The organism is Melghirimyces algeriensis, from assembly GCF_900182565.1.
Classification (GTDB): Bacteria; Bacillota; Bacilli; order Thermoactinomycetales; family DSM-45169; genus Melghirimyces; species Melghirimyces algeriensis.
Genome location: NZ_FXTI01000010.1, coordinates 1 through 57,671 on the forward strand (window position 1 = coordinate 1; position 57,671 = coordinate 57,671).

The following is a 57,671-nucleotide window of genomic DNA, read 5'->3' on the forward strand; positions in this document are numbered from 1 at the left end:
CACCCGTTCCCATCCCGAACACGGAAGTTAAGCCCTCCAGCGCCGATGGTACTTGGGGCGCAGGCCCCTGGGAGAGTAGGACGTTGCCAGGCAATTCAACAGCCACCCATTCCGGGTGGCTGTTTTGCGTTGTTTAAGGTTGCACAATGCTTTGAGCGACACTTAAGTTATGATTAATCATCGTGCTCATTACATATGTCCATTCTCCCTTTACTTGGTTTTTGAAACCACAGCGGTTGGGTATAAAATGGGAACCTGGATGATCTTCTCAGGCATTTGAGCCACTTTTATATCTTTGTGAGCGAGAAACCCCCTGTCTTTAGATATGGGGATGATCGAGAGCGTCAGACGAGGGAGGGGTGCTTATTACCCCTGTCGAATTGACTATTTTTGGTAAAATCACATTAGCTCGTTGAAAACTGAAGATATAGGGTTGCTACAGGAAATCGGTCTGTCGTGTAAAATCTTCAACCATCCGGCTCTTCGAAGTTGCAAAAACCAAGCTAAAGTAGGAGAGCATAGCAGAGCATTCTTTGTTTACACCTGGGGCCCACGGGTAGAGCCTGCTAAGATAACGGGTCGTTGGACTGGTGTTCGCAGGAATCCCCTGCGTTTAGGCATGGGGAGTGGTCAAATGTGCTTCGTTAAAGTCCCACTTCTGATACATCTGCTCATGATTTGGGGATTCTTTAACATACCCCTGTGCAAGAAGTCTCCCGCTTCTCGGTGAGATGAATGGCGCGTCAGACTTGCGAGAGGGGTGTTTACCTTTCTCACAAGTCTGATCATTGTTTGGAAGGGGTGTTGCCTTCATTCACCTGATCTTGTATGAGGTGATGATCCGACCTCCCATCGAGTATGGAAGGCAAACCCTTCGATGCGTGAGAGTTTTTTGATGGTAAGAAACTCCGGCTTCTTAGTGTTAGCAAAAGTGGGAGATAAGTATGTTAAACAATTACCTGAGGATAGGTGATCAGGTGGATGAATTTGAAATCGGTTTCCTCGAACAACCTGTGCACCATCCAATGCTGCTTGATCACGCTCAGTAATTAAAAATTGAGAGATCCAGTATGGAATGATGGTGTCTTCTTGTTGAGATGACTCCTCCAGAGTCATGCCGTAACGGGGACCCCCTCATCCAACTCCATCAAAATATAGACGAATAAAGACTAAAATCGGTGACGATATACCCTAATAGGTATATTACCCCTTGATATTCCCATGGACAACCCTGCATTATAAAAGATAAAAAAAGATCTTGACATAATCGTTTAGCCATCATATAATAATGATTGTCCGCTTCAAGAGAAGCATCATAATTTAACGCGGAGAGGTGTCCGAGAGGCCGAAGGAGCACGATTGGAAATCGTGTAGGCGGCTATCACCGTCTCGAGGGTTCGAATCCCTCCCTCTCCGCCATTATCAATAAAATCATTGACAATAGCATGGTTTTATGATATGATGGTATATGCTTTGGTTCGGTAGCTCAGTCGGTAGAGCAGAGGACTGAAAATCCTCGTGTCGGCGGTTCGATTCCGTCCCGAACCACCATTCCTTCTTGCCGGTGTAGCTCAACTGGTAGAGCGGCTGACTTGTAATCAGTAGGTTGGGGGTTCAAGTCCTCTCGCCGGCACCATAGAGGTTATAGGGGCGTAGTTCAATGGCAGAACAGAGGTCTCCAAAACCTCAAATGCGGGTTCGATTCCTGCCGCCCCTGCCACTTTTGTTGAAACGGTGTTCCAGCTGAGACAGTTCAGCCTGCGCCCGTTTCACCCATTTCAATTCTACATCAGCATCTTTGTTGGCGGGTTCAGCAAACTGGTCAAAGGTAGCGGATACCAAACCTGCGTTGGCGTAATCATCCATACCGGTTTGATATTCATGCTTCAGTACAAAAGGTTTACCAATTCGTAGCCTTGCTGATCGGTCACCGATACTTCCTTCCATGGCGGTAACCGGGATTCGGAGATAGGCTCGATGTTCTTTGTTTTCTTCCCAATCCAGTGCTTTGTCATAATAGCCATGATCATATTCATAACCGCCTCCGAGGAAGAAGCCTTCTTGGTTAAACAGATGTTCCAGATCCATAAATTTTCCTTCTAGGTCTTCCAATTGTGAATCTAATTGGATCATTGAGGAACACTCCCTTCTGCTGATGTATATATTGTTTGTTTTTGATATTTGTTTCATTCATCCTATGGCGGCATAGCCAAGTGGTAAGGCAGAGGACTGCAAATCCTTTATCCCCGGTTCGAATCCGGGTGCCGCCTCCAAACACCCTTTTTGATTTTGCGGACGTGGCGGAATCGGCAGACGCGCTAGATTCAGGATCTAGTGGTCATTGTGACCGTGGAGGTTCAAGTCCTCTCGTCCGCACCAGATATGTGCCCTTAGCTCAGCTGGACAGAGCGTCTGACTACGGATCAGAAGGTCGGGAGTTCGAATCTTCCAGGGCACGCCAGATATGCGGAAGTAGCTCAGGGGTAGAGCGCCATCTTACCCAGATGGAAGCGTGGGTTCGAGTCCTTCCTTCCGCTCCAGTTTTCCTTAACAGGAATAGATCTTGACTTACTGTTTGATAATATGTATAATGATATCTGATTCTGCGGACGTGGCGGAATCGGCAGACGCGCTAGATTCAGGATCTAGTGGTCATTGTGACTGTGGAGGTTCAAGTCCTCTCGTCCGCACCAAAATATGTGCCCTTAGCTCAGCTGGACAGAGCGTCTGACTACGGATCAGAAGGTCGGGAGTTCGAATCTTCCAGGGCACGCCAAAAAACACCAGCCAATGCTGGTGTTTTTTAATTCTCCTTTTTCAGGACGGCCCAGATATTTGGATCTTCTGCTCCCAGATACCAATGGGCAATCCCTCCTAAATCGGGATATTGTTTCATTAAGAATCGAATTTTTTGACGATAACTGAAAGCATCCTGATAATAGGCGGTTCGAGCCCGTTCTCCTCGTTGATAACGAAACCAAGCTTCTCCATTCTTGTCTCGATGAACTCGTACTTCGCGTTGTTGAATCAGCGTTTGAGCTTCTTCGTAGGTTAATGGGGCCAATTGATTCACATCCGACCAGAGATAACCATGAGTTGGGATGCTGAGATAGATCTTCTCAGGCGAAATTTCTTTTTGTGCATAGGTCAATATTTTTTCCAGCCATGAAAGTGGGGCAGAGGGACCCGGCTTCTCCCAGCTGTAGTGATAGGCCATAATTTTAACAGTATCTGCTGCCTGTCCGAGCCGTGCCCAGTTCTGCGCATCTTGAAGAGGAGCCTCACCGGACGAGGAGGTTTTGGGATAAACAGCTACACTTAACCACCGGTTCTTTTGGTGCAATTTTTTGGATAACGTTTTCATCCAATCGGTGAATCGTTCCTGATCTTTTTGAAGAACAGGCTGAAACTGTATTTCCACGCCATGATATCCCTGTTCTTCTGTTAACTTTAATATTTCGTTTGTCAATAGCCTTCGTTTTTCAGGTGCTGTTAAAACATCATGCAGTAACGATGGGGAGTATTGGCTTCCGATTACAGGAATGATCCGCATATTATATTTGGTTACAATGGATCGTACTCGTTGTTTCGCTTTTTTTGAAACGGGGCGAACTTCCAACTTTCCGTCTGGTTGCAGATCATACCAGGGAAAGTTGACTTCATCCATCTGCTCCCCTTCTTTATTTAATTGATGTATCGCCGTTTGCATTTCCCAGTAGGGAAGACGGACAGAAACCTGCATTTCCCGACGGTGTGGGGAATCGTTAGGGCGTAGAGAGGGAGGCTCAAGCTGGATATCCGATTGGGAAGGGTACTCTCTGTTTCTGTTTTTTGATGGCTTATGGGTCAGATCTGGGTTTCTCCAGTTGTTGTGAAGAATGGTTCGACTGGGGACGGTTGATGGTTCCCATGTGGGAGTCTGTTTATTTTTCTTTTTACGATTAGGGGTTTTATCAGATTGAGCGGGAGGATCATGGAAGTCCCACCAATCGGGTGGAGTATTGTCCTCTTCCTGTGGTTCCTGCTCTTCAGTAGCCATATACTCTTTACCTTGCTTTGTTGAACTGGATGACTGATTTGTGGAGTGGTCAAACAGAAATCCAATCATCCATCCACATAGGAAGGTAACCAGGGCTAGAAACAGGATGGAGGCAACCTTTCGCAGTATCTGAAGGGGACGTTTTTTTCTTGAACGTGTCCTGTGTTTCGCTTGTTTTGGCTGCTCCTCCTTTGGCTGAAGATCATATTGATTGCGCAAATTGAAACCTCCTTTCCAAACCTATTTTATTCCAAATATCTAAATATTACCATATATTGTGACAAATTTTGATATAAAAGAAAGGACCCCAATGGATAGGGGTCATTTGTCTTGATCTTTATGATCAGGAAACCATTGCTCGTTTTAGATTCCGGATATAACGGGCACGCACCACCAAGAAATACACCAGTTGCAGAATGAAAAACGGAATGATGGTCCAAAAGGTGATTTTTAGCACGGATGCAGAGAAAACATTGAATAAACAGGGCAAAGCCATGCTGGTATGGATGACCGCTACCAAGAAAGGGAGAAAGAATAGCAGGGCTATCTGTATCGTGACACTCCGCTTCATCTCCCTTTCGGTCAGGCCGATTCGGGAAATGGCACGATAATGCTGTTGATCCCGTTCCTGATCGGCAAACAGTCGAAAGTAGAGAAAACTGCCAGCACAGATAAAGAAGATAACGGCGATAAATAAACCGACAAACAGAGTAGCGCTTAATCCCTGTTTCATTTCTACATAGAAGGCTGCACCAACATTAAAGATGGAACCCATCGGCATATCCAGCTTATTTTCCAGCACGGTTCCCATTTTCACAGCTACAGGGTCGGGAAAATTACGTTTCCATTCCGGAATAAAGTAGCCGATGTGGAGTGTGGGTTTTTCCTTTATCGTCTGTTGCAGTTTGCCATAGGTGGTATCGGATACGACCAAGGGTAATGAATAGCTGGACAGTACCGAAGGGACGTTTTTCTTTTGAATGGACAAAGATGTTCCATTGACTTGGATTGTTTTGGGTTGATCCTCTTCTCGTGTAAGAAGTCCATTGCTTGGAACCACCCAGACCGCTTCATCCTTCTTAAGGGTGGGAAGTGGTTTGATTTTCAAAACCTTGGCTGCCTGGTTGTAATCCGAGCGTTTGATTAATTGATACACTTGCTTTTTGTTGTAGAAAACAAGCTCCTTTATTGCAACTTTTTGGTAGGAGACATCCGCCTTTTGTAATTCGTTTTCAATGAGAGAAATCTGAGTCTTTATCTCTTTGTCCTCTTGGTCCGGAAAGGGAAAATAATCAACCTGATAGGGACTCTGGTTTTTCATCTCATCCAACATCTGCATGTACCCTAGTAAAACTCCGGTTGCTGAAAATGCAACAGTGGAAACAATGGTTACGAGGAAGAACATGCGGGCATTATCTTTCATCCGGTAAGTTAGATCAGACAACCACAGGATGCGGGTACCCGACCAATAAAGAGAACGACGTTTTCGCAGAAAGCGAATGATGATTACGCTGAGTTGGGTAAACAAAAAGTACGTACCGATGGTGACTAGTCCGGCGACAGGAAAGAGATATCCTTTGATTAATGATGGATGGTCCCATATATAAACCGTCAGATAATAACCGGCGGTAAGGCTTCCTCCACCCAGCAACGCCAGCCATAGATTTGCCTTTGGTTCTTTTCTTGGTTTTTGGTTTCCTTTCAACAGTTCAATTATTCGGTTGGAACGGATCAATAACAACGTTAGCAGGGAGATCATGAGAAACAAAGCAAAGAATGAACCAATCGTTAGTACCAAGGCTTTGGCTGGGAAGTAAAAAGGCAGGGTCTCAATATCCAATATATTGGCACCGACCATCAGGAACGCCTTGGCAAACAAAAGACCCGCTCCAATACCCCCAATGATGGAAATGCTTCCGATGAAGAGATTTTCCAATAAGATCAATCGATTTAGTTGGCCACGAGACATTCCATGTATGCTCAAGATCCCAAACTCTTTGTTTCGTACTTTGAGAAAGGCATTAACCGAGTAGATGAGAAAGAAAAACGAGAAACCAAAAATGATATACTCGGCCGCTTTCATACCTTGGACAACCGTCTTGCCCAATTCTCCTTGAGTCATCTCCGGGTGAAAAATAAACACCGCATAAATAAAGAAAATCATGACGGCAAAGGAACTGCTCAAGATGTAGGCCAAGTAGTTGCGAAAGTTGCGCCGGACGTTGTTAAATGCCAGCTGACGAAAGGTCATGGTCATTTCCTCCCAACAGCGACAGCACGTCAACGATTTGCTGGAAGAACGTCTGCCGGTTTTCCCCCCGATGGATTTCATTGTAGAGTTGCCCGTCTTTAATAAAGAGCACACGGTGACAATAGCTGGCCGCCTGGGGATCATGGGTGACCATCATCATGGTTGTCCCATCTTTTGTATTAATGGTTTCCATTGTCTCCATGACATCGCGGGAGGATTTGGAGTCCAGGTTTCCGGTAGGCTCGTCAGCCAGCAACAGAGAAGGTTGATGAATGATTGCCCGTGCGATGGCAGCTCGCTGCATTTGGCCACCGGAGACTTCATAGGTGCGTTTGTCAAGAATTTTGACGATGTCCAGCTTCTTGGCTACATGCATGACTTTCTGCTCCATCTCACCCAGTGGTTTTTTGTCCAGGGTTAATGGAAGGACAATGTTTTCTTTGATGGTCAACGTGTTCAACAGGTTAAAGTCCTGAAAGACAAATCCCAGGTGTCGTCTGCGAAACAGAGCCAATTTTGACCGTTTTAGATGATGCGGGTTTTCTCCATTTAAAAGAACCTCTCCGGATGTGGGCGTATCAATGGTGGCCACCAGATTTAACAGGGTGGTTTTTCCGCTTCCGGAGGGTCCCATAATTCCGACAAACTCACCAGTGCGAATGCTTAAATCGATGTCGGTCAAGGCCTGGTACGGAACTTTGCCCCCATAGGTTTTACTCAGTTTGGATACCGTTAACATGTCCTTTTTCCTCCTTGTGTTTTATTACGCTTTCTGATCTCCATTGTAGGGGCGAACGATGGGTGAAACCATCGAAGTTCCTTACTTCAACCTTAATTTTGTGTAAGGTTGGTACGGGCACTGATAAAAACAATCCGCACTGATGTTCCTAGACCGGGCTTGGAATCCAGTTCCACTCCGTGATTGAGCCGATTACAGACCTCCCGGACCAAATAAAGTCCCATTCCGGTCGATTCTCGGTATTGCCGACCGTGTTCTCCTGTATAATAGGGATCAAATACCCGCCGTTGATCTGCTTCGGGAATTCCGATTCCCTGATCTGTGATCTCCAATACCGCATGTGAGCCACGCATATAGGATTTTATGGTTACGTTCTTTCCCGAACCGGCAGAGTATTTGACAGCATTACTGATCAGTTGTTTGAGAACAAAAGCCAACCACTTGGCATCCGTTTCAACTCTCAGTTCTTTATCTACAGCCAATTTGGGATAGACACGGTTTTGGATGAACAGTCGTTTTTCCTCCTGGATGACATCATGGACCAATTCCCGCAGATGAATGGTTTCCACACGAAAATCCCGTTCAAATACATCCAATCGAGCCGTGTATAACACCATATCCAATCCCCGTTGAATTCGGTCGGCTTCTTCCCGCAGACTGGATGCCCACTCACTTTCTTCATTTTGCAATGTAAGGTGAATCACAGATAAAGGGGTTTTCATCTGATGTACCCATTGCGTAATAAAGGTAACATGATCCCGCTGTTTTCGTTCATATGTATGAATCGTTTCTTGATATAAGCGGTATTGGCGTTCCAACAGATCATCCAATGCCGTGCCTAGGGGTGTGGAATCCCCCTGGCGCAGTGTTTCATCCAGGGCGGTGGGCATATGGGATAATCGATGATAAAAATCATGATGAGATAGATAGCGTACTGCCATGTACGCTCCAAGAAAGGCCAGGCTCAGCAGCAGAATGTACAGGAGGTCTGTTAGAGATTGAAGTCCAGCGAATCGAAGGACGATGCCCACAGTAGCCAACTGAGCGAGAGAAAATCCGATCAACGGGATCTGATCGCGCAGAAAGAGTTTCATTCTTCCTCCTCCTCCAAACGGAGGCGGTAACCGGCCCCTCTCACAGTCTCCAAAACCCCGTTCAGCCCCAGTTCGTTCAGTTTTTTTCGAACGCGTGCCACATATACATTTAACGTGTTATCATCCACAAAATCCTGATCGTCCCACAGTTTCTCCAACAGTTGACCGCGGTTGACGACCCGCATGGGTCGCTTTAGTAAGGCTTCCATCAACAATGCTTCTTTTTTGGTCAGATCCACCGACTGGTCGTGCCTTACTAATTCCATTCGCTCCGGATACAGGGTAAGATCTTGATAAGTGAGTATCCGTTCCTCCATTTTGGGTGCATAGGAACCATAGGCTCGTCGCAGTTGGCTTCGAATTTTGGCGATGACAATATCTGCATCAAAGGGTTTGGGAATATAATCGTCGGCTCCGTTTTCCAAAGCCATCACCTGATCCATTTTGCTCCCGCGAGCAGAAATAAACAGAATCGGGCAATGGGAGATCAAACGAATCTGTCGACACCAATAGAATCCATCAAACTTTGGCAAATTGACATCCAACAGAACCAGGTCAGGATGCCATCGTTTGAAATCCTCCAGTACTTGGCTAAAATCTTCTGTCCGTGCGGTTTGATATCCATATTTTGCAATATACTGTTCCAGCAGCATAGCGATTTTTGGGTCATCTTCCACAATCATGATCTGATGCATGCTAATCCTCCTTTCCGTTGCAGTGGTTCCTTTAACCTCATTATAACTTTTCCAATGATTCTCACCGAAATCGATTCGTTCTGCTTATAAAGAAAAATCCTTAACGTCTGTGACGTTAAGGATTGAATCAGTTGGAAACGATAATCAGTCTTGAAATGTAGACTCAATGATTCCGCCACCCAGACATTCGTTTCCATCATAAAAGACAACGGATTGACCAGGGGTTACCGCTCGCTGGGCATGATCAAACCGAACCTGAACGGTTCCGTCTTTCAGCGGTTCTACAGTGACTCCCTGATCTTTTTGCCGATAACGAAACTTGGCTGTGCAATGGAAAGGTTGAGTCCGCTCTTTTCGATCTACCCAATGAATATTTCCTGCAAGAAGGCCGTTGGAGAAGAGCGATGGATGGTCATGTCCCTGTTCGACGAGAAGTACATTATTCTCTAAATCCTTTCCGACAACAAACCAGGGTTCCCCGGTTCCGCCTCCTCCAATTCCCAATCCCTGACGTTGGCCAAGGGTATAATACATCAGTCCATCGTGTCGACCTTTTACTTCGCCGGACAACGTTTGAATCTCTCCAGGTTGTGCTGGAAGGTATTGGCTAAGGAATTCCTTGAAGTCACGTTCTCCAATAAAACAGATTCCCGTACTGTCTTTCTTGTTGGCTGTGGGAAGCTTTGCCTCTTCAGCTATTTTGCGAAGTTCTTTTTTGTTGAGGTGACCGATGGGGAAAAGCGTTTTGGATAATTGTTCCTGACCCAGCGTGTACAAAAAGTACGTCTGATCTTTATTGGGATCTGCCCCTCGCAACAGATGAAATATCCCGTCATTGTTTTCGAGTTGAGCATAATGTCCAGTCGCGATATAGTCGGCACCCAATTGCAGAGCCTTGTTCATAAACTCGCCAAATTTGATCTCTTTGTTGCACATTACATCCGGATTGGGCGTTCGCCCGTTTCGATATTCTTCCAAAAAATATTCAAAGACCTTATCCCGATATTCTTCTTCAAAGTTGACAGAGTAATAGGGGATGTCAAGATGTCGCGCCACCCGCCGGACATCTTCAAAATCCTCTGTTGCTGTACAGTATCCCAGCTCATCTGTATCATCCCAGTTTTTCATAAACAGACCGATGACATTATACCCCTGTTCTTTCAACAAGAGAGCCGCTACAGAGGAGTCAACACCGCCGGACATTCCCAATACCACTCGTGGTCCCTTGTTCATGATCTCACCTCATTTCCTAGAACATGTGCACTCTTAAATATATGCGCATGAATGAATTGTTCGAGTCAGGGAAAAAAAATGGGTCAACACAGTATAACATGTCCCATGGAGCAAATGGAATTCAAGGGCTGAAAAAGGCGAACAAAAATAGGAATTAATTTCCATTAACAATTTTCAAAAATAATAATTGAATTTGAAATGGGAAATATGGTATGTTCTTTATTACAACAGGATATTGTGCGAATGACTGTGGTGGGAGAGATCGGATAATTTCCGGCGCCGAAGGAGCAACATCCCAAAAAGCCCTTGGGAAAGAATCTCTCAGGCAAACAGACCACCATAGGACGCACCTCTGGAAAGAGCTTCGGGCCACCCATGGGGAACACCCTGAAAACAGGGTTAAACTCTCAGGTAAAAAGACAGAGGAAGGGTAAGTGGATCATACTTACGTTTCTTCTGTCTTTTTGTGTTGCAACCGATTAATGGGAGAAAAAAGGGAGGATGGGGAAATGAGTTTGATGAATCACGATTCAGAAATATTTGAAGCCATTGAGCTGGAGAAAAAACGGCAACGTGAAACATTGGAATTAATTGCTTCAGAAAATTTTGTAAGCCACGATGTATTGGAAGCCATGGGCACGGAGTTGACCAACAAGTATGCGGAAGGGTATCCGGGAAAGCGCTATTACGGTGGATGCAAATACGTCGATCAGGTGGAACGTTTGGCGATCGAACGAGCCAAAAAAATATTTGGAGCGCGTTTTGCCAATGTTCAACCTCATTCCGGTGCTCAAGCGAATACAGCGGTTTTTTATTCACTTCTACGTCCGGGTGATACGATTATGGGGATGAATTTGTCCCATGGAGGCCACCTCACTCATGGAAGTCCTGTCAATATTTCAGGAAAGTGGTTTTACGTTGTGGATTACGGAGTGAGAAAGGATACTCACTTGATTGACTATGATGAGGTGGAATCCATTGCTCGAAGAGAACGGCCCAAATTGATCATAGCTGGGGCAAGCGCCTATCCACGGGTGATCGATTTCAAAAGGTTTAAAGAGATTGCAGATCAGGTGGGGGCCCGGCTGATGGTGGATATGGCTCATATCGCAGGCCTTGTCGCTACAGGTCAGCATCCGTCTCCTGTCCCATATGCGGATGTTGTGACCAGTACAACCCACAAAACCCTTCGCGGCCCACGTGGAGGGTTGATTCTCACGAATGATGAAGAGCTCGCAAAGCAATTTAACAAAGCCATTTTTCCTGGGATTCAAGGGGGCCCCTTAATGCATATCATTGCGGCCAAAGCTGTTTCCTTCAAAGAAGCGCTTTCCCAAGATTTCCATGCTTATATTTCCCAGGTTGTTGAAAACGCTTCCTCTTTGGCCAATGTTCTGAAAGAGGAAGGTGCGAGCTTGGTATCCGGAGGGACAGACAATCATCTGTTACTGGTTGATGTTCGGAACTGGGGATTAACGGGTAAGGAAGCGGAGCATTATCTGGAGGCATCCGGAATCACTGTGAATAAAAATACCATTCCCTATGATCCGGAGAGCCCCTTTGTCACCAGTGGTATCCGAATCGGAACAGCGGCAGTTACCAGCCGGGGAATGGATACGGAAACCATGGAAACCATTGGACGATTGATTGCCCGCGTTTTGAAAAGTAAAGGTGCACCTGAGGTCGTCCAAGAGGTGAGACAGACGATACAAAACACCTGTCAATTGTATCCACTCCATCGTCATTGAGTGAAAGGAAGATCGATATGGAATTCAACAGTTGTTTTGATATTATCGGTCCGGTGATGGTGGGTCCATCCAGTTCCCATACTGCTGGGGTGGTTGCTATAGGAAAGTTTGTTTATGACTATATGGGTGGGATTCCGGATCGTGCAGAGGTTGTTTTTTATGATTCTTTTGCCGAAACCTATCAAGGGCATGGAACAGATAAGGCGATTGTGGGAGGACTTCTAGGAATGGAGGCAGATGATCTCCGAATTCGGGATGCTTTGGATGAAGCCAATAAGCAACGAGTAAACATTGCATTTCATTTGGAAGCGGAGTGTCCAGATTATCCCCATCCCAACACTGTTTTGATTCAAGCTGAAAGGCTGGGGGAACGATTTTGTATTGGAGGTGTGTCATTGGGTGGGGGATTGTCCAAGATTTACATGATCAATGGTTCATCTGTGGATATTTTGTTGAATGGTTGTATCGATTTTGAACAGTTAAAAAAATACCGCTTAAAAAAATGAGACTGATGACAAAGGGAATAAGAGGGGGTGAAGCGGAATCCTTTCACTTCTATTTGCTGGAGGAAAGAGATGCGGAAACGGATATCACCCCTTCACCCCCTTGTCTTGAACCTCAAAAAAATAGTGTTTTTTTCGTTGCTACGAATGTGGAGGGTTTGTAATGATGGAGTTTCGGTCAATGGAAGAGCTGTTGGGATATTGCAGAGAGACAGGCAAAAGCATTGGAGAGATGATGCTGGATTTGGAAACGCAAAAGTCAGGCAGATCAAAGGAAACCGTGATCCGGATGATGAAGGAACGGTTGACGGTGATGAAAGAGGCTGTGAATAGCGGGATCTCTGACCTGTCATCAGCCCCTAGCGGAATCTCCGGTGGGGATGCTTATCGAATGAGTCATTACAGGGATAAAGGCAATCCTTTGTCTGGAAGTGTGATCGCAGATGCCATCAGCTTTGCCTGCGCGACATCAGAAAACAACGCCCGAATGGGAGTGATTGTAGCTACCCCAACAGCAGGTTCAGCAGGAGTTCTTCCCGGCTGCCTCCTTTCTCTGCATAAAAATGCGGATTACAATATGGATCAACTAGTGATGGGATTGATGACCGCAAGTGCTGTTGGATATATCATTGCCAACAATTCCTTTATTTCAGGAGCGGCTGGTGGCTGTCAAGCGGAAGTAGGTTCCGCAGTAGCCATGGCTTCTGCTGCGATTGTGGAAATACAGGGAGGGACACCTCATCAGGCTGTTCATGCTGCAGCCATTGCCCTTAAATCGATGCTGGGGTTGGTATGTGATCCGGTAGCAGGCCTTGTGGAGGTTCCCTGCATCAAGCGAAATGCAATTGGTACATCCATTGCCTTTTCCGCCAGTGATATGGCCATGGCGGGAATCGAAAGCCGGATACCATGTGATGAAGTAATCGCTGCAATGTATGACATTGGTAAAAGTATGCCACGGACACTTCGGGAAACTGCTCTTGGTGGATTGGCAGACACCCCTACAGGAAGAAAAGTAAAAGATCAAGTGATGAAACCTTGTAAAGTGAAATAAGAGGAGGAATCGGTATGAGTCAAGTGATGGATGACCTGTATTATACCAAAGAGCATGAATGGGTTAGGGTTCTGGAAGGAAAACGGGTACAGGTTGGAATCAGTGATTTCGCCCAGGAACAGCTTGGGGAAATTGTCTTCATTGAATTGCCTGAGGTGGGTTCCAATGTTGAAGCGCATGAGGTTGTAGGGAGTGTTGAGTCGGTTAAAGCCGTCTCTGACTTGTTTTGTCCGGTACCGGGTAAAGTTCTTCAGGTGAATGAGGCATTGGAGGACAGCCCGGAAATTGTAAATGATGATCCCTATCATGAAGGATGGTTTATGGAAATTGAACTGGAAGACATACAATCATTAAATGAGTTATGGACCTCCGAACAATATGTAAAAGCGATTGAAGGAGAAGAAACATAAACCAAAAAGAACCCCCGTGAAATTTATTATTCACGGGGGTTCTTTTTGGCCAGATTTTACTCGTCTTCTGGCTTTGTGACCTGGCGTTTACGTTCAGCGTTAGTTTTTTCCGGGGGCAATTCCGTTAATTCGCCACTCTGTTCATAGGCGAATTGCACGCTTTCAAAGATATTGGTTTTGGGGTACTTTTGATCGTTCTCTTCCGCCACGGAAAAAACCTCCTTTTTACCTGCAACCGGGTTGAGGGGACCGGTTTCATTAGCTTAAGCAGAATCGAAAGAAATATACCCCTGATTTCTTTACATGTGAACGGCTCTCCACTAAAGTGGTAGAGCTTCTCGGTTCATCGAGCCCAGGCGGGTACTCTCCGCGAGCTTCACTTCCCGTAGTTCCTACGGTACATGGTGAAAATGGTTTTGTGGATCTTTCCACATGACAGGATTCGTTTTACGTGGTGACTGTTCCTTCCTCACCACAACCCCATACGATTCGGTTTTCAAGGTACAAAGCGTTTAACGAGTTTTCGCTCGTATTTTGAGGATACCAAAAGTTGTTGGACTTGCGAGAGGGGGTATTAAAATGGGGAGGATTCCCGCTCGCATTTCCTAAAAAACTTGAACATTTAATACCTAGTGGGGTATAATATTTGGAACGTGCCATGGAAAAGAGGTGAGGCGCTTGGATTACAATGAGGATATGAAAAAACGGTTGCGCCGTGTAGAAGGACAGGTTCGTGGTGTTCTTCGGATGATGGAAGAGGAGAAAAACTGTAAAGATGTTGTTTCCCAGTTATCCGCCGTTCGTTCCGCTGTGGATCGAGCGATTGCCTTTATTGTTAGTCACAACCTGGAACATTGCATCCGGGAGGAGTTAGGGAAAGGGAAGGATGGGGATACCCAGAAGCTTGTGGAAGAAGCGATGCAATTGTTAGTAAAGAGCCGTTAACCACTTTGGTTGACGGCTTTTTTGTAACATAATTTTCCGTAGAGGATTCGTATTCTTGCGGATTTCACACCATATTCTGTAGAGAAACCGGGAGAGGGGTGAGTGACGCTGAGACGAATCATTCGATGGAAATGGTGGATCATCATTGCTTGGATATCCGTATCCATTTTAGCGGTTGTTACAATGCCGGATCTGGGAGAACTGGTTCGGGAAAAAGGACAGCCTGGTATTCCGGAATCCTATTCATCCCAAGTTGCGGAAACATTGGAGAAGAAGTTGAATGACCCCTCCGTTCAAAAGAATGAGATATCATTTTTGGCTGTGTTTACGGGAGAAGAGCAAAAACTGTCGAAAAAAGAGGTACAGGAAATTGAACACGGGGTACGTGTGCTGAAAGAGCAAAAAGAGGAACTGGGGATCACCCAAGTTTTAACTCATTTCGATGAAGAAGCATTACAGGAACAAATGGTTTCCAAGGACGGAACAGCCATTCTTGTTTCGCTAACCGTGGAGCGCGGTGAACAGTCAGTAAAGGAAATACGGAAACATTTAGATGAGGTAATGGACACCATACCGGTAAAAAATTATCTTACGGGACCGGAGTTGATCAATGAGGATTTTGCCCAAACCACATTGGATGGAGTGCGGAAAACGGAATGGATTACTGTCGCCTTTATTATTGCCGTTTTGTTACTCGTATTTCGTTCCCCGCTTACACCTTTTATTTCACTGTTGTCAGTGGCAGCAGCCTATTTGATTTCCCTGGCTGTGGTTACCCATTTTGTGGAGCATTTTAACTTTCCTTTTGCTAATTTCACACAAATTTTCCTAGTATTAGTTTTGTTCGGAATTGGAACAGACTACAACATTTTATTGTTCTCCAGGTTCAAAGAGGAATTGGTTCGAGGAAAATCAGTGGCTGAAGCCATTGTGGAAACATATCGGACTGCTGGGAAAACAGTGGTTTACAGTGGGTTGGCTGTTTTTATCGGCTTTGCCTGTCTCGGTTTTGCCCGGTTTTCCATCTACCAGGCGGGGATGGCAGTGGCGATCGGAGTGCTTTTTCTTCTCTTGTCCCTTTACAGTATCGTTCCCACCTTTATGTCTCTGATGGGAAGTTCGGTATTTTGGCCGGTAAAACGGTTTCAGGGGCACATTGAAAATCGATTGTGGACGTGGTTGACAGCCAATTCCTGTAAGAGACCGCTAATTTCTCTATTGGTGGTCGGGCTTGTCACCTGTCCGATTCTGTTCTTTTATCATGGGAACCTTTCTTATAACAGTCTGGAGGAAGTGGATGATTCGTATGACTCCGTTCGTGGTTTTCAAACCGTATCCGATCACTTTCGTCCGGGTCAAACCATGCCGACTTCCGTTCTGTTGGAAAGTGATCAACCATTGGACTCCCAGAAATCCCTGGCTTTGCTGGATCAGGTGACCCAATCTCTGGCCCGGTTGGATGGGGTGGAAGCGGTTTATGGACCAACCCGTCCCAATGGGAAGATGATGGATGGTCTGTATATGGAGCAACAAGCAGAAAAGATCCAAGCGGGGATCGGGGAAACGGGTGAAGGAATCGAGAGGGTCAAGGGAGGATTAAACGAAGCAGCCCATCAAATGGAAATGGGATGGAATCAGGATGGTTCCCGTCTGGATGAATTGGCTCAGGGGAGTGAATCCGTTCGGCTGGGTCTCGTCCGGATTCAAAAAGGGATCAACGGGATTCAGAAAGGAATGGATAACGGGGTGAAAGGTGTTCGGCAGATTCAGTCCCATCTGAATCAGTTGGAATCAGCTATGAAGGAGCTAACCCGATCCACAAAACAGATATCGGAACGTTACGGCTTATTGAGTCAGGGATACAAACAATTGGGTAAAAAATATCAGAGAGCAGAGAAAAATGCAGATCAAGTTCAATCCGTTACCAACCAAATGCAGCAACATATGCAGAAGGTGGAACAAAAGTATCCGAAATTGCTGCAAGACCCGCATTTTCAAGCCTTAAAAAGAGCCCATTCCGGTTTGAAAAGCCAATTGGGTGAAATGAAGGTTGGATTGAACAGACTGAATGAACAGTATCAGCAGATGACAGAGACATTTGACAAAGCAAATAAGGGAATCAATAAAGTATCTGTGGGTCACCAAAAGATGTTGGGCGGTCTCCAGCAATTGAAGCGTGGAGCTTCACAGCTGAGAAAAGGATTGGAAAAAGGCGCCCAGGGTCAGCGACAGATCGCCGACAGTCTGTCTGCCATGGAACAAGGAATGGGACGGATCTCGAAAGGTATGAAAACGGTGACAAAAGAGGTTGGAGGATTAGAGGGAGAGTTATCCCGGTTAAAAACAGGGCTATATGGAAGTGCGGATGGACTGGGTCATATCACCCAAGGTTTGGAACAGGCTGAAACGTATCTTGGAGATCTATCAGGAACTCCGCAAACGTTTTTTGTACCGAAACAAGTGTTGAATGAAGAAGTATTTCAAAGAAGCCTGGATCGTTATATGTCAGATGATCGCAAGGTTATCAAATGGCAAGTGGTTCTTCATGGTGACCCTTATTCCAAACAGGCAATGGAAGTAGTCGATGACATGGATTCCATTCTTCAGGGGAAACTGAGAAACCTTGACCTGGGTGATACCCGTTACGGAATCGGTGGAATCACTTCCCAAAACCGGGACTTAGATGCCATTTCCACAGGTGATTTTAATCGGACAGCGATTTTCATGTTGTTGGGTATTTCAATGGTTCTTCTGTGGATTTTGCGCTCCTTTCGAAACACGGTCTATATTGTCTGTTCCCTTGTCCTGGCCTATTGTACGGCGCTTGTTACCACGGAGAAAATTTTTTCTGTATTATTGGATTACGATGGTCTCACTTGGACGGTTCCTTTCTTCTCCATGATCATGGTGATTTCATTGGGGGTAGACTATAGTATATTTCTGATGATGCGGTATCGGGAATATTCGGATTTTCCACCGGGAAAGGCATTTGTTCATTCTGCCAGAAGTATTGGATCGGTGGTCATCTCGGCAGCATTGATCCTTGGTCTTACCTTTGCTTCTCTTTACCCATCCGGTGTGCTCACCCTAGTTCAGATTGCTACCGTTGTTATCATCGGTTTGATCCTCTTGGCCTTTGTCATGTTGCCCATACTTCTTCCCGCCTTGATGTCTCTTACACAAGCGTTGCGCACTGTTTCGGAGCATCGTGAGGAGAAGCGCCATGGACCGTATTGAAAGGTGGGGAGCACATTGGGGATTGAACATTTCTGATCCATTAAACGTCATTGTAGCCTTTTTTGCGATCAAATAGGGGGATTTTTGCAAAACCGAAAGGAAACAAGAGGTCACTTTTACAAGATCGGCACCCTTTTTGGGTGCTGTTTTTGTGGGAAGCTTTTTGGTGAAAAGATAGATAGGAAACGGGTTCATGGGACAAGTTCCGCTGACAACTGACCGTTAAATGGTTTCGGGTGGAAATCATTGTTATGTGTTTTATTCCATGCAAAGAAGGAGGTCCTTAAAATGAAAGGATTGAAGGGTATTTGTAAATGAATGCGACAGGGCTCATTCAGCCAACGATATAAGGAGATAAAAACTGTGAATATTTCCAGTGGAGGAAACAAAAATAATGCTTTGGACTCTCAATCGATCGATAAATTTTCTTTTCTATTATCCCAAAAAAGATTATCATATGATGTGGTTGGTTTATTTATCTCTAAAAAAGGATTTGGATATGGTAAAAACTGTCCAATTAGGGGGTAACCGTGTTGTTCTTTAGTCGATCAAAAGACTCAGTGTTCTATCAGACGCTCGTGGAGGCGGCGAGTAACATCGTTGAAGCGACGCAATTGTTCCGCCAAAATGTTGAGACACTGGAACACAAAGAAGAGTATGCGGAGAAGTTGAAGGAATTGGAGAATAAAGGGGATGAATATACGCACATATTGTTGCATGAACTGAATCAAACCTTTATCACTCCAATGGATCGTGAAGATATCCTTCAATTGGCAGTAAAGCTGGATGATGTGTTGGATGGTGTAGAAGCCTGTGCTTCTCGGATTGTTTACTGTCATGTAGAGAAGACAACGCCCTATTTGATGCAATTTGCTGAGATCTTGGAACGGTCTGCGGAGTTTTTGCAGGAATCGTTTATCGCTTTGGAAAAACGCGATTTCACCAGTATACGTAAACATTCAGTAGAGATAAATCTCCTTGAAAACCAGGCGGATCGTCTGATGCGGGAATCTGTGGGTTCACTTTTTGAAGAGCCGAAAGACCCCATTGAGCTGATCAAGATGAAGGAGTTGTATGAGAAGCTGGAGGGTGTGAGTGATACCACCGAGGATCTGGCCAATGTATTGGAAAGTGTGGTTATGAAGTATGCTTGATCCGACGGTGCTGATCGTTTTGGTCGTCTTACTGGCACTGATCTTTGATTTCACCAATGGTTGGAACGACTCGGCCAACGCGATCGCCACTGTGGTCGGAACCCGGACGTTAACCCCAACAAAAGCGGTCTTGTTGGCAGCGGTTTTGAATTTGGCGGGTGCGTTCTTTTCAACGGCTGTTGCCAAGACGATTGGGAAGGATATCGTTGACCCGAACCATGTGACGCAAATGGTGATTGTAGCCACCCTCATGGCCTCAATCATCTGGAATACGGTTATGACGATTCTGGGTCTGCCCGTCAGTGCCTCGCATGGTCTGATCGGGTCTTTGGTGGGAGCCGCTGTTGCTTATAAGGGTTTTGCGATTGTGAAAACATCCGGTGTGACGATGGTATTGGTGGCTTTGCTCGTTTCTCCGTTGCTGGGGGGATTGATGGCTTGGGGATTGATGAAATTGATCCGGGGTATCTTTCGTAATCGTCCTCCTTCCAAAGTAAAGCGCCTCTTTCATCCCCTGCAAATTTTGTCGGCTTCATTTATGGCTTTTAGTCATGGTACATCCGATGCGCAAAAGGCAATGGGGATCATCACTTTGGCGCTTTTTGCCGGGGGATTTGTTGACAGTATAGAAATACCGTTCTGGGTGATTTTGTCTGCTGGGTTGGCGATGGCTTTGGGAACGGCGGTCGGAGGTTGGCGAGTGATCAAAACCTTGGGGATGCGCCTGAATCATTTGGATACACCCCACGGTTTTGCTGCCGAGACAGCTGCGGCACTCCTGCTTACGACTATTGCCAAGGTGGGGATTCCTGTCAGTACGACGCATACCATCACAGGTTCTATTATCGGTGTGGGAGCAGCGGAAAGGCTGAAAGGCGTACGCTGGGGAATTGCCGGTAAAATTATGTATGCTTGGATTTTTACCCTTCCCGGCACTGCATTGATGAGTTGGTTGATTTATCAGGTTCTCAGGGTATTGGAGTAGATTGTGACGGGCCTCCTTTTAAAGAAAAGGAGGCCATTTGTTTCTTGAAATAGAGAATGATGGAGTCAAACCGTCGCTTGTTCCTTGAGCCAAAGATTGATTTTTTCTAGAGCCGGTTCGGATTTCCAACTGGATAAATGGAAAGCGACGTAGCCATCCGGGCGGATGACAAGCAGATGACCCATTTTCATTCCCAGTTTGCTCGGCACTTCCCCATGGACATCAAACAGCATGGCGGGCAAATCCTTGAAAAGTTTTCGTGTGCCGCCTTTGCTAATGATGAAAGAAGAGAGTTGATCCTTAAAGTGGCTCTCCAGAGTATGGATTGTATCCATCACTTCAGAAAGGTGGGAGGCATTCAACTCTTCCATATAGTATAGGCAAAGAAATCGTGGTTTCCGAAGCAGTTCAAACAGACGGATTGTAGAATGGTTGTTGTTGAGAAAAATTAGATCGGGCACACGATCTCCGGCACAGAGAGCTGAACTGCTTATCAGGGGGTCCAGTCCCTTTTCTGCGTGGGGAGTGGACCGATAATGAACGGCAAGATTGGAGATTTGATTTAGGATCTTATCTTGCATCGTTTGGCTGGTAAGGACGCTTCTCCCCAGCCAATTGCGCACTTTTGTCCATGGAGGCTTGATCGTTAGCGCTTTCAGTGCACGGCTGGTTCCTTTGAGGGTTGCTTCAGCGATTGGATGGCGTTCCGTATGAAATGTATCCAGAATGTCCGGATGACCTTTCCCAGATAAGACCAGTGCCAGTTTCCAGGTAAGATTGGCTGCATCCTGAATTCCAAGATTCATTCCCTGTCCCCCTGCAGGATTGTGGATGTGGGCGGCATCCCCTAGGAAGAAGACAGGTCCATAGCGATAGGAGGGAACCTGGCGGTGGGCTGTCCCAAATTGTGTAAGCCATTGCGGATCAGTTAACTCAAATTGATGCGGAATAATGCGGTCAACACTTTCTTGCAGTTCAACCAAAGAGAGAGCATCCTGGTGAGGGAAGTGCTGTTTCGAGAAGTCCACAGTGATCACGCGATAGTGCTCTTCCTTGAAGGGAAAAAAGGCGGCTAATCCCCGTTCTGTCAGAAAAACGTTGATATAGGTGCTATCTAACCCATTGACCTGTACATCCCCAAGGAAAAAAGTAGTGTTTTCCCCCTCCCCGGAAAACGGTATGTTTAAATCTTTTCGGACAGGGCTGTGGGCGCCATCACAAGCGAGAAGATACCGGGCAATCATGGTCTTTTCTCTTTGGTTGGGGTCGATTGCGGTCACATGTACATATCCATCACGGATCGAGAGATGGGAAAATTCCCATTTTCGCTTCACTGATCCTCCCTGCTCGACGAGATGATTTTCCAGAATGGTTTCTGTTTTTGATTGAGGGAGAACCATCAGATATGGAAAATGTGTCTGCAAATGGGACCATTCAATTTTGGCCAAGGGAGTACCTTCAAAATGGAGTTTTGCTCCCGGAGAAGGAAATCCTTGCTTGATAAATCGGTCCACCAGTCCCATCTGATCCAAGGTTTCTAGGGTTCGGGGTTGAATGGCAAGAGCTCTGGATTGTTGAGAGGGTTTTGTTCGCTTTTCGATTATTTGAAAGTCGATACCCTGGCGAAGCAATTCATTGGCTGCCATCAATCCGGTCGGTCCACCACCAACAATTAACACATCGGTTGTCAATTCGGAACACATCATCTTTTTCCTCCCTTCATATTCCATCCTATCAGATATAGGAGCCCAAAATAAAGTGAGTACTCACTTTATTTTGGATTAGCGAAGGCTCATATGGTTTAAAGACGGATTTAACAGAAAAGAACCCATTCCTTGACGTAAGGATTGGGTTCTTTTATTGAGGTAGCGTTAGGAAATTTCTCCTTTGACGCACTGATGAAGCTCCCGAAGTTCTTCAATCCCTTCCCTGAGAGAAACTGTAGCTTCCCATCCCAAAATTTCTTTGGCCTTGGATGGGTCCAGACAGCTTCGTTTTACATCACCGTCACGCGGACCTTTTCGAAACAGGGGAAGTTCATGTCCAAGCACTTCTTGCATTAATTCATAGATTTCTTCCATGTGTATTTCCTCTCCAGAGGCAATATGTATGATTTCGTTTTCGCCTCGATCCAAAGCCAAAAGATTGGCGTAAGCCACATCGCGAACATGGATGTAATCACGGGTGGTTCCACGGGGCTGATCCGGATAAGCCATTAAAACGGAGGGTTGATTGGCCAGATAATTGTTGAAGAAGATTGGAATCGCACCGGATTCGCCATCGGCCTTTTGTCGGGGTCCATAGACATTGGAATAGCGAAGAACGGTATAGTTTAATCCATAGTGGCTGGAATAGAAATGAAGATATTTTTCTCCGATGTATTTGGAGATGGCATAGGGAGAAGTAAACTGGGGTTCAAGATCTTCAGTGGCAGGAATTTTATTGCCAGCCAATGCTCCACCTGAAGAAGCACAGATAATTTTATTTACCTGGTGCTTCACACAAGCTTCCAGTACATTCAGAAATCCCATCACATTCATATCTGCATCATATAGGGGGTCTTTTACGGAATAGGGTACAGACTTCTGGGCGGCGTGATGATTGATGATATCCGGTTGTTCCTGTTCTACCACCCATTCAAACTGTTCTGAACGAATATCCACATTGTAAAACCGGGCTTGATCATGGACCCGCTTTTTCTTTTGGGAACGGAGATGGTCCACAACGACGACTTCATGACCGTGTTGAATATATGTATCTACCACATGAGAGCCGATAAAGCCTGCCCCACCAGTAACCAGGACTTTCAATGATAAAGCCCCCTTTCAGGGTGATTATTAATATAATGTTACAGTAACATTACAAAAATATTACTGTCAACTGGGAAAAAGAGTGATAGCGCTGGGTTTCATGAAAATTGCTGACAGGAGACTCGCCAATTCATTGGCGTAGAGGAATGTCGGCGTTGTTCGGTATCCCCCTTATGGGGATGCATCGAACAACCATTTTTTCTACTGTTGTACCTCCCTTCTTAAATTTGACGCTTACCTTTCACTGAAAATTTTTATACAATCATCTTAATGAAAGGTAGGTGAAAAAGCTGCAATTCACCATCACAGCGAAGGTAAAAAATCAAACCCGATTTCGAACAAATCAGATTGTTAAAGGAGACGTTGCAGGCCTATCGGAACGGTTGCAACTTCGTTTCAGATCGGGTTTATCAAACGAGGAACCTTGTTCAAGCCTCCTTGCACAAGGGAACCTACCAAGATCTTCGTTCCGTCTATGACCTTCGTTCCCAAATGGCTCAGTCCGTAATGAAGACAGTGATTGCACGATACAAGTCCAATAAGACGAACGGTCATGACTGGTCAAAGGTTCGGTTTAGGAAACCGGAATACGATTTGGTTTGGAATCGGGACTATTCCCTTTTAGGTGGGATGTTCTCCGTAAACACGTTGCAAGGTCGGGTAAAGGTTCCTTTTGAAACAAAGCAAATGGAGCAGTTCTTCGATGGGACTTGGACGTTCGGGACAGCAAAATTAGTCTTCAGGAAAGGGAAGTTCTTTCTACATATCCCGGTGACGAAAGAGTTTCCAGATGCTGATTTGAATGAAGTTCGTAACATCGTCGGAGTGGATCTTGGATTGAACTTTCTTGCTGTAACTTACGACTCCAGGGATCTCACTGCCTTCTACAAAGGTCGGTATATCAAAGACAAACGGGCTCAATACAAACGTGTTCGCAAGTCTCTCCAACAGAAGCAAACTTCTTCTGCTCGTTGCCGATTAAGGAAAATCGGAAACCGAGAAAACCGTTGGATGACGCATGTGAATCATGCGATCTCAAAGGCACTCGTTGAACAGGCAGGGAAGAACAGCCTCATCGTGTTGGAAGATTTGGAGGGTGTCCGTTCCGCAACGGAAAAGGTTTGAAAGCATGACCGATGGTATACAGTAGGTTGGGCATTCTACCAACTTAGAAAGATGATCGAGTACAAAGCGAAGATGAACCAATCCACGGTGATTGCTGTTGACCCAGAATACACTTCTCAATCTTGCCCGAAGTGCGGTCACACTGAGAAATCGAACCGCAACAAAAAGAAACATATTTTCCAATGCAGAATCTGCGGTTATACCTCGAATGATGATCGTATTGGTGCCATGAACTTGCACCGTAAGGGAATGGAGTACCTTGTGCAGGAACTCGGTCAGCATGACTGATCGAGTGCGGGTAGTTGTCGACCTGCCCATGGTGTATCGTCAGTTTAAGGCAGGAGTCTATAAGACGTTTGTACTGCTGGACAGATACAAGCTTACCATTTTAATGGTGAGCAGTTGACAGGAGAAGAATGGTATATTAGAGTGGATCTTCAAAAACGGGAGGGGTGGGATATTGTCCACTTTAAATACGGCTGTGCAAGCTGCAAAAGAGGCCGGAAAACTGATTCGGCAAAAAGCTGCTGTTGCGAAACAGGTTCAGTATAAATCCTCCGCCCAAGATTTGGTGACAGAAGTGGATCAAGCTTCAGAGGCAATGATACGGAAACAGCTTCTGAGCCAATACCCTGAGCATGTGATTCTGGGAGAAGAAGGGGTGGAGCCCGGAGCGAAGGCTTCCAAAGAAGCCCTGGAGGAACACCGCGGCTGTGAACATTTGTGGATTGTTGATCCAATCGATGGGACAACCAATTTTGTTCATGGGTTTCCGATGTTTTGTGTTTCGATTGCCTATGCTTACAATCAGGAAGTGGTTGCTGGGGTGATCTACGATCCTCTGAGGGATGAGCTTTTTACTGCTGAAAAGGGAAAGGGAGCGTTTCTCAATGGAAAAGAAATCAGGATTTCCAATGAGAAAACGCTTGAAGAAAGTTTGCTTGCCACAGGTTTTCCAGCGGGTGACAAGGAGGCGCGACAACGAAACCTGGAAGGGATATTGAAATTGTCTCCTCTCTGTCGAAACATTCGCGCTGGTGGGTCGGCTGCTCTCCATTTGGCGTATGTAGCAGCAGGCAGATTAACAGGTTTTTGGGAGTTGGACCTCAATGCTTGGGATTTGGCTGCTGGAAGCCTGTTGGTGCTGGAAGCCGGGGGAGATGTGACAGATACGGCTGGACATGGGTATGACCTGGTGGTTCGCCATATCTCAGCCAGCAATGGTCATATTCATCCTTTTTTGCTGAATGCGCTGAAGGAAGCGCAAGCAACGGGTTTTGAAAACATGGTGAAATGATGCCGAAGAATATGTTGATGGTTGGCAGAGCGGGATACTTCACCATACATAGAACAGGGGGAATTGCTTTTGTCCATTCATTGGCAGCAGAAAATGGAGGCATATCGGGAAGAATTGTTGGAGCGGCTTAAGGAACTATGTTCGATTGAGAGCGTCTTGGACGAATCCACTGCCAAGACGGGAGCTCCTTTTGGTCAGGGGATTGCAGAAGCGTTGGATTATATGCTGAAACTTGGAGAAAAAGAGGGATTTTTGACCAAAAATATTGAAGGCTATGCGGGTCATATCGAATATGGAGAAGGAGAAGAGATTGTTGGTATTTTAACGCACCTTGATGTGGTTCCAACCGGTGAAGGATGGACATCCAACCCTTTTGAACCGGAAATTCGGGATGGCAAATTTTATGCCCGGGGTGTTCAGGACGACAAAGGTCCGGCGATCGCTGCCTTTTTTGCCTTGAAGCTGGTAAAGGAGTTGGGTCTATCCCTGAATCGGCGTGTCCGGTTGATTTTTGGAACGGATGAAGAAAGTCAATGGCGCGATGTGAAATATTATTTTGAACGGGAGCCGATGCCCGATCTGGCATTCACTCCTGATGCCGATTTTCCGATTATCAATGCGGAGAAAGGGTTGCTTGATCTCACGTTGTCCGGTTCTGCTGAAACGGCTTCTGCAATGAACGAAGGCGAGTGGAAGCTGGCTCGTTTTGAAGCGGGTCAACGACCCAATATGGTCCCGGATTTTGCTGCTGTCCGTCTGGAGGGCGACGGTGATGTATTTGAACTGAAGGAACAGATTCAGGATTTTCTCTTGACTCACCGAATCCGTGGATACGCCGAAGAGGCAGATGACCATCTGATGTTGGTGATGGAAGGCGTGGCCCATCATGGGTCGGAACCGGATCAAGGTGTCAATGCGGCCTATTGCATGGCACGTTTGCTTAGGGGAATTCAATTGGACAAAAATGGTAATCGCTATATTTCGCTTATCCATGACCTGTTGGATGACAGTTATTTTGGAGAAAAACTGGGGATTGCCCAGGAAGATGAACAAGTGGGACGACTGACGGTAAATGGAGGAGTCTTCCGTTATGAATCCGGAAAAGGACAGCATGTAGAACTGAATATTCGATATCCGATCTCCGGAGATATGGAGTCCATACGGAATCAAGTGGCGGAGAAAGTTCATCCCTACGGTTTGGAGATTACACATGTAGACCACAAACCGGGTAACTATGTTCGTCCGGATCATCCTCTTGTCAAGACATTGCAAAACGTTTACGAAGAACAGACAGGAGAAAAGGGGGAGCCTTTTTCCATCGGTGGAGCCACGTATGCTCGCGCTCTGCGTCCTGGTGTGGTCTTTGGACCCTTGTTTCCCGGACATCCGGAGAAAGCCCATCAAAAAGATGAGTTTATGGTGGTGGATGATTTGGTGAAAGCAGCCGCTTTGTATGCACAGGCGATTTATGAATTGGCAAAGTGAGGTGGGAAACATGGACAGGCGTAATGGGGGACGGCTGCAATCTCTTCAGGTGGGGAAACCCCGTACCATGGAATTGCCAAACGGGAAGCCTTGGCATAGCGGAATCTTTAAACAGCCGGTTGAAGGACCTGTCCGGCTGGGAAAAACCAATCTGGAAGGTGACGGACAGGCGGACCTTAAAAACCATGGGGGATCCGATAAAGCTATTCTTGCCTATGCTGTGCGACACTATGACACTTGGCAGAAGGAACTGGGGATTTCTGAGCTGAACTATGGGATGTTTGGAGAAAATTTTACGGTGGACGGTTTGGATGAAGAAACGGTCTGCATTGGCGATGTCTATCAGGTGGGTACAGCACGACTTCAGGTCTCTCAATCGAGAATCCCGTGCTGGAAACTGGATCAGCGCTGGGAAGTGAAAGGGATCGCAAAGCGTATCACCGAAAACGGGAAAAGTGGCTGGTATCTTCGTGTCCTTGAAGAAGGCGTTGTGGAAGCGGGTCAGTTTTTGACGTTGATTGACCGCCCCGTGCCCCAATGGAATATTCAGGCGGTCAATGATATTCTTCACCGTCGAAATCAGGATGCAGAAGCCATTCAGGAGTTATGTGGTCTGTCGTTATTGGCGGACAGTATGCGAAAGATCATGAAATCCCGGTTGAAGTCGATGCGGGATTGACGGTGCTTTCCAAATATAATCGGTTGATTAGATTCATCGTTTGTCCCAAAATCCGAAGTAGCCGGAACGAAGGGAGAGCGCAAAGGTAGCCTGGCAGAGTATTAAAAGGGGTTGAAGGAATCTGAAGCATACAGAAGGGGATCAAACTGCAAATTCGGTTGAGATATTGGACGTAATGGACGCCAATCGGAATATCATTGGAACGGCTGATCGGGAGTGCGTTCATCGGGAGGGACTTTGGCATCAAACGTTTCACTGTTGGCTGTTTAGGGAAGAAAAGGGGAAAATCCGGCTTCTGCTTCAATTGCGCCATCCGGATAAAAAAGCGCATCCCAACCATTTAGATGTGACTGCCGCTGGTCACCTGCTGCACGGTGAACAAATCTCAGATGGGGTCCGGGAGTTGGAAGAGGAGTTGGGTATTAAGGCACATTATAGAGCTTGCATTCCGTTGGGGATCTGGAGAGAGGAGATCATTGGAGATGGGTGGATTGACCGGGAATTTATCCATGTTCATCTGTATGAATGTCATGATCGAATCCAAACCTTTCAACTTCAACCGGAAGAGGTTTCTGGATTGTTTGAGGTGGAATTGCCATTGATGGAGCAATTGATCCAAAAAGAAAAGGTTGAGGCGGAACTTACCGGAACCATCCAGTTGGAAGATGGAAGGCATCGAGAAGAAAAACGAAGGGTGACACTTCAGGATTTTGTTCCTTATTCTCCAGGTTATTACCAAATGGTGTTAAAGGCATTAAAAGAGATAACGGGCGATGAAAGATAAAAAGCCGAGACTGCTGACAAAGGCAATAAGAGGGGGATTTCCGGCGGAGCATCCTTTTCCGGCAATCCAGCAAAAAGAAGCGGATTCATTCCACTTCTTTTTGCTGGAGAAAAGAGATGCGGAAACGGATATCACCCCTTCACACTTTTTCATGAACCTCAAGCCGGATCTCCCGGCTAAAGTTTTTAATTGGAAGTACCTGCATTTCGACGGTTTCGAAGGCGAATCAGTCGGTAGGTGTGGCTGACGACCACCTTGAGAACGGCATAGGTGGGGACGGCCAATAACAGTCCGAGGAATCCTCCAAGGCTTCCAGCCACCAGCAGGAGCAGGATGATGGTGAGAGGGTGAATATTGAGTGTCCGTCCCATCACCTGGGGAGAAATAAAGTTTCCTTCCAGTTGTTGAACCAGTACCGTTACAATCAGTACTTTTATAACCATAAATGTAGAGTCAACGTCAATGAACGCAACGATCAGGGCAGGGACGGTTCCGATCATGGGACCGATAAACGGGATCACATTGGTAAACATAGTGATCAATGCCAACAGCAGGGAGTAATCCAGGTCGATGATCAGGTAGCCGATATATACCAGAATCCCCACACAGATACTGACCAGCACTTGTCCCTGTATATAGGAGCTGATCGCTTTGTCCATATCCGTCATGATTCGCCGTCCCTCCGTTCGTTGCGTGGATGGCAACAAGCGGAGTATCTGTTTGGGGGCTTGTTCCCCTTCTTTCAGCATATAAAACAGGATAAACGGCACAGTGACAAAGACAACAACGATGTTGGCCAAAATTCCAAAGAAGTTGGCAATATTCGTCACAATGGTGGTGATACTGCTGCTCAGAAAATCCGTAAAGTCCTGAGTCAATTTCTCCAAGTTCTTCTCTTCAAAGTATTCTCCCACCCATGGATTTTCCTGAAGTTCCACCAGCCGAGCTTTCAGGCTGTCAATCAGATCCGGAAATTCGGATACAAGTCGGGTAACTTGCTTGGAAAGAAGCGGACCGACCAGAAAGATAAACAGCACGATAACCCCGATAAAAAGCAGGTAGATCAAAAGGATGGAGTAGACTCGTTGAACCCCTTTCGTTTCAAGAAAATAGACGATGGGACGAAACAGGTAATAGAGAACTCCAGCGCAGAGAAAAGGGAAAAATAATGTTTGAACCAGAGCTACCAGCGGATGAAAGAGGAACTTGATCTTCATTCCCACAAAGATGATCAAAAATAACAACAGAATTCCATAGCCGATTCGAAAAAATTTCGTTTGAGGCATTGGAAACACCTCCCTTTTAAAAATGAGTCATATCAACAAGATGTCCAATCGAACGTCTTTTGTAACCATTTTACAAAAAAACCGCAAACCGGCTGGGTTTACGGATCGTCGGGCACCGGAAGGTCAACCAAACAGGGTGACGATATGCCATCTCGGTGTCCGGTGATACCGGATATACATACTACTCGCTTTTTTCTATCTCATCAACAGGGTTTCCCTACAGGATGATTGTACCAAAAACAGACGGAATATACGAGTCAGATAGAGAAGAAGAGGATACAAAGTTAGAACTTTTTTCGACAACCTCCAAAAGCTCTACAGGTTGATCACCCACTCTTCTCTTCTGTTCAAGGTTTCTCAAAGCACAGGAAGCCTGGATCGGAGCTCTTCAATGGATGTTTTTAATCGCTTTACCAATTGATCGATTTCCTCTTCTGTTGTGTCTGGACCCCAGGTGATTCGCAGACTTTGATAGGATTCTTCATCGGATAGCCCCATTGAAGTGAGTACATGGGAAGGGTGTTGTTTTCCGGAACTGCAAGCGGAACTGGTGGAGACTGCAACATTTCTCCGGTTGAGCTCCAGCATCACCGCCTGACCTTCCAGCCGGTCAAAGCGTATATTTAAATGATTAGGCAGGCGATCATGAGGATGTCCATTTAATTGAACATCTCCAATCTCCTGATTGATCCTTTCCCACAACAAGTTTTGGATTCGAGACATCACACTGGACCGATTGAGCACGTCTGTGGCAGCCAAGTGACAGGCTACTCCCATTCCAACGATTGCGGGTACATTGAGGGTTCCGGGGCGTAAGCCGCGTTCTTGTCCTCCGCCAAAAAGATTGGGTTGAAGACGAATGCCGTTTCGGAGATACAATACCCCTATCCCTTTTGGGCCCCCTATTTTGTGACCTCCGATGCTGAGGAGATCAACACCTAGCTTTTGTACATCAACAGGGAATTTTCCGAAGTACTGTACCGCATCTGTATGAAACAGGATACCCTTGTCTTTTGTCAGAGCTGCGATTTCCTGGATGGGCATCAATGTCCCCACTTCATTATTGGCTGCCATCACACTTACCAGAATCGTTTCTTCGCTTAGGGCCTGTTCCAGCTCTTTTATTCGGATTTGTCCGGTTTTGTCCACAGGAAGATAGGTCACCCGAAATCCTTCTCGTTCCAGCTGTCGACAAGCTTCCAGGACAGAGGGGTGCTCCACTTGGGAGGTGATTACATGATTTCCGCGCTTTCGCCGCTTCCGGGCAGCCCCTAAGACAGCCATATTATTGGCTTCTGTTCCGCTTCCGGTAAAAATAATTTCCCTTGGTGAGGCATGGAAAGCTTCAGCAATTTCAGTCCGAGCTTGTTCCACCAAAAGTTTGGCATGTTGTCCGGGATCGTGAAGACTTGCCGGATTGGCTGGATCTGCTTCCAACGTGCGAATGATCGCCTCTCGGACTTCCGGGCGAAGAAAAGTGGTGGCTGCATGGTCAAAGTAGAGTCGTTTCATTCGTGTCTTTCCTCCTTTTTCTCCTTTTTTATCGGTAAAATAAGGAAAATCAGATTTGATTATAAGCGTTCGACGAACCAAACAATGCGTCTGGATCAAATGTGTACTTGCATTTTATTATAGCGGATGAATGGTGGGTGCAGGGAGGAGTTGTGAAAAAATGCTCATGGAATCCAATTTACTGTTGACAAAAGAGATATTACTGAGAAAATATAAGTGATTTCGTTGTGACAAATATGTGAAAGGAATCACAAAAATGAAACAGCTGGCAACGGATTTTGTCGTGGTGGGAAGTGGACTTGCGGGTCTTCAGACGGCTTGGCAGTTAGCTCAATATGGAGAGGTTCTTCTTTTTACCGGGGCTGAGGAGGAGGCCGGCAACTCTTTTCGTGCCCAAGGTGGAATTGCTGCCGCAGTGGGAAAAGAGGATTCCCCTGACCTTCATCGGGAGGATACGCTTCGAACGGGCGCGGGGATGTGCAATGAGCATGCTGTGGATGTACTGGTGAAGGAGGGGCCTCATGTTGTTGAAGGTCTTTATAAACTGGGCATTCCCTTTGACCGGACGGAAACAGGCTGGGCTTTGGGGAGAGAAGGTTCTCACAGCGTTTCCCGGATTCTTCATGCATCAGGAGATGCCACTGGAGCAGTTATGGTACAAACGCTTTTGGAACACATCCGAAAACACTCCCGGATTCAGATTTTGGCGCATACACGGGTGACTGACCTTGTAGCCGAGGAAGGCGAGTGTTATGGAGTTTTGGCAACGAACGGCCAAGAAGACATGGTTTGCAGTGCACGGGCGGTTGTATTAGCCACCGGAGGATGTGGTCAAGTGTTTCGCTATACCACGAATGACCCGATGATCACCGGAGATGGGTTGGCCATGGCCTACCGGGCGGGCGCTGTTCTCAGAGATATGGAATTTATCCAGTTTCATCCCACCGCACTGGCAGTGGAACAGAATCCGATGTTTCTTATTTCTGAAGCGGTGAGGGGAGAGGGTGGAATCCTTATCAATGATGATGGGGAAGCGTTTATGGAACGGTATCATGATTGGAAAGACCTGGCTCCTCGTGATGTGGTTGCCAGAGCCATCTATCAGGAGATGCAGGAAGGTCGTAAGGTGTTTCTTGATGGTCGCCGTTTACAGTGTACGTTTTCCGAACGGTTTCCCACCATTTATGCCCACTGTCTTGCAAACGGAATCGACCCTGAGCGGGACCCCATCCCTGTTACACCAGTGGCTCACTTTTTGATGGGTGGAATCCAGACGGATACATTTGGACGATCTACTGTACACCGATTATTCGCTGTAGGAGAAGTGGCCTGTACAGGGGTTCATGGGGCGAACCGACTTGCCAGCAATTCGCTTCTGGAAGGAGTGGTCTTTGCCCGGCGGGTTGCAGAGGCGGCACAGTCTCTATCACCTCAAAAGCATTCATCCCTTCCCACTGTCGATTTAAATAGATGTAAACGTGAGCAGAATCAGAGCTTGGAAGTTTGCACCATCCGTCAACTGATGTGGGAATATGCGGGAATCATTCGAGATCGAGACGGCTTAATGTATGCATTAGACGCATTGAAAGCGATTGGGAAAGATTTGTCAAAAAGAGATTGCATCGGTCAAAACATGATTACTGTTTCACAAATTATTTTGGAATCTGCTTTATATCGAAGAGAGAGCCGGGGAGGACATTACCGGAGAGATTATCCGATTGAACGTAAAATATGGGGAAACAGACGGACTTGGGTCCGGAGGGGGGAGCCTGTTGAATCCGTTGCATTTGAAAAAATTAGTATGTGATGCATTGAACGAGGATTTGGGTCCAGGAGATTGGACCACCGACCTATTGGTATCAGAAAATAAGCGGTCTGCCGCTGTTTTTCGAGCGAAAGAAGAGGGAATCATAGCGGGATTATCTGTGGTGGAGGAAGTATTTCACCAGTTGGACTCCGACGTTCATTTGATTCGTGAAGTGGAAGAGGGAGACACTGTTTCCCCTGGTACAATCTTGGCACAGGTGGAAGGAAAAACGCGGAGTTTGCTTACTGGAGAACGAGTGGCTCTTAATTTTTTACAACATCTTTCAGGGATTGCGACCACTACTCGTCAGGTTGTAGATCTTCTGGACGGTTTGGATTGCCATGTGCTAGATACGCGGAAAACGACACCAGGTCTTCGGATGCTGGAAAAGTACGCTGTTCGAGTGGGAGGAGGAACCAATCACCGCTATGGACTCAGTCACGGTGTCATGATCAAGGATAACCATATTGCCGTTGCTGGAAGCCTTTTTGAAGCGGTGAAACAGATCCGGGAACATACAGGTCACATGGTGCAGGTTGAAGTGGAAGCTGATACATTGGAACAGGTAGAGGAAGCGCTTTCTTTAGATGTGGATGCCATTTTGCTCGATAATATGGGCCTGCAAACCCTTCGACGGGCAGTTGCTATGATCAGCGGACGTATTTGGACAGAAGCATCTGGAGGAATCACTCCCAAAACGGCACGAGCTGTGGCAGAGACGGGAGTGAATGCCATTTCTCTGGGGTGGTTGACCCATTCTGTCTCAGCGATGGATATCAGTATGGATATATACAGTAAGGAGGAGTCCAAGTGAGTCTCGAACAATTGCTGGTGAAAAATACATCCCTGCCGGAAACCTATCGAAATCTTTCCGATCAAGTATATGATGAGCGAATTCAACAGGCAAAGGATCGACTGAGTCAGGAATTGGTGATTATGGGTCATCATTATCAACGGAATGAGGTGATCCGCTTTGCTGATTTTACCGGAGATTCATTAGAATTGGCCCGAATCGCTGAAAGACAGAAAGAAGCGCGTTATACAGTGTTCTGTGGTGTGCATTTTATGGCGGAGACAGCGGATATCCTGACTGATGACGATCATATTGTGATTCTTCCCGATATGAAAGCCGGGTGCTCCATGGCGGATATGGCGGATATTGATGAGTTGGAAGAAGCTTGGGAAGTGATGCAAGAGGAATGGGGGGACACCATCATCCCCGTCACTTATGTCAATTCTACGGCAGCCATTAAAGCCTTTGTGGGACGACACGGTGGGACCACTTGTACTTCTTCCAATGCATCCGGCGTACTCAAGTGGGCTTTTTCCCGGAAAAAGCGAATCCTATTCCTGCCGGATCAGCATTTAGGTCGAAATACGGCTTTCTCCATGGGCATTCCCTTGGAACAAATGGGGATCTGGAATCCGATTCAAGGTGATTGGGAAGAGATCAAGGGATCGATGGAAGATATTCGCGTTTTGCTGTGGAAAGGTCACTGTTCGGTTCATACGAAATTTACAGTGGATCAAATCAAACGCGTTCGGGAGCAGGACCCGGAAACAAAGGTGATTGTTCACCCTGAATGTACCTTTGACGTGGTACAGAATGCCGATGAAAACGGATCGACCAGTTATATCATTCAACAAATCAAAAATGCACCCGCCGGGAGCAAGTGGGCGATTGGAACAGAGGTGAACTTGGTTCAACGCCTCGCTGAGAATCATCCTGAACAACAGATTCAATTGCTTAGCCGGACAATGTGTCCTTGCCTTACAATGAATCGGATTGATCGTCCCCATCTTCTGTGGGCATTGGAAAGCTTGGTGGAAGGTCAGCCGGTGAATCAGGTTTCTGTGGACCCGGAGACTACTTATTGGTCTCGAAAAGCATTGGAACGAATGCTATCGATTGTATAAAAGCCAAAAATATCAATGCTTTAAAACCCAACCCATTCTCTGAAGGGTTGGGTTTTCCTCTTGACTTCCTGTAAACTATATCTAACGAACAAAAGAATGTAGAGTGGAATTGGTTGTTTCTTTGTTACAGGTTAAAGTTTTAACTACATACGACTTAAGAGTGTTTTTATTCAGGATAAGGATTAGATGAAATGGACTATTTTCGATTTGGATAAAAAAAAAGAAAATAAATACAAGGACTTTTGACCCTTTGAATCAAAATTTTGAAGGATAATGACAATGGGTCGTACATCTCAATCGTATGGATAAAGGAGTTAAAAAGAATGGCTCTGTTTCCACGTTATGCCCTGGGAATGGAATGGACGGACTCTTTATTGAAATTGGTAGAAATGAAACGGGGATTTCGTCGGGTTCGCCTGATGCAATATATGGTTCATCCCCTTTTCAAGGAAGAGATGGCTCAACAGTCAGAAGTGGATCGAGAGGAATGGATTCAATCCGTCCGAGAAGCGCTGGCTGACAGGCGTTTCAAAACACGAAACGTCCATTTGGCTTTGGGAAATCGCCATGTTGTCACTGCAATATGGAAAATTCCAGAAATTGATTCAAACCGGATGCGACGATGGATCGAAAAGAAGGTGATTCCAATGTGGAAACTCCCTTTTGATGATCCATATTTTGATTACCAGCCGATCGGCCATGTCTGGCAAGAAGGGGATCAACAGGAAGTGATGGTGGCCGCAGTGTCCCGTTCCCTGGTGGAAGAACGGGTGGACCGAATCCGATGTTGTGGTCTTGAACCTGTTTCCATTGACCTTTCTGCATTGAGCCTTCAACGTTGGCTGGACTATTCCGACGACAGTCTATTAGATCATATGGCTACATTGCAGTTTTTCAGAAATGGGGTGGACGTAAATCTGTTTCATCGTGGTGTATTTCAGGGGGGGAGGTTTGTTCCGTTTGAAATGGTGCGCTTTATGAAAAATGATAACCTGACAGACATGAATTCCATGTCCCCCATGCTGGCAGATCCGGAGCAAATTCAGGATTATGGGGAGACGCTTTTGGAAGTCCTGGGAAAGGAGGGGCCGGAATGGATGAACCTAGAGCTGTGGAAAAAAAGCCGAGTATGGGTTCTGACGGGGGAGGGAATCGATCTGAAACAGCTCATGATGTGGTTGCAGTCCAAGGAGACACCTCCGGTTCGGATGGCGACGGAGGCGAAGAATCTCATGAGCGAGAAACTGAGTCTAAAGACGTCTCGATGGCTGGGAACCACCCTGTCCGTTCCCTTGGGGGCGGCCCTGACCGGCGTACAAAGCCGTTGAACCTGTTGCCGCCACTTCCACCGGGAAGACGGTATTTTCGGTCTGGCTTGCTCATTATTTTTCTCTGGTTGATTCAGATGGTTGCTTTGGGTGGATGGCTTTACATGGAAAAGTCCGCAGAAGTGGATCGTCTGTTGGAAGCGCATCAGCCCCTGGAGAAATCGGATCTGGAAGCGAGAGAAAAGGTGGCTGCTTATGAGGATTTTATGAAACAGCACGGTTCCAAAATCCAATACAGAAAATCCGTAGAGAAATTAGAGGAAAGAAGGGTACTTTGGTCAGAAGGTTTGCGTTTAGTAAATGAAAAGCTCCCCGCCGGGACGGAGCTGTTTCGATCCGAAGCCAATGGACGGAGGATGGATGGATGGGCTGTTTTTTCCTCAGGGTCAGAAGCGGCTCACTTCTTGGAATCTCTGAAAAAAGATGTACGTGTCAAAGGGGTTTTTTTGGATTGTTTCGGTACAAACTGTGCCGAAGATGCCCCCTTGGACAAAAAGGAAGATGGAAAGAAAATTCTCCACTTCCATTTTACATGGAAGCTTCGTTCGGATCAGGATGGACAATCTCCCTCTTCGACATCTGATGGTGGTGGAACCATTCAGGATCAAAAGCCGGGGGTGGACAATGATTTGGAATAGGAAGCCGAAACCGTATCGTCCGATCGGTCGATGGAAGAATGGTAAAACGCTTTTTTTTATCTGGGCGGGAGGAACGATTCTCATTCTCTTGGCCACACTGACCGCACTTTATCCCTTTCTGTCCACTGCTCGCCAGGTACAGGCAGAAGAAGCTGAAATCAAAGCCTTTAAGGAGAAACACCATAAAATTTTGCATCCCGAATGGCAACCACCTGTGAAACCGACTGAAGGGGAACTGTCCGCCCTCCAGGAAAAGGTTCCACTTGAGGCGGAGCCTGCTAGATTGATCATCCAATTGCAAAAAGCAGTAAAAGATTCTGGAGCGAAGTGGGTGGAATTTCGAACAGCAGAAGATATCTCCAATCTTCAAAAACGGGAGGAAGAAGACGGGGAAAATTTACAAAAGAAAAGGGAACAGATGATCCCTTTACTTCCTCGAGATTCTCATCTGCATCCTTATTGGGCCGATCTTTATGTTGAGGGAACGGAATCAGAGCTTCTTTCCCTATTCGGTACCCTTCATCAGATGCAACGAATCATTTCTGTTCAGGGCTGGGAGTATATAGCTAATGATAAGAAGCCTGGCAAAATTCGCATTCGATTGGTTTGGTATGTCTATCAGGATTCCAAACTGAAAGGTTTGCCAACATTGCCGGATCTGCAGATACCAAAAACAGATGAATCAGAAGAACGTGATGAGACTTCATCAGAAAAAAAGGAAACAACAGATGATGAAACCTTCAGTCAGGAATCGGACGGTACGGGTCAACCGGATATCAAAACTGAATGACAGAAAAGACCCACTCTTTATCAAGAGATGGGTCTTTTAAGATTACAGTGCTGTTTGCTCCACTGCCGCCTGCAATAGGCATCGTCCTTTCCCGTAAGGGATACAATGAGGGGTTCCAAACAACGGATCTTTGGTGACTTGACATTCCATATTGAAAACATCTTTCACCAATTCGCAATTGACCACATCTTCCGGTCGCCCCTGCGCATAAACCGTTTGATCTTTCAATGCCACAATGTGATGTGCATAACGGCAAGTTAAATTTAAATCATGTAACACCATGACAATGGTCCGTTTTTCTGTTTCGTTTAACTCAAACAATAAATCCAAAATCTCAATTTGATAAGACATATCCAAGTAAGTGGTTGGCTCATCCAGAAGGATGATATCTGTTTCCTGTGCCAGGGTCATGGCAATCCAGGCTCGCTGTCGTTGTCCTCCAGACAATGAATCGACGGTTTTCTCTTGAAACGGAGTCATCCGCGTTACTTCCAGTGCGCGTTGAACCGCTTCCTCATCTTTTTTGGACCATTGCTTCAACCAGCTCTGGTGGGGGTATCGACCCTGTTTCACCAATTGCAGAACCGTTAATCCTTCCGGTGCTTCTGGAGACTGAGGAAGAATGGCCAGCTTTTTGGCAACCTCTTTGGTAGGAAGCTTGGCGATGGATTTGCCTTCTAAAATAACGGAGCCGTTATGGGGTTTCAAAAGGCGGGCCAGTGATTTTAACAAGGTCGATTTTCCGCAACCATTGCTTCCGACGAAAACCGTGACCTTTCCTTTAGGAATGGTCAAGTCCAACTCATTGATAACGATTTGCTCTCCGTAGGAGAGGGTTAATGATTTTGTATGCAAGGCATGCATAGATCATTCCACCTTCTATGTTTATGAGTTTCGGCTCTTATATAGCAGATAAATAAAGTAGGGAGCTCCAATGGATGCTGTAAACACCCCGGCAGGAACCTCAAGCGGCAAAAACAGTGTCCTGCCTGTCAAATCTGCCAGCATTACGAGTAAACCGCCGAGTAATGCTGATATGGGCAGGACGGCTCCAAAAGCGGAGCCAACCAGGCGCCGGGCCATGTGCGGGGCCATCAGACCTACAAAACCGATAACCCCTGAGAAGGAAACAGCACTTGCAATGAAAGCGGCGCTTAGCAGCAACAGAGCGAAACGGTTGATCTCCACACGACTTCCCATACCGGTTGCAATCTGATCTCCAAACTCCTGAAGATTGATGTTTCGAACCATGATCATGGTGATCATAAGAAGAATCATGACTGTTGGAACGAGGATATGCACTTGTTTCCAATCGGCGTCGTAAATACTTCCAGTGATCCAGACATTGGCTTGTGCGGCCTGATAGATCGGAGCTTTAATCATAAAAAGTGTCGTAAGTGATTGGGTTAACATGGATATTCCGATTCCAATCAATACGAGTCGAAAGGAAGAAGCTCCTTTTTGCCATGCCAGAAAATAAATCGCAAAGGTGGTGACCATCGCACCGATAAAAGCAGCGACTGGTAACCATTTCAAGCTAACCGTCAAGGAATGGTTGCTGTCTGAAAAAAGGGTCAAAAACAGAATAACTGCTACCGAAGCACCTCCGGTAATGCCAATCACATCCGGTGACGCCAAGGGGTTTCGAACCAAATTTTGCAGAATGGCACCTGCGACAGCGAGAGCGGCACCCACGAGCAGAGCTATAATAATCCGTGGCAATCGGAACGATTGAATCAGCAATTCATGCATGGGGTCACCAAAGCCCAAAATCGTCTGCAAGCTGTCAACAGGTCCGATAAACACTTCTCCTACACCTGTACTGATAATAAAAACGAAAAATGTCAGCAGTAGTAGAATCAGTGTGACAACGGCTGATTTTTTATCGATTAAAAAGGAGAGGGTATCCTTGCCCAATCGAAAGGAAATATATTTCTTCATGTCTTATGGAACCCCCTCCGCGCAATGGTGATAAAGAAAGGTGTTCCAATAACAGCAGTCATCACACCAACAGGTACCTCTTCGGGCATCACTACATAGCGGGCAGCGATATCTGCCAATACCAGCAGAATCCCTCCAAATACAGCACAGTACGGCAGAATCCATCGATAATCATTTCCAACAATATATCTGGCGATATGGGGAATCACAATTCCGATAAAACCGATGGGACCTGCCACTGCAACGGCTCCTCCTGCCAGAAAAATAACAGCGACCGAGGCAAAGAACTTCACTGTACCTGTGCGCAATCCTAAACTTTTGGCAACCTCTTCTCCCATCGTCAATACATTGATCTTGGGGGCCAATACAGCACACAAGAGGAAGGCAGTAATGATATACGGCAATACAGTGTACAGGGATTCCAACTTTCTCCCTTGAACGGAGCCTGCCAGCCAAAACAGCACTTCTTCCAGAGCTGCTTCATCGGTGACCAATATCCCCTGGGTCATCGATGAGAAAAGAGCGGCGATCGCGGCCCCTGTCAAGGTTAGCTTCATGGGGGAGAGTCCTTCCCGGCCAAATGAACCGATAAAATAAACAATAAAAGCAGATAGGCTTGCACCGAGTAAGGCGACCCATGTAAACCCCTGAATGCTGTTTATAGAGAAAAAGGAAATGGAAAGGACAATGAAAAAACCGGCTCCGGCATTGATTCCGAACAGACCTGGAGAGGCCAAAGGATTTTGGGTCAACGCTTGCATAATCGCCCCCGATACAGCCAACCCTGCCCCGACAATTGCTGCAATAATGGATCTGGACAGTCGGACATTCTGAATCACGATATGTTCATTGGAGCCATCAAAGTTGGTAAACGCATTCCATGCTGTTGCCCAGCTGGTATCCGTATAACCGTATACAATGCTAAGACACATGCTTACAAGAAGCGTAAGCAAGGATAAAAAAAAGATAAGTAGTTTGGAATGGTTTGACAGAATCAACGTTTCGTCTCTCCCAACCTGTAGACATCTCGCTGTATGGCTCTCTTTTGATTGTATCAAACACCGGTGATGTTGAAAATCATTTTCATTCAATTTACATAAAGTCATAAAGTGGTTGATTTAACCAGCTATTTTTTATATTGACAGTAAGAATGTCTTTATTCTAGGATAATAATTGATAATCATTTTCAATTGTGCGAGGGGTGCGCTTATGCTTTCAACTTCCAAAAAGGCGTTTTTGCTCTTAACCGCTGTTATATTGCTTATTACAACAGCTTGTGGCAATAGTCAGAATGCGGAGGAGACAGGGAAAAAAGGAGAAGCTTATACGGTGGAACATGCCATGGGCAAAACCGAAATTCCTCAATCTCCCAAACGAGTTGTTGTGTTAACGAATGAAGGAATTGAAGCGCTTTTATCGATGGGTGTGAAACCGGTCGGAGCTGTCAAAGCATTTACGGGAGATCCCTGGTATCATCATTTGGAAGATCAACTGAAAGGTGTCGAGGTTGTCGGAACGGAACTGGAAGTAAATGTGGAGAAGATCGCTGCACTTAAACCCGATTTGATTATTGGAAATAAACTCCGTCAGGAAGCCGTCTACGATAAACTGAATAAGATTGCCCCCACCGTGTTTTCGGAGACGTTGCGCGGGGATTGGCAGAAAAACTTCAAGTTATATGCCAAAGCGATCAATCGTGAGGAAAAGGGCAAGGAAGTTTTGAAGCACTATGAAGAACATGTTCAGGAAGTAAAACAATCATTGGGGGACAAAGCAAATCAGGAAGTATCTGTCGTTCGCTTTTTGCCTGGGGTAACCCGGATTTATTACACTGATTCCTTTACGGGTGTCATCTTTGATCAAATCGGATTTAAGCGTCCCAAACATCAGGAAAAACTCTTTAAAGAGGATAACAAGCTTGGAAAGCTAGCAGTGGAAGTGGACAAAGAAGTGATCCCTGAGATGGATGCAGATACAATCTTCTATTTCACATATGCTCCTGATGGTGATAAAAAGGCGATCAATCTGGAAAAAGAATGGACGCAAGATCCTTTATGGAAAAATTTGGATGCCGCAAAGAAAGGAAACGTTCATAAGGTAGATGATGTCATCTGGAATACGGCTGGGGGCGTCATTGCCGCCAATAAAATGCTGGATGAATTAGAAGAGATTATGACTGCCAAATAGTGAAGTGAACCCTGACCTCGGTCAGGGTTTTTGAGACTGCTGACAAGAAGAATAGTAGAAAAAGAGGGAGATTTTCGGTGGAGTATCCTTTTCCGACGACCCAGCGAAACCACCGGAGGTCCCAACCGTTTAGCGGATATTTTGTCCGCTGGTTGGGGCCGGTTGCTGGAGGAAAGAGATGCGGAAACGAAAACCTCCCTTTCTCCACTTTATCATAAACCTCGAAAAACCCTGGCTTCGGTCAGGGTTTTTATATTTAGATCATCACGTTCAGGAAGAGCTATGCAGGAAATCCGTTATATTTCCAGAAATGTTTTTACATAGATGAAAAAGATACAATTGATGAAGGAGGAACGTATGCAAGCGTTTCGTTTTATTCATACGGCGGACCTGCATTTGGATCAACCGATGAACAGCTGGAAAGACCCCGGATGTTTGGCGGAAAGGAGACGGGATTACCGTTTAACCTTTCAACGTATGGTGGATCTGGTTTTGGACCGAAAAGCAACCTTTTTCCTGATCGTCGGCGACTTTTTGGAACATGGATATGTGGATCGATCAACGATTGACTTTGTAATGGAAGAACTGAAAAGAATTCCGGATACATATGTTTTTGTGGCTCCTGGAAACCATGATCCCTATCGGACGGATTCCTGCTATCGAACCTTACAGTGGCCGGAGCATGTCCATTTTTTCTCGGAGATCTGGGAAAATCATTACTTTCCTGAATACGATCTCCGTTTGTATGGAAAGGGATTTGCAGATTTTGTGGAAAAGGAGAAAAGTTTGCCCACAGTATATAACAGTGGAGAACGCCGAATGATGGTAGCTCATGGCACGCTCATGGACAGCGAGAAAGAGACTGATTATTTTCCCATGGTTCGATCGGAATTGGCTGGACTGGAAATGGATTATGTGGCGCTTGGACATATACATCAGCCTTCTTTTCATCGTTTGGATAATGTTCGAAAAACCTGGATTCGCTATCCCGGTTCCCCGGAGGCCTTGAATTGGAAAGAGACAGGGGAGCGAACAGTAACGGTGGGGACGATGGATGAACAGGGTGTTCAATGGGAATCGGTGTCCATACAAAGTCGACGCCATGAAATCCGCACGATTGATGTTACGGGATGTGAAACCGACGGACAGGTGTCGGCGCGGATTATGCGTCAGATCCCAACCGAGGAGAAAAGCGATTGCATCTGTTTTCAATTGAAGGGATTCCGTCCGTCAGAAGTGGAATTTCGTCCGCAACATATCGTGGAGGAATTAAAAGCGGAAGGTTTTTTTTATGTGGAATGCATGGACAAAACGGAACCGGATCTTGACCTTGAGCAACTGAGAAAAGAAGGTGGTGTCCTGTCCGCTTTTATCCATCTGATGGAAAGAAAGATGAACCAAGCGGACTCTTTCAAGGAAAAAACCATGTTGGAAGCGGCTCTTTATCGGGGTGTGTCGCTTTTATTAAAAGAAGGGAATCATCGATGAGACTGTCAAGGGTCTATTTTCGGGGATTTGGGCGTTGGGTGGATCAGGCGTTTTCCCTGAAAAACGGAATCAACCTGATCGAGGCTCCCAACGAAGCAGGGAAGTCCACTCTGATTGATGGATTGTTTGCCTTGTTATATGGTGCAAAAAAAGAGAATAAGAAACAGCAAAAGAAAATGGATTGGTATGAAGACTATCTTCCTTGGCAGGGATCGGCTTATGGGGGTGAAGTGGATTTCTTTATTGGGGAAAAAGAGTACCGTTTAATCCGTTCTCTTACTTGGAAAAAAGATATAGAACAACTGATAGATGTGAAAACGGGTCGGGATTTAACGATGGATTTTCCCTTGGATAAACGGAAAGATCGGCAGTTTATTTACGGTTTGACCGGTTTTTCCCGCAATCTGTTTATCCAAACTACGTACTTTTCTTCCCGATTATTGGCAGATGATCAGGAGCTGGTGGAAAAGCTGCGCGAATTGATGGGGGAAAAGACATGGGTGAATCCGGTGTTGAACAGACTGGAGAAAGAGATCAACCAAATCGGTATCAAGACAGTGGGGAGTAAGGAATATGCCCAGGCTGTGCAGAAACGGGATCAGTTGCAACAGGAGATGGTGCAAAAACAGAGGGTTTATGAGAAACAGCAGCAAGCACGGAAGCAGTTAGCTGATCTGGAATATCAACAGAAAACGTTGGATGCTTCCAAAAAAGAGATAACAAGAGAAAAGCGGAAATGTCTGACCAAGAAGGAAGCAGCGCAAAAGCGCATCTCGATTCTCCGGGAGTTGAGCTATCTAAAAAATGATTGGAAACAGGGGGAAGAGATCCGGAAGAATCTGACTTCCATGCGGGAGAAGAGAGAAAAGTTGGTTCCCCCCGTTCTGCTTTCCGAAGAGGAAGCAGAGGAGGTAAGGGCTTTATTACAGCGCTGTCATCAATTGTCTGAAGAGGCTAAAGAGATAATAATAGGGATTGAGGAGACGAACCAGACGATTCATCAGTTAAAAAGCGAGAAGGAGTCATTCTTGGAACTGGACATCGAAAGTATTGTGTTACTGCGGAATCAATTGGAACGGGTGGAACAGATGGAGTCAGAGCTCCATATTCCGCATCAAAAGGTTGATGTTGATGAGATCAAGAGGATTCAAATGGATGGTCAAATGCTTCGCAGCCTGGAAAGGCAAAAGGAAGAGGCAGAGCGGAAAAGAGAGCGACTGGAACAAGAGAAGTGTTTGATTCAGGAACGGAAAGAGGCATTCATGGAGGCTCTGGACTCATCTGCATCGCGTTTTCTCCGGCTTCCGATCCTTCTGGGTGTATTCCTTACTGGATGCTTCCTATTTCTGTTTTTGTTGAAGCCGTGGTCGCTTGTGGGAGGGCTGCTTTTAGTTGGATGTTTGCTGGTTGCCTTCAGGGTGATCCGGGGGATGAGAGCGCAAAAAACGAAGCAAACACCCAATAATATAGATCATCTCCAGCAACAGCTGGAGGAGATTATTAAGGATATCCAAGCGGTTCAGATCGAAAAGGAAACGATTCGTGAAAAGGAAGAAGCCATTTTTAGACACTGGAATGTGGACTCAGCGGCTTCGTTGGGGGTCATGGCGACAGAAAAAGCGGCTGATTTGAAACAATGGGAACAAATTCAGAGCGAAGTGGCAGAGATTCAAAACCGGGCGCTTCCTTTTATGGATCGATTAAGAGATTTTGATTTATTCCGTTGGAAAGTGGAAATAAAGACGGTGGAACAGGAGGCAAAAGAGGCTCAGGAACAATTATATGTCTTGAGTATACGTTTGGAACATCTTAAAAAGCACAAGGATCAACTGGATGAGGACTGGAAGCGGCTTGAACGTGAAATGAACCGATGGAGGGAAACATTGACTGAAGATGTAGAGGTGTGGGAGGATTGGATTCAACGAAGCAGATCAGTGTACCGGTTGGATGAAAAAATAGAAGAATTGGTTCACCAGTCCAATGAATGGGAACAGAAACGACAAAATGAGGAATGGGACAAACGGCAAAATGATTTGCAGAACGAATTAAACGTGTTGGAGAGCCTGCTAAAAGAAGAGGATCTTGCTTTGGACCCTGAAACGTTGGAAGAGACTTATGCAAATCGCTTGAAAGAGTTGAGTGCCCAGATCCGTTATTTTGAAAGCAAACAGTATGAATTGGAAGGGAGGATCAATCGACTGAAAGGTGAGTTAAACCAATCCGGGGATCATTTTTTGGGAAATGTGAAAACGATGTTGCAAGAAGCCAGGAATCGGGTAGAAGAGTTGGAATGGGAACGGGAGGTGTTACAAGCGACCAAGGAAGGAATCCAAGAGGCAGCGCAACATGTGCAGGATAATATTGCGCCACTCCTTCACCCCTACACCTCTCGTTGCATTCGTGAGGTGACGAAAGGGCGGTATGGAGAGTTAAAAGTGGACCCATCGCAAGGATTTTCCCTGCGCGTTTTTGTGCCAGAGACCGGAGAGTCCAAGCCGGTGGAGCAATTGAGCAAGGGGACCATGGATCAAATGTTTTTTGCCTTGCGGTTGGCGCTGATCCGCTTTTTTTCGGATCATGGTTCGATCCGGTTGCCTCTCATCCTGGACGACAGCCTGATTCATTTTGATGAAAGCAGATTGCAAGAGTCGATCAATCTGCTTGGACAGATGGCTCAAGAACACCAGGTGATCCTCTGTACCTGCCAGGATCGGGAACGAAGAATACTGGAAGCAGAAGGGATTTCTTATACCGATGTTCTGTTTCAATCTGTACCACCAAAAGAACATGCGATAAAGGGATGATGGCGACATTTGATTTCTCGTAGGATTCTAAAACACCCACACAGGGGGTGTTTTTTTTCGGTGGAAGAGAGTGGTTTGCAGATTGCCACTCTTTCATCTGATATCATAATGGTGGATAGACTGAGAGATGATGATGTGGGGGGATTCGGTTGCCTGGAACGGTCTATTTACACTCGGTTTCCCATATGGAAGCCGGAATGTTTGATCAGCCTTGTCAAAGCGAACAGATTCCTTATGTGGTACCCAGTTCACGGCTGGTTCAGATATTGCAACGACGCTTTTATGGACAGGTAGGAAAGAGAAATACAACCCGTTTTTTCACTTTTGATCGGTTTGTTCGATGGCTATTGTCCTTGGACAAGGAAAGGTTGTTAACGCCCGTAACCCAGGAGTTGCTGGTTCAGCAGGCGGTTAGCCGAGTGGAGGAAAAGGAGGGTTTTCATTATTTTTCTGGAGTGATCACCCGTCCAGGATGGTTGAGACAGGTGGCAGGCACCATTGGAGAGATGAAACGCGCCGGAGTTCGTCCCGGTCGTTTGAAGCGTTTGTGGAAACATCATGGGGCAAAGTATGAGGAATTGGCCCGAATCTATGAAGCGTATCAGGAATTGTTGAACAAATACGGCTGGGTGGATCATGAAGAGCCCTATTTTCAGGTCTGTGATTCACTCCTGAAACAGAATGGAAAGGTATTGCTTCCAAAGGAAGTGATCATGGAGCAATTTTTTGATCTTACCTTTATGCAACAGGAAGTGTTGATACAGTTGGTGACGGCCGGGGTGGATGTAAACGTGCACCTGGCCTGGGATGAAAACCGCCCCCGCTTGTTTCAAGAGATTGGTCGGACGATTGAACGCTTGCGTCAAAGAGGATTTTACATTCAATACGTTACACCGCCAAAACACGGCCAAGCGAAGAAGGTGTTTCCTTTACTTCATTTGGAGCAGGCGGCCTTCTCCCCGCGACCGGATTCTGTAAAAGCGGAGGGGGCAGTGGAGGTGATTGCAGCAGCCAGTGTGACAAAAGAAGTGGAAGAAACGGTGGCCCGGTTAAAGGATTGGTTGCGGAAATCCAGAGCTGCTTTGACGGATGTGGCGTTGGTCGTGTCCGATCAGCAAACCTATGCCTTCCCCCTACTATCTGCGTTGGAAAAGGCCGGTATTCCCTGTGAGCAGGGAAAAACCTTATCTTTACGCTCCCATCCGCTGATGCAGACGCTCCTGGGAGCGTTGGCTCTGCGTCAAGGAAAGGAACATCTGCGTCCTGCACTGTTGGAAAGTCCCTATCTTCCCTGGGCGGGAGAAAGACAGGTGCAAAGTTGTTGGATTCGGGAATACCATCGGTTGGGAGAACCGAGGAAAGAGAAGGATCTGCTTGAGGGTTTCCAGCGGTTGCAGGGAGAACCCACTCTTACGGAAGAGGAACAGGAAGGGTTACGCTCATTTTATCGTTGGGTGGAGGGGGTTTCCTCAAAAGCCCGATGGAAAGAGTGGGTTGACTGGTTTCCCAAATGGGCAGAAGTGTTAAGGCAGGAAGGTGAATGGGTATCCATGGCTCAGGATACAGACTTGCTGTCGGTGTTGGTTGGGGAGTTGGATGCATGGAAACAGATTTACAACATACTGGAGGAATGGAAAGCCATCTTTCATTCCACGGATGTGGGTGAACAGACTGTTCCCTTAGCTGCTTTTGTGGCTGCGTTGGAACAGGCGGTCCATCGAAAGGAGGTTCATCTGACTCAAGGCGAGCGGGGTGGAGTTCATCTCTTGGAACCCAATCAACTGGGAGGAAACCGTTATCGGGCTGTCTTTATGCTGGGGTGTGCTGAGGGTCAATGGCCCCGGCCGGTCCGGGAGGATTGGTTGATTCCCGACAGGGAACGGCTTCGTCTTCGCCAAGAGGAAATTGCTTTTGCTACCTCATCCGAGCTTCGAGCCCAAAAGTTGGCCCCTTTCTTTCATTCGGCCCGAACAGCAACCGAATTTCTGGTATTTTCTTACACAGCCATGACACAGGATGGAAAGGGAAAACTGCCATCCCCTTATCTGGATGAACTTCTGGAATTGTTTAATGATGACAGTGTCGTCCAAAGGCATTTTTCCCCCAGTGATCGGTTGCCGGAACGCTGGGAAGATTGTCTTTCCGTTTCGCATGCTGTGGAAAAGGCGGTGGACGTATTAAACCGATCATCTGAAGAGGGTTCAAACGTGGACCAAGCTTTGCAAGTGATCGGGAAATATCGTCGGGTACATACAATGGAGTTCCGGCGTTTGTGGGAACAGATTCAATCGGAACGGATTCGATGGGGAAAGAGGTATTCATCCTTTGACGGTGTGTTGGACCCTTCTCCGTTGCAACAGGAAGTAGGGCGTGCTCTCCAAAGAAGAGTGTGGAGTGCCACGTCATTGAATGATCTGGTTCAGTGCCGGTTTCATTTTATGGCGGAACAGATCTGGGGCGTATCCCTAAGAGAAGGTCGGGAAAAAGGCCTGTCGTCATCGGAACGCGGAAGGATATTTCATCGGGTGTTGTGTCGTTTCTGGGATCGGTACCGGGTTCATTCGTTTGATCCGGATCAGGAAGAGAATCACCGGGAACACCTCCTTTACGTCATCGAGCGGGTGTTTGCCGAGGTGGCAGAGGAAGGCGGTTGGAAACAACGTGATCCTCTTCGGATGCGTATCGAAAAGAATCGTCTTCAAAAACAATTGCTCAATATGTTGGAGCATGAGATTGCCTGGAGAAAAAAAGCCAAGGTGAAGTGGACTCCACGCTATCTGGAATGGGCTTTTGGTATGAATATCGACCCAATCGAAATGCACAGAGGGGAGATGGACCCGGAGACCCGAACATCGCCAACGGAAGTGCAACTGTCTGCCGACATCCGTCTTCGGTTGCGTGGTAGAGTGGATCGGGTGGATATGGATGATGAAGGAAACTATGTGATCTATGACTATAAATCGGGTAGCGCTCCCCGTGCAAAAGAGATCCAGGCAGGGGATCAGCTGCAACTGCCACTCTATCTTTGGGCGCTGCAAAAAGAGATGGGGCTCTTACCGGAGAAAGCGGCGGGAGCCGCCTATTATACGACTGGAACCAATAAAGGAAACGGGAGTCCACCCACCGATAACCGGAATCAGGGAATGTGGCGGAAAGCGTTGGCAAAGAAAGTGGGAATCAGCTCTCAAGGTGGAGGTTTGTTAGACGAAGAAGCATGGGACGCTGTTCAAGAAGAAATCGGGCAACGGATTCAATCAGAGTTGCAAAAGGCACGTCAGGGAAATTTCGCTGTGGCTCCCGCACGGGAATGCCCTCCGTTTTGTCCGCATCGCTCGATTTGCCGGATCGATCGGTTGCGCATGGCGAGGAAAGAACGGTTGGAAGAAGAAGGAGAGGAAAGCGAGTGAAACAGGAGTCGGTCTGTTTAACACCAGCCCAGAGGGAGGCCGTTCAATCATTGGATGCGGATTGTATTGTTTCTGCCGGGGCTGGCTCCGGAAAAACAAGAGTGTTGGTGGAACGGTTTCTGCATATACTGGACCGTTTTGGTGATGACCCTGAATTGACAGAAAAAATGGTTGCTATTACCTTTACGGAAAAAGCGGCGACAGAGATGAAAGACCGTGTGCGAAAAGGAATGAAGGAACGCCTGAGGCATGCACGGAGACAGAAGAATGTAGTTGAGGAACAACGTTGGTATCGGATGTTGACCGAATCAGAGCGGATTCGTATCACGACGATCCACTCCTTTTGCACACGACTGTTGCAGGACTATCCTATAGAAGCGGGTGTGGAGCCTGGATTTTCCGTAATGAATGAGGTGGAGGCGCAACTGTTGCTGAAAGAGTCAGTGGAAGCCTCCCTGTCTCCGATGATGGACTGTCCGGGGGCAAATTACCTGGAGCAATGGATGACCTCGCGGTCGTTTGAACGTTGCATATCCACACTGACGGATGTCTACTCGATGATGGTTGGAAATGGTTGGAGGCCGGAGGATTTGGCTCGCCGGACAAGCGATCACCTGTCAATGGTAACCCGTCAGTTGGAAGACAAGTGGCGGTCCGGAAAAGATTCATTGCTGTTGGCTTCTGCCCCCTTGATGGATGTCAACGGCGGAAAGAAGGTAACGGAATTTCAATCCGCGTGGCCAGATTTAAAACGGGAAATTGTTTCAGCCGGAGACCCAAAAGCGCTTCTGCCCATTCTGGAAGAGGCAAATCACTTGTTGAAGGGAAACTGGGGAAGAAAAGAGGAAATTGTAAGCCTTCGCCATCGCATGAAGGAGCATTTGGAACACATGCTGGAAGTGACACAGGGGTTGTTGCTATTGCCGACGGAACAAAAAATGACTGAGGGAATCTGTTGTCTGTTGGAGATGGTTGACCGACGCTTTGCTCAAGCAAAACAAGAGCGTTCCATGCTGGATTTTGACGATTTGCAAACCAGGGCAGTCCGTCTGTTACGGGAGCATCCGGATGTATTAAACCGGGAAAGAGATCGGATTCAGTACTTGATGGTGGATGAATATCAGGATACCAATGATGCCCAAAAACAATTGGTGGATCTTCTCTGTGAACCTCATGCCTGTCCTGGGAAATTATTTGTCGTCGGGGACCCCAAACAGTCGATTTATCGATTTCGAGGAGCGGAGGTAAACGTTTTCGGTCAAACCCGGAAAGAGATTTTGTCAAGGGACGGTCGGGAAGTGGTTTTGGTGGATAATTTCCGCTCCGACGTTTATCTGGTGGATTTTGTCAATGGTCTGTTCAGCCGGCTTATGTCCCAGGATAGGAATTCTCCCAATTATTATCAGGAAACAATCGCTCGACAGGATTCTACAGGGGAAGGACGAGTGGAGTTTTTTTCTGTTCCGGATCAAAAAGCCTGTCCGAATGGAAAAGATCCGCGGATGATTGAAGCAGCAGGGATTGCTAGGCGGATTCGACAGCTGATCGACGAAGGGACTCCACCAGGTGAGATTGCCGTTTTGTTTCAGGCTATGACTCATATCAAAAAATATGAACAAGAACTGGTTCGCCAAGGGATTCCTTTTTATGTGGTGAAAGGACGAGGGTTTTACGATCGGCAGGAAGTGATGGATGTCCTGCATTACCTTCGGTTTTTGGCAGATCCGGAAGATGCGTTGGCATTGACGGGTGTATTGCGTTCTCCATTTTGCGGGGTCTCCGACGAGACTATTTTGGCTTTAACACGGGAAAAAGATTGGATGAAATCTCTGGAATGTTGGATGGACATACGGGAGATCTCTGAGAGGGAACGCGTAAAATTGAAAGGTTTTATGGCTCACTTGGCCAAAGTGAGACAATGGCTGGGTCGGATTTCAGTGGCTGAATTGATCGAACATCTGCTGGAGGACAGCGGTTATCGTCAGGTTTTATGGGCGACTCCACAAGGAAAACAAGCTTGTGCCAATCTGGATAAACTGGTGAGTATGGCTCGTGATGAACAGATCCAGCCCGTATATTCCCTGAGATCTTTTCTTCAATCGGTGGAACAATGGCAAACCGTTCAGCAGGAAACAGAAGCGACGGTGGAGCCGGCGGAAGGAAACAGCGTGAAATTGATGACGATCCATCAGGCTAAAGGGCTGGAGTTTCCTGTCGTTTTTGTTCCGGATCTTTCCCGGTCGCCAAACCGAAGTGACTGTGATGTGTCTGTGGACCGGCAAGCCGGTTTGGTGGTTCGGCTACAGGGAATAACGGACACTTCCGGGGAATCTTACCGTTGGTTACGATGGCTGGAGAAAGAGAAGGAATTGGAACGGGAAGAATCGGTTCGCCTTTTTTATGTTGCTGCCACCCGTGCGAAAAGTCGTCTAATCCTGAGTGGACAGCCTTTGCAACACAAAAGGATAAAAAAAGGGGAAGGGATTTTCTCAGCTGCAACATGGAGTGAGTGGTTGGACGCTCTTTTCGGTTTTTGCAATATGCCTGAGGAAAATGGGGTCTGGGCGTTGGATGACAAAGGACTGGCGATGCATGTTTGGTTTTGGAAAGAAGAAGAGAGCATGTCCCCTTCTGTGGAGACCAGTTTGCTGGATCATTCGGAGTTTCCGGAATCCACTGTTTCCGACCCGGAATCTGAGGATATGAGTGTGGCAACCGCCCCGCGGGGTTGGATGCCGGAGGACCGGAAACCGATCAGTGTTAGTGATTTTATGCTTTTGGTTCACTGTCCACGTAAATACTTTTATGCCCGGATACTGGGACTCTTTTTTCCCGAACGCTTGATGGAGAGAGAGAGCACGGACCGTGAGAAGGAAGAGGGTATTAGTCTCTCTCCACAATTAAAGGGTGAGATCGTTCATAAAATGATTGAGAATATCTCTGAAGCTGCTGATGAAACAGAATTGGAAGACTTATTTTCTCAGGTTATGAACCGGTTTGGGATCTCAACGATAAGACGGGAAAGAGTGAAGACGGAGATCTTTTCCCACCTAAAAACCTATCGAAACAGCCGTCTCCATCAAAACCGGGAATTAAATTCCGAAATGAAAAAAGAAGCGCGATTTATTCATGAATGGGCCGGTTTGGAAATCGAAGGTGTGATTGATCGGCTTCATCGCACTTCTGATGGATCATGGGAACTGGTGGACTATAAAACAAACGATATTGAAGCTAGTCGGGTTATGGAGACTGCGAAGGAATACTTACCGCAACTTCAACTGTATGTGTTGGCGGCCAAGGAGGTATGGGGACTGGATGTAAGTCAGGCAACGCTGTTTTTTCTGAAACCGGATCAGGAATTTTCCTGGAAAGTGGATCAACAGTGGATACAACAGGCCAAAAAGAAACTGGTAGAAACGGCTGATCAACTCCGACAGGGAAAAGAGATTGGAGATTACCCTCCTGATCCCGGAAAACAGTGCCGTTATTGCCATTATCAACGTATATGTGAAGCATTCCAGTAAAGTAAACGATCTTTTGATAACAGTGATCTGGAAATTAGCAAACACGTTGCCCGGTACTTTGGTTTCCGGGCAACACCTGTTTAACCCCTAAAATCTTCAAAGGAGGAGGGATCGAGAGGGGGCTCGGATGAATCTTCACAGTATGAGGCAGCAGCTTCTTGCATAGCAATCGATGCGGTTTCCCAAGCGTCCCATTCATGCAATGCAGGAACCTGGAATGTTTCTGATGTGGAAAGTTTGCGTGCCCGCTGGGCTTCCCGCTCCAGCCGAACAGCGAGTTGATGAAAACGGGCCCGGATATTTTGTTCCATAGATCCATTCGCCTGTTGGCGGCAATAACTTAAACAGTTGGGGCACATCATCCATTTTAGGGTTCCTTCCACATAAATATCGGCAAATATGGCTCCTGCAAAAAATCGGTCATTAATTTCGCAAAAGTCGCAAAACAATTCATTCTTTCCGGTCATAAAACCCAGTTTCACGCTGACTTGACGATGTTGTTTCTCTTTTCGAATATCCTGCCTCTTCTTCTGATCAATCATTTGAAAAAAATGATTGAACCACTTTTGCAGCCGAAGATAAGAAAACGGTTTTTTCATCTTCCGCAATTGGGCAATCGCTTTTTCAAAGGCAGATTTCCATTTGTGCTGGGTTTGTTGGGGACCCGGATCGGGAAGGGCAAGGGGGTTCTTTAAACCGGTGTGTTTTTGTTCCTCTGACTGTGATGTCGTTTCCCATCGCTTTGTTGGAAGGACAATTTCCTTCTTGTAATCTGAGCCATTCCTGTTTTTGCTTTCTTCAGTCAAGCAGCATTGTGCTTGTAACAATTCTTCATGATTGATCCAGTAAGTTCCGTCCTGTTCGATTCCCTGCAATTTTTCATTCAGAATCCAATCCTGCAGAGATTCCACCGGGATTTGCAGCTGGTCAGCGGCCTCGTCCAGCGTATAGCACCGTTTTTTGTGAGTGACTCCCTCACAGTCTTTTGTTTCGTATGGAAACAGCATGTTCCACATCCCTCTCTTTCAATCCATTATGATTATTCTTTACCAAAAGTCAGAGATTCCCTTCCGTCCTTACAAAACCGGACAAAAGAACAAGCACCTCGACAGTTGGGAACACAAGGGAGGATCTGAAGGGAGGATCGGCCCAATATACACAAAATTGACTCATAATCGCCCTGTTTTTGTCGTAAATCCGTTATTTCCTTCGGTGGGGAGCAGGGTAAGATAAAAGTGAACAAACCTGTAGGGATTGGCTTGGGAGGGAATAGAAAATGGTACTGGCAATAACGGTTGTTTTATCCGTTGTGGGCATTTGTGTATTGTTTGCTGCCATTCTATTTATGCTGATCGTGAAAGGAGACAAGATGGAGCTTCAGTCTTGGGAAGGGAATCATAATGAGTAAAAATAAAAAATGAAAACGTCTCTGTTGTAAAAAAGCTACTGAGTCAAAGCTCAGTAGCTTTTTTACAACACTTATATGCGACCTTTTATTAGGAACTCCACAGTTTTTTGTCTCAACTTCTCCCGGTTTATTCCCAACTCAGAGATAAGTAATAAAGGAACCTTCTTTTTCTATAGAAACACTCCGAAGGAAGAGTGCTTCAGCCTTTCCCGGTAGGTGTGATAAGATAATCATATGAAATCCTTTGAAATGGGGAACATCCATTCCTTCTCCGGGAGAAGATGCAATGGATGGGAAAGGAGGAAAAGGGATGAGAACCTGGGTAGATAAAGATACATGCATTGCCTGCGGAGCTTGTGGGGCGGCAGCTCCTGATGTATATGACTATGATGAGGAAGGAATCGCCTATGTCATCCTGGACAATAATGAAGGAACAGCTGAGGTTCCGGAAGAATTTCACGAAGATGTTCAGGATGCGCAAGAAGGGTGTCCTACCGATTCCATAAAAGTGGAGGAGTAATAAAAAACCCGGAGTCCTTCCGGGTTTTTTGTTTCCATTTGTTACTATGCAATGATAGAATAATTTTCAGGTAAATAAATCTAAAAAAGTTTATTTGAAGGAAAAATGAAATCAGAGGTTGGGATTGCACCTTTCCTTTGATAAAGTAATAATTAACCGAAATGGAGAAAGGATTATGGGGAGGTTCGGGAACGTGTATGAAATGATTCTCTTTGATGTAGACGGCGTTTTGCTGAGTGAAAAGCGCTGCTTTGATACGACCTGTTTATCGGTATGGGAGCTTTTATACAGTCCATATGCTTTGGGAATCGCTGGGGAAGATTTTCACCCGACTCCCGATGAAGAAACCATCAATCGGATTCGCCAGGATATACTGGATGAGGAGCGGATCTTAAATTGGCTAAAAAGCCGTGGTGTCAACTCCAACTGGGATATGGCAGCACTGCTCTTCAGTTTCCAACTTCAGGAGCTTTTGAAACAACTGATGGAAAAACAGCCGGATTATGTAACCGCTGTATTGAGGAAACCGCTGAATCGTGACGCCATTCAACGGATTGGTAAAATCGTTCGGGAAGAGGAACTAGCCTTTGATCCTGATTATGGGAAAGTGATCGAGGTAGTGAATGATGAATCGGTTGATCGGTTGGATCTGTTGTCCCGAATCAATCAACTGGCTGAAGAATGGTCCGGTGTGAAAACGCAAGTGTTTTCTCACGGAAGTGCTTTGTGGAATCTGTGCCGTGATGTCTATCAGGAATGGTATTTGGGCAAGGATCAATATAAAAAACAGGAGAACAAAACTCCGGTATACCCTGAAAAAGCAGGCTTTCTGGAACAGGAAATCCCTCTGGCTGAACCGAAAGAGATCCGGTCCATGCTGGATCAATTGATCCGTCGGGGAATTGAATTGGGGGTTGGAACGGGCCGTCCCGATCTTGAAACGAAAGTGCCCCTTGCGTCATTGGGTCTTTTGGAAGCCTTTGATTCAAACCGGATTGTAACAGCCAGCGATGTGGTAAGGGCAGAGGAAATTTATCCCGATCATGCTCCGTTGGGAAAACCCCACCCTTTTACCTATGTGAAGGCGTTTTTTGGAAGAAAGACCTCAGATACGCGAAGTGTGGCCGTACGGTTCCCGCTTTCCGGAGCGAAACGCGTTCTGATTGTCGGTGACTCGGTGGCGGATCTGTTGGCGGCCCAGCGCATGGGTTGTCATTTTGCCGCTGTGCTGACCGGTCCTTCTGGGCAGAAAGCACGGGATACATTTGAAGAGATGCAAGCAGATTATATTTTGGATCATGTTTTGGACCTTCTTCCCCTGATTGAACGGCTGGAGACGGAAAGCAGGAAAAAACAGGTGACAGAACCAACCGAAATAGACTGAATTTGCATAGGTAATCCGATTGATATTCTTTTATGTTTTCTGCATAATAAGAACGGGTACGGTTTAAATAGGAGGCACTTGTTTATCTGATGAAGTGCTTTTCCAAAACGATTACATATTCAGGAGGGTTTAAGTATGGCAAAACACGAACTGCCCGAACTTCCTTATTCCCCGGACGCACTGGAACCTTATATTGATAAAGAAACCATGGAAATTCACCATGGCCGTCACCACAAAACCTATGTGGACAAACTGAATGCTGCTCTTGCCACACATGTAGAGTTGCAAAATGTTTCCTCCAAACAGCTTCTGGAGAAACTGGATGAGCTTCCAGAAAGCATCCGGACCGCTGTTCGCAATAACGGAGGAGGGCATGTAAACCATTCTCTGTTCTGGCAGATTATGAGCCCCAATGGCGGTGGCGAACCCACAGGTGAATTGGCAGAAGCCATTAATGAAACCTTTGGAAGCTTTGAGAAATTCAAGGAAGAATTCTCCAATGCCGCTGTAGGTCGTTTTGGTAGCGGTTGGGCATGGCTGATTGTGAAGAAGGACGGTTCTTTGGCTGTCATTAATACGTTGAATCAAGACAGTCCATACATGAATGGAGATACACCGATCCTGGGGCTGGATGTCTGGGAGCATGCCTATTACCTGAAATACCAGAACAAACGTCCGGATTATATCAAAGCATGGTGGAACGTGGTCAATTGGGAGGAAGTACAAAGACGTTATCTTGAAGCTAAAAAATAATCATTGTTCCAGGATGCACGGTATGTTGCTGTGCATCCTTTTTGGTTTGGACTTCCATTATTAACAATTTTTATTCATTGAGCTGATTCCATCCTCTGTATATAATTCCTCTGTGTGTAAAAGGTTTGAAGGAGGAATAACAGGATGAAAAGATGGATCAGCCTTTGCATAGCGATTGCTGCCGCTCTGATCGGTTCTGTGTTCCCCTTCGGGAACCCGACAGCGGAAGCAGCTGCTCCAACCATGGTGCATTACGGCAGTCAGAACGGAGATGTATGGGATGTGCAAGCCCGTTTAAATAGATTGGGATATCCGACAACGTTGGATGGAATTTATGGTCTGGAGACGGAACGTCAAGTGATTGAATTTCAAAAAGATCATCGTCTTCGGATCGATGGAATCGTCGGACCGGAAACCTGGGCCCATCTAAAAAAGACACAACCCACCAAGGTCAGCCGTGATGAACGGATGTGGATGGCACGAGCTGTATACAGTGAAGCGCGCGGAGAACCTTACAAAGGTCAAGTCGCTGTGGCAGCTGTGGTTCTGAATCGTCTGCAATCGGATCAGTTTCCCAATACTGCCAAGGGAGTGATCCTTGAAGAAGGAGCATTTACTGCGGTTTCCGATGGACAGATCTGGTTGAAACCTGATCATGAAGCCCATCGTGCTGTACAGGATGCGATCAATGGTTGGGACCCCACAGAAGG

At 46.3% G+C, this 57,671-nt stretch carries 49 protein-coding genes, 10 tRNA genes, 1 rRNA gene, 1 pseudogene and 2 riboswitches (1 of these 63 running past the window's edge); of the genes and pseudogenes, 44 read left to right on the top strand and 17 right to left on the bottom strand.

What is annotated here, in order from left to right:
* Positions 1–92 (top strand): 5S ribosomal RNA (gene rrf / locus FN782_RS13280); the annotation flags it as partial.
* 718 nt (positions 93–810) lie between these two features.
* Here the strand turns inward: rrf and FN782_RS13285 are convergent.
* Positions 811–1,116: a hypothetical protein gene (locus tag FN782_RS13285; protein WP_142506306.1), complete on the bottom strand. Its 306-nt coding sequence runs from the start codon at positions 1,114–1,116 to the stop codon at positions 811–813.
* Between the two features lie 211 nt (positions 1,117–1,327).
* Here FN782_RS13285 and FN782_RS13290 point away from each other — a divergent pair.
* From FN782_RS13290 to FN782_RS13305, 4 genes are all read left to right on the top strand, one after another.
* A tRNA-Ser gene (locus FN782_RS13290) sits at positions 1,328–1,419 on the top strand.
* Between the two features lie 56 nt (positions 1,420–1,475).
* Positions 1,476–1,551: transfer RNA gene (locus tag FN782_RS13295), tRNA-Phe, on the top strand.
* Positions 1,552–1,560: 9 nt separating this feature from the next.
* Positions 1,561–1,636: transfer RNA gene (locus FN782_RS13300), tRNA-Thr, on the top strand.
* Positions 1,637–1,646: 10 nt separating this feature from the next.
* A tRNA-Trp gene (locus FN782_RS13305) sits at positions 1,647–1,720 on the top strand.
* On the opposite strand, the gene FN782_RS13310 is transcribed toward FN782_RS13305, so the two are convergent.
* On the bottom strand, positions 1,687–2,133 hold the full coding sequence (locus FN782_RS13310) for a YugN family protein (protein ID WP_185956301.1): 447 nt from the start codon (positions 2,131–2,133) through the stop codon (positions 1,687–1,689). The genes FN782_RS13305 and FN782_RS13310 overlap by 34 nt on opposite strands.
* 66 nt (positions 2,134–2,199) lie before the next feature.
* Between FN782_RS13310 and FN782_RS13315 the strand changes: the two genes are divergently transcribed.
* From FN782_RS13315 to FN782_RS13340, 6 genes are all read left to right on the top strand, one after another.
* A tRNA-Cys gene (locus FN782_RS13315) sits at positions 2,200–2,273 on the top strand.
* Positions 2,274–2,291: 18 nt separating this feature from the next.
* A tRNA-Leu gene (locus tag FN782_RS13320) sits at positions 2,292–2,379 on the top strand.
* A gap of 5 nt (positions 2,380–2,384) precedes the next feature.
* Positions 2,385–2,461 (top strand) — tRNA-Arg (locus FN782_RS13325).
* A 5-nt stretch (positions 2,462–2,466) separates the two neighbouring features.
* Positions 2,467–2,540: transfer RNA gene (locus FN782_RS13330), tRNA-Gly, on the top strand.
* 65 nt (positions 2,541–2,605) lie between these two features.
* Positions 2,606–2,693, top strand: a tRNA-Leu gene (locus FN782_RS13335).
* 6 nt (positions 2,694–2,699) lie between these two features.
* A tRNA-Arg gene (locus FN782_RS13340) sits at positions 2,700–2,776 on the top strand.
* A 27-nt stretch (positions 2,777–2,803) separates the two neighbouring features.
* On the opposite strand, the gene FN782_RS13345 is transcribed toward FN782_RS13340, so the two are convergent.
* The 6 genes from FN782_RS13345 to mnmA form a co-directional block, all read right to left on the bottom strand.
* Positions 2,804–4,258, bottom strand: a complete 1,455-nt coding sequence (locus FN782_RS13345; protein WP_142506308.1) for a glycosyl hydrolase family 18 protein — start codon at positions 4,256–4,258, stop codon at positions 2,804–2,806.
* A 124-nt stretch (positions 4,259–4,382) separates the two neighbouring features.
* Positions 4,383–6,290 carry an FtsX-like permease family protein gene (locus FN782_RS13350; RefSeq protein ID WP_185956302.1) on the bottom strand — a complete coding sequence of 636 codons (1,908 nt, stop codon included), beginning with the start codon at positions 6,288–6,290 and terminating at the stop codon, positions 4,383–4,385.
* A complete protein-coding gene (locus tag FN782_RS13355; protein ID WP_142506310.1) occupies positions 6,265–7,029 on the bottom strand; it encodes an ABC transporter ATP-binding protein in 765 nt (254 codons plus the stop codon). The genes FN782_RS13350 and FN782_RS13355 overlap by 26 nt, the downstream gene beginning before the upstream one ends.
* 92 nt (positions 7,030–7,121) lie before the next feature.
* The gene (locus FN782_RS13360; protein WP_142506311.1) at positions 7,122–8,123 is read right to left on the bottom strand and encodes a sensor histidine kinase; all 1,002 of its coding nucleotides are present in this window, start codon (positions 8,121–8,123) and stop codon (positions 7,122–7,124) included.
* Entirely contained in the window at positions 8,120–8,818 is a 699-nt protein-coding gene (locus FN782_RS13365) for a response regulator transcription factor (protein ID WP_142506312.1), read from the bottom strand. Before FN782_RS13365 ends, FN782_RS13360 begins: the two co-directional genes overlap by 4 nt.
* A gap of 144 nt (positions 8,819–8,962) precedes the next feature.
* The gene (gene mnmA, locus FN782_RS13370; protein WP_142506313.1) at positions 8,963–10,051 is read right to left on the bottom strand and encodes a tRNA 2-thiouridine(34) synthase MnmA; all 1,089 of its coding nucleotides are present in this window, start codon (positions 10,049–10,051) and stop codon (positions 8,963–8,965) included.
* Positions 10,052–10,294: 243 nt separating this feature from the next.
* A riboswitch (glycine riboswitch) is annotated at positions 10,295–10,398 on the top strand.
* 2 nt (positions 10,399–10,400) lie between these two features.
* Positions 10,401–10,477, top strand: a riboswitch (glycine riboswitch).
* Between the two features lie 83 nt (positions 10,478–10,560).
* Here mnmA and glyA point away from each other — a divergent pair.
* From glyA to gcvH, 4 genes are all read left to right on the top strand, one after another.
* Positions 10,561–11,799: a serine hydroxymethyltransferase gene (gene glyA, locus FN782_RS13375; protein WP_425462716.1), complete on the top strand. Its 1,239-nt coding sequence runs from the start codon at positions 10,561–10,563 to the stop codon at positions 11,797–11,799.
* Positions 11,800–11,816: 17 nt separating this feature from the next.
* Complete coding sequence (locus FN782_RS13380) at positions 11,817–12,305, top strand: serine dehydratase beta chain (protein WP_142506314.1); 489 nt, start codon at positions 11,817–11,819, stop codon at positions 12,303–12,305.
* A 163-nt stretch (positions 12,306–12,468) separates the two neighbouring features.
* The gene (gene sdaAA, locus FN782_RS13385) at positions 12,469–13,356 is read left to right on the top strand and encodes an L-serine ammonia-lyase, iron-sulfur-dependent, subunit alpha (RefSeq protein ID WP_142506397.1); all 888 of its coding nucleotides are present in this window, start codon (positions 12,469–12,471) and stop codon (positions 13,354–13,356) included.
* Between the two features lie 14 nt (positions 13,357–13,370).
* Positions 13,371–13,766 carry a glycine cleavage system protein GcvH gene (gene gcvH / locus FN782_RS13390; RefSeq protein ID WP_142506315.1) on the top strand — a complete coding sequence of 132 codons (396 nt, stop codon included), beginning with the start codon at positions 13,371–13,373 and terminating at the stop codon, positions 13,764–13,766.
* Between the two features lie 56 nt (positions 13,767–13,822).
* Here gcvH and FN782_RS16930 read toward each other — a convergent pair whose 3' ends face one another.
* Positions 13,823–13,975 (bottom strand): hypothetical protein, encoded by a 153-nt coding sequence (locus tag FN782_RS16930; protein WP_185956303.1) that lies wholly within the window; start codon positions 13,973–13,975, stop codon positions 13,823–13,825.
* Between the two features lie 469 nt (positions 13,976–14,444).
* Between FN782_RS16930 and FN782_RS13395 the strand changes: the two genes are divergently transcribed.
* The 5 genes from FN782_RS13395 to FN782_RS13410 all read left to right on the top strand — a co-directional run bounded on the left by FN782_RS13395 (position 14,445) and on the right by FN782_RS13410 (position 20,087).
* On the top strand, positions 14,445–14,711 hold the full coding sequence (locus tag FN782_RS13395; RefSeq protein ID WP_185956304.1) for a metal-sensitive transcriptional regulator: 267 nt from the start codon (positions 14,445–14,447) through the stop codon (positions 14,709–14,711).
* A 102-nt stretch (positions 14,712–14,813) separates the two neighbouring features.
* Positions 14,814–17,948, top strand: coding sequence for an MMPL family transporter (locus FN782_RS13400; protein WP_142506316.1), 3,135 nt, complete (start codon positions 14,814–14,816; stop codon positions 17,946–17,948).
* 363 nt (positions 17,949–18,311) lie between these two features.
* A complete protein-coding gene (locus tag FN782_RS16935) occupies positions 18,312–18,476 on the top strand; it encodes a hypothetical protein (protein WP_185956305.1) in 165 nt (54 codons plus the stop codon).
* A gap of 5 nt (positions 18,477–18,481) precedes the next feature.
* Positions 18,482–19,102 carry a DUF47 domain-containing protein gene (locus FN782_RS13405; protein WP_185956306.1) on the top strand — a complete coding sequence of 207 codons (621 nt, stop codon included), beginning with the start codon at positions 18,482–18,484 and terminating at the stop codon, positions 19,100–19,102.
* A complete protein-coding gene (locus tag FN782_RS13410; protein WP_142506318.1) occupies positions 19,095–20,087 on the top strand; it encodes an inorganic phosphate transporter in 993 nt (330 codons plus the stop codon). Before FN782_RS13405 ends, FN782_RS13410 begins: the two co-directional genes overlap by 8 nt.
* Positions 20,088–20,152: 65 nt before the next feature.
* Here FN782_RS13410 and FN782_RS13415 read toward each other — a convergent pair whose 3' ends face one another.
* Both FN782_RS13415 and FN782_RS13420 read right to left on the bottom strand, forming a co-directional pair.
* Complete coding sequence (locus tag FN782_RS13415) at positions 20,153–21,793, bottom strand: FAD-dependent monooxygenase (RefSeq protein ID WP_185956307.1); 1,641 nt, start codon at positions 21,791–21,793, stop codon at positions 20,153–20,155.
* Positions 21,794–21,958: 165 nt separating this feature from the next.
* Complete coding sequence (locus tag FN782_RS13420; protein ID WP_142506320.1) at positions 21,959–22,897, bottom strand: NAD-dependent epimerase/dehydratase family protein; 939 nt, start codon at positions 22,895–22,897, stop codon at positions 21,959–21,961.
* Positions 22,898–23,187: 290 nt separating this feature from the next.
* On the opposite strand from FN782_RS13420, the pseudogene FN782_RS13425 reads away from it, so the two are divergent.
* The 7 genes and pseudogenes from FN782_RS13425 (at position 23,188) to FN782_RS16940 (ending at position 28,514) form a co-directional block, all read left to right on the top strand.
* Positions 23,188–24,310: pseudogene (locus FN782_RS13425) on the top strand (RNA-guided endonuclease InsQ/TnpB family protein).
* Positions 24,303–24,428: a hypothetical protein gene (locus tag FN782_RS17320; RefSeq protein WP_281285965.1), complete on the top strand. Its 126-nt coding sequence runs from the start codon at positions 24,303–24,305 to the stop codon at positions 24,426–24,428. The pseudogene FN782_RS13425 and the gene FN782_RS17320 overlap by 8 nt, the downstream one beginning before the upstream one ends.
* A 54-nt stretch (positions 24,429–24,482) precedes the next feature.
* Positions 24,483–25,319 carry an inositol monophosphatase family protein gene (locus tag FN782_RS13430; protein WP_246064956.1) on the top strand — a complete coding sequence of 279 codons (837 nt, stop codon included), beginning with the start codon at positions 24,483–24,485 and terminating at the stop codon, positions 25,317–25,319.
* A 69-nt stretch (positions 25,320–25,388) separates the two neighbouring features.
* Positions 25,389–26,804 carry a dipeptidase PepV gene (gene pepV, locus FN782_RS13435; protein ID WP_142506322.1) on the top strand — a complete coding sequence of 472 codons (1,416 nt, stop codon included), beginning with the start codon at positions 25,389–25,391 and terminating at the stop codon, positions 26,802–26,804.
* A gap of 10 nt (positions 26,805–26,814) precedes the next feature.
* Positions 26,815–27,483: an MOSC domain-containing protein gene (locus FN782_RS13440; RefSeq protein WP_221930191.1), complete on the top strand. Its 669-nt coding sequence runs from the start codon at positions 26,815–26,817 to the stop codon at positions 27,481–27,483.
* A gap of 175 nt (positions 27,484–27,658) precedes the next feature.
* Entirely contained in the window at positions 27,659–28,267 is a 609-nt protein-coding gene (locus FN782_RS13445; protein WP_142506324.1) for an NUDIX hydrolase, read from the top strand.
* Positions 28,257–28,514: a hypothetical protein gene (locus FN782_RS16940; RefSeq protein ID WP_185956309.1), complete on the top strand. Its 258-nt coding sequence runs from the start codon at positions 28,257–28,259 to the stop codon at positions 28,512–28,514. The genes FN782_RS13445 and FN782_RS16940 overlap by 11 nt, the downstream gene beginning before the upstream one ends.
* Here FN782_RS16940 and FN782_RS13455 read toward each other — a convergent pair.
* On the bottom strand, positions 28,453–29,553 hold the full coding sequence (locus FN782_RS13455) for an AI-2E family transporter (protein WP_142506326.1): 1,101 nt from the start codon (positions 29,551–29,553) through the stop codon (positions 28,453–28,455). The genes FN782_RS16940 and FN782_RS13455 overlap by 62 nt on opposite strands.
* Before the next feature lie 357 nt (positions 29,554–29,910).
* Positions 29,911–31,065: a cysteine desulfurase family protein gene (locus FN782_RS13460; RefSeq protein ID WP_142506327.1), complete on the bottom strand. Its 1,155-nt coding sequence runs from the start codon at positions 31,063–31,065 to the stop codon at positions 29,911–29,913.
* A 256-nt stretch (positions 31,066–31,321) separates the two neighbouring features.
* On the opposite strand from FN782_RS13460, the gene FN782_RS13465 reads away from it, so the two are divergent.
* The 6 genes from FN782_RS13465 (at position 31,322) to FN782_RS13490 (ending at position 37,545) form a co-directional block, all read left to right on the top strand.
* Positions 31,322–32,872: an L-aspartate oxidase gene (locus FN782_RS13465; RefSeq protein WP_142506328.1), complete on the top strand. Its 1,551-nt coding sequence runs from the start codon at positions 31,322–31,324 to the stop codon at positions 32,870–32,872.
* The gene (nadC, locus tag FN782_RS13470; RefSeq protein WP_142506329.1) at positions 32,838–33,686 is read left to right on the top strand and encodes a carboxylating nicotinate-nucleotide diphosphorylase; all 849 of its coding nucleotides are present in this window, start codon (positions 32,838–32,840) and stop codon (positions 33,684–33,686) included. Before FN782_RS13465 ends, nadC begins: the two co-directional genes overlap by 35 nt.
* A complete protein-coding gene (gene nadA / locus FN782_RS13475) occupies positions 33,683–34,789 on the top strand; it encodes a quinolinate synthase NadA (protein ID WP_142506330.1) in 1,107 nt (368 codons plus the stop codon). The genes nadC and nadA overlap by 4 nt, the downstream gene beginning before the upstream one ends.
* A gap of 323 nt (positions 34,790–35,112) precedes the next feature.
* Positions 35,113–36,117 (top strand): type IV pilus biogenesis protein PilM, encoded by a 1,005-nt coding sequence (pilM, locus tag FN782_RS13480; protein WP_142506331.1) that lies wholly within the window; start codon positions 35,113–35,115, stop codon positions 36,115–36,117.
* Positions 36,054–36,755 carry a hypothetical protein gene (locus FN782_RS13485; RefSeq protein ID WP_221930192.1) on the top strand — a complete coding sequence of 234 codons (702 nt, stop codon included), beginning with the start codon at positions 36,054–36,056 and terminating at the stop codon, positions 36,753–36,755. Before pilM ends, FN782_RS13485 begins: the two co-directional genes overlap by 64 nt.
* The gene (locus FN782_RS13490; RefSeq protein WP_142506333.1) at positions 36,742–37,545 is read left to right on the top strand and encodes a hypothetical protein; all 804 of its coding nucleotides are present in this window, start codon (positions 36,742–36,744) and stop codon (positions 37,543–37,545) included. The genes FN782_RS13485 and FN782_RS13490 overlap by 14 nt, the downstream gene beginning before the upstream one ends.
* A 42-nt stretch (positions 37,546–37,587) precedes the next feature.
* Here FN782_RS13490 and FN782_RS13495 read toward each other — a convergent pair whose 3' ends face one another.
* The 3 genes from FN782_RS13495 to FN782_RS13505 are packed head-to-tail and all read right to left on the bottom strand — an operon-like array spanning position 37,588 to position 40,484.
* Positions 37,588–38,409 (bottom strand): ABC transporter ATP-binding protein, encoded by an 822-nt coding sequence (locus FN782_RS13495; RefSeq protein WP_142506334.1) that lies wholly within the window; start codon positions 38,407–38,409, stop codon positions 37,588–37,590.
* A 21-nt stretch (positions 38,410–38,430) separates the two neighbouring features.
* The gene (locus FN782_RS13500; protein ID WP_142506335.1) at positions 38,431–39,486 is read right to left on the bottom strand and encodes a FecCD family ABC transporter permease; all 1,056 of its coding nucleotides are present in this window, start codon (positions 39,484–39,486) and stop codon (positions 38,431–38,433) included.
* Positions 39,483–40,484 carry a FecCD family ABC transporter permease gene (locus FN782_RS13505; protein WP_246064957.1) on the bottom strand — a complete coding sequence of 334 codons (1,002 nt, stop codon included), beginning with the start codon at positions 40,482–40,484 and terminating at the stop codon, positions 39,483–39,485. Before FN782_RS13505 ends, FN782_RS13500 begins: the two co-directional genes overlap by 4 nt.
* 211 nt (positions 40,485–40,695) lie before the next feature.
* Here FN782_RS13505 and FN782_RS13510 point away from each other — a divergent pair, with 211 nt between their 5' ends.
* The 6 genes from FN782_RS13510 to FN782_RS13530 all read left to right on the top strand — a co-directional run bounded on the left by FN782_RS13510 (position 40,696) and on the right by FN782_RS13530 (position 52,896).
* Entirely contained in the window at positions 40,696–41,673 is a 978-nt protein-coding gene (locus FN782_RS13510; RefSeq protein WP_142506337.1) for an ABC transporter substrate-binding protein, read from the top strand.
* Positions 41,674–41,750: 77 nt separating this feature from the next.
* Positions 41,751–41,891, top strand: coding sequence for a hypothetical protein (locus FN782_RS16945; RefSeq protein ID WP_185956311.1), 141 nt, complete (start codon positions 41,751–41,753; stop codon positions 41,889–41,891).
* A 139-nt stretch (positions 41,892–42,030) separates the two neighbouring features.
* Positions 42,031–43,161, top strand: a complete 1,131-nt coding sequence (locus FN782_RS13515; protein WP_185956312.1) for a metallophosphoesterase family protein — start codon at positions 42,031–42,033, stop codon at positions 43,159–43,161.
* The gene (locus FN782_RS13520; protein WP_142506339.1) at positions 43,158–45,965 is read left to right on the top strand and encodes an AAA family ATPase; all 2,808 of its coding nucleotides are present in this window, start codon (positions 43,158–43,160) and stop codon (positions 45,963–45,965) included. Before FN782_RS13515 ends, FN782_RS13520 begins: the two co-directional genes overlap by 4 nt.
* A gap of 149 nt (positions 45,966–46,114) precedes the next feature.
* Positions 46,115–49,372 carry a PD-(D/E)XK nuclease family protein gene (locus FN782_RS13525; protein WP_142506340.1) on the top strand — a complete coding sequence of 1,086 codons (3,258 nt, stop codon included), beginning with the start codon at positions 46,115–46,117 and terminating at the stop codon, positions 49,370–49,372.
* Positions 49,369–52,896, top strand: coding sequence for a UvrD-helicase domain-containing protein (locus FN782_RS13530; RefSeq protein ID WP_185956313.1), 3,528 nt, complete (start codon positions 49,369–49,371; stop codon positions 52,894–52,896). Before FN782_RS13525 ends, FN782_RS13530 begins: the two co-directional genes overlap by 4 nt.
* A gap of 80 nt (positions 52,897–52,976) precedes the next feature.
* Here the strand turns inward: FN782_RS13530 and FN782_RS13535 are convergent, their stop codons facing one another.
* Positions 52,977–53,903, bottom strand: coding sequence for a hypothetical protein (locus tag FN782_RS13535; protein WP_142506342.1), 927 nt, complete (start codon positions 53,901–53,903; stop codon positions 52,977–52,979).
* A gap of 269 nt (positions 53,904–54,172) precedes the next feature.
* On the opposite strand from FN782_RS13535, the gene FN782_RS17325 reads away from it, so the two are divergent.
* The 5 genes from FN782_RS17325 to sleB form a co-directional block, all read left to right on the top strand.
* Entirely contained in the window at positions 54,173–54,304 is a 132-nt protein-coding gene (locus FN782_RS17325) for a hypothetical protein (RefSeq protein WP_281285966.1), read from the top strand.
* A 310-nt stretch (positions 54,305–54,614) separates the two neighbouring features.
* Positions 54,615–54,824: a ferredoxin gene (locus FN782_RS13540; protein ID WP_142506343.1), complete on the top strand. Its 210-nt coding sequence runs from the start codon at positions 54,615–54,617 to the stop codon at positions 54,822–54,824.
* A 202-nt stretch (positions 54,825–55,026) separates the two neighbouring features.
* Entirely contained in the window at positions 55,027–56,208 is a 1,182-nt protein-coding gene (locus tag FN782_RS13545; protein ID WP_246064965.1) for an HAD family hydrolase, read from the top strand.
* Positions 56,209–56,343: 135 nt separating this feature from the next.
* Complete coding sequence (locus tag FN782_RS13550) at positions 56,344–56,961, top strand: superoxide dismutase (protein ID WP_142506345.1); 618 nt, start codon at positions 56,344–56,346, stop codon at positions 56,959–56,961.
* A gap of 144 nt (positions 56,962–57,105) precedes the next feature.
* Positions 57,106–57,671 carry the 5' portion of a spore cortex-lytic enzyme gene (gene sleB / locus FN782_RS13555; protein WP_142506346.1) on the top strand. The gene runs 97 nt beyond the window's last position, so the window shows 566 of its 663 coding nt (coding positions 1–566); the start codon lies at positions 57,106–57,108; its stop codon lies off the right edge, out of view.

Coding starts and splice junctions, on each gene's coding strand:
- FN782_RS13285 (WP_142506306.1), bottom strand. CDS start 1,116: ATGACTCTGGAGGAGTCATCTCAACAAGAAGACACCATCATTCCATAC.
- FN782_RS13310 (WP_185956301.1), bottom strand. CDS start 2,133: ATGATCCAATTAGATTCACAATTGGAAGACCTAGAAGGAAAATTTATG.
- FN782_RS13350 (WP_185956302.1), bottom strand. CDS start 6,290: ATGACCTTTCGTCAGCTGGCATTTAACAACGTCCGGCGCAACTTTCGC.
- FN782_RS13355 (WP_142506310.1), bottom strand. CDS start 7,029: ATGTTAACGGTATCCAAACTGAGTAAAACCTATGGGGGCAAAGTTCCG.
- FN782_RS13360 (WP_142506311.1), bottom strand. CDS start 8,123: ATGAAACTCTTTCTGCGCGATCAGATCCCGTTGATCGGATTTTCTCTC.
- FN782_RS13365 (WP_142506312.1), bottom strand. CDS start 8,818: ATGCATCAGATCATGATTGTGGAAGATGACCCAAAAATCGCTATGCTG.
- mnmA (WP_142506313.1), bottom strand. CDS start 10,051: ATGAACAAGGGACCACGAGTGGTATTGGGAATGTCCGGCGGTGTTGAC.
- glyA (WP_425462716.1), top strand. CDS start 10,561: ATGAGTTTGATGAATCACGATTCAGAAATATTTGAAGCCATTGAGCTG.
- FN782_RS13380 (WP_142506314.1), top strand. CDS start 11,817: ATGGAATTCAACAGTTGTTTTGATATTATCGGTCCGGTGATGGTGGGT.
- sdaAA (WP_142506397.1), top strand. CDS start 12,469: ATGGAGTTTCGGTCAATGGAAGAGCTGTTGGGATATTGCAGAGAGACA.
- gcvH (WP_142506315.1), top strand. CDS start 13,371: ATGAGTCAAGTGATGGATGACCTGTATTATACCAAAGAGCATGAATGG.
- FN782_RS13410 (WP_142506318.1), top strand. CDS start 19,095: ATGCTTGATCCGACGGTGCTGATCGTTTTGGTCGTCTTACTGGCACTG.
- FN782_RS13415 (WP_185956307.1), bottom strand. CDS start 21,793: ATGATGTGTTCCGAATTGACAACCGATGTGTTAATTGTTGGTGGTGGA.
- FN782_RS17320 (WP_281285965.1), top strand. CDS start 24,303: ATGACTGATCGAGTGCGGGTAGTTGTCGACCTGCCCATGGTGTATCGT.
- FN782_RS13440 (WP_221930191.1), top strand. CDS start 26,815: ATGGACAGGCGTAATGGGGGACGGCTGCAATCTCTTCAGGTGGGGAAA.
- FN782_RS13445 (WP_142506324.1), top strand. CDS start 27,659: ATGGACGCCAATCGGAATATCATTGGAACGGCTGATCGGGAGTGCGTT.
- FN782_RS16940 (WP_185956309.1), top strand. CDS start 28,257: ATGAAAGATAAAAAGCCGAGACTGCTGACAAAGGCAATAAGAGGGGGA.
- FN782_RS13455 (WP_142506326.1), bottom strand. CDS start 29,553: ATGCCTCAAACGAAATTTTTTCGAATCGGCTATGGAATTCTGTTGTTA.
- FN782_RS13460 (WP_142506327.1), bottom strand. CDS start 31,065: ATGAAACGACTCTACTTTGACCATGCAGCCACCACTTTTCTTCGCCCG.
- FN782_RS13465 (WP_142506328.1), top strand. CDS start 31,322: ATGAAACAGCTGGCAACGGATTTTGTCGTGGTGGGAAGTGGACTTGCG.
- pilM (WP_142506331.1), top strand. CDS start 35,113: ATGGCTCTGTTTCCACGTTATGCCCTGGGAATGGAATGGACGGACTCT.
- FN782_RS13485 (WP_221930192.1), top strand. CDS start 36,054: ATGGCTGGGAACCACCCTGTCCGTTCCCTTGGGGGCGGCCCTGACCGG.
- FN782_RS13490 (WP_142506333.1), top strand. CDS start 36,742: ATGATTTGGAATAGGAAGCCGAAACCGTATCGTCCGATCGGTCGATGG.
- FN782_RS13495 (WP_142506334.1), bottom strand. CDS start 38,409: ATGCATGCCTTGCATACAAAATCATTAACCCTCTCCTACGGAGAGCAA.
- FN782_RS13500 (WP_142506335.1), bottom strand. CDS start 39,486: ATGAAGAAATATATTTCCTTTCGATTGGGCAAGGATACCCTCTCCTTT.
- FN782_RS13510 (WP_142506337.1), top strand. CDS start 40,696: ATGCTTTCAACTTCCAAAAAGGCGTTTTTGCTCTTAACCGCTGTTATA.
- FN782_RS13515 (WP_185956312.1), top strand. CDS start 42,031: ATGCAAGCGTTTCGTTTTATTCATACGGCGGACCTGCATTTGGATCAA.
- FN782_RS13520 (WP_142506339.1), top strand. CDS start 43,158: ATGAGACTGTCAAGGGTCTATTTTCGGGGATTTGGGCGTTGGGTGGAT.
- FN782_RS13535 (WP_142506342.1), bottom strand. CDS start 53,903: ATGCTGTTTCCATACGAAACAAAAGACTGTGAGGGAGTCACTCACAAA.
- FN782_RS17325 (WP_281285966.1), top strand. CDS start 54,173: ATGGTACTGGCAATAACGGTTGTTTTATCCGTTGTGGGCATTTGTGTA.
- FN782_RS13540 (WP_142506343.1), top strand. CDS start 54,615: ATGAGAACCTGGGTAGATAAAGATACATGCATTGCCTGCGGAGCTTGT.
- FN782_RS13545 (WP_246064965.1), top strand. CDS start 55,027: ATGATTCTCTTTGATGTAGACGGCGTTTTGCTGAGTGAAAAGCGCTGC.
- FN782_RS13550 (WP_142506345.1), top strand. CDS start 56,344: ATGGCAAAACACGAACTGCCCGAACTTCCTTATTCCCCGGACGCACTG.